Raw genomic sequence first — 57,671 nt, 5'->3', positions numbered from 1 at the left:
CAGCTACGATCGTGGGCAGACCGACGCTTTTCTTGCAGAACTGGACTCTCATGTTTCAGGTATGATATAAAAAACAAAGGTGGAGAAGTTGATTTGAAAATAACCTTCGACGCTGTACCTATATGCAGCGATAAAATAACGGGTATAGGCTGGTGTGAAGTGGGACAGACCCAGACTCTCGCACAGCTCCACCCCGAAAATAAATATGAATACAGCTTCTTCACAAGCGGCGACAAAGAGCGTGAAAAGCGTGTGAAGCAGTTTGCAGGCAAGCAGATAAAGCTCAATACATCAAGCTTTTCAGGCTATCTTTACCGCGCAGCAAGTACCTTTCTGCCAATACCTTATTCATTCTTTTTCGGCAGAAAGTCCGATATCACCCACTTTTTCAATTACATCATACCGCCTTTCGTACACGGCAAAAAGGTGGTAACAGTACACGATATGGTCTATAAAGCTTTTCCCGAGACAGTCCGCGGACGTACACGCTTTATGCTGGTATCGGGACTTAAACGCTCGATGAAACGCGCTGACCTTATCGTTACAGACTCGGAATTTTCAAAGGCTGAGATAATCAAGTATTTTCCTCAGCATGAACATAAAATAAGGGTAGTCCCCTGCGGTGTAGATCTTGAAAGATTTCACCCCTGCGAGACTCCCGAGCGCATACCCGAGGTTAAGAAGTCTCTGGAGATAGAAGGAGATTACTTCCTGTATCTTGGTACTATCGAACCCCGAAAGAACCTTGAAAGGCTCATTTCAGCCTATGCTGCATTTGCAAAAAAGGTGGGCGAAAAAGCTCCCAAGCTTGTACTTGCAGGCGGTAAGGGCTGGCTCAACGACGGTATATACAGCCGCGTTGAAAAGCTTGGTATGACTAAAAATATCATCTTCACAAAATATGTACCCTCAGAGGACATGAATCCCCTGATGTGCGGCGCACTTGCATTCGTTTTCCCGTCTATTTACGAAGGATTCGGTATGCCCCCCCTTGAAGCTATGGCTTGCGGAGTACCCGTGCTTGCTTCGGGAGAAGCTTCTCTCCCCGAGGTCACAGGAGACTGCGCAGTGATATGTGATGCATATTCGGTAAAAAGCATAGCACAGGGACTTTACAGATTATACAGCGACGAAAAGCTCAGAAAAGAGCTTAGCATAAAAGGTCTCGAAAGAGCAAAAGGCTTCACATGGGAGCGTTCGGCAGAAATGCTTCTGGAAGTATACAGGGAGCTTGTAAAATGAGTAAAAAACTGCGTATCCTTGAGGTGAACAAGGCTTATTTTCCACATATCGGCGGTATCGAGACCCTTATCAGGCAGTATTCCGAGGAGCTTGGAAAGCTGGACGGCGTAAGCGTTAAGGCTCTTGTCTGCCGCGACGGCAAAGGCAAGGCTATCAGAGAGAAAATGAACGGCGTGGAGCTGCTGAGAACAGGAAGTCTCGGTACTTACTTTTCATGTCCACTGTCATTTTCATTTATAAGACATTTCAGAAAAATGGCTGCAAAAGCCGATGTTGTGCATATACACGTACCTTTCCCGCTTGCCGATGCGGCACTTCTGCTGTCTGGCTATAAGGGAAAAGTCGTGGTATCATGGCACAGCGACATAGTAAAACAGAAAAAGCTCATGCTTTTCTACAAGCCTTTCATGCGCTATCTGCTTAAAAGAGCGGATATCATACTGACTGCTACGGAAGGTCATGTAAAGCATTCGCTCTATCTTAACGAATTCAGACATAAATGCAGGGTACTGCCCTACGGTATAACTCCCGAGGACTACCTCTCTGTACCGCGCCGCAGCATACTCACGGAAAAAGCCACTGACAAAAGCTGCGTAAAGGTATTCTTTACAGGCAGACTTGTCTATTATAAGGGCGTAGATGTGCTGCTCAAAGCTTTCACAAAGGTAAAAGGCTGCGAGCTTTTCATAGCAGGTACGGGAGAGCTCGGCGACCAGCTGAAAAACTACGTAAGCTCACACGATATGGAGTCAAAGGTGCATTTTCTGGGATTTCTCCCCGATAACGAACTGAGACAGGCTTATGCTGACTGTGATATATTCGTGCTGCCGTCAGTTGCTCCCAGTGAGGCTTTCGGAATAGTACAGCTCGAAGCTATGGTCTACGGCAAGCCCGTTATAAATACAGCTCTGAAGTCGGGAGTGCCTTATGTGAGCATAAACGGACAGACGGGAATTACCGTTCCCCCGTCATCGCCAAAGGCTCTCGCAGCAGCTATAAACAGACTTGCCGAGGATAAGGAGCTCCGCGAAAAATACGGCAGAGCTGCCGCAGAGCGCGTAAAGAACGAATTCAACGAAAAAGTCATACTCGGCAGATTATACGACATTTTAAAATAAAACCATATAAGGAGGCGGACTTATGAAAGCACTTATAATAGGTGCGGCAGGCTTTGTGGGAGGTTATCTCATAAGAGAGCTTAAAGCCGCAGGCTGGGAAGTACACGCAACTTGTCTGCCAAATGAAGAAATAAAGGAAGAATGTCCCGTCCATACACTGGATATTCTGAAAAAAGAGGATATATCTCCGCTTCTTGACGATATAAAGCCCGATATCGTATATCATCTTGCTGCACAGAGCTCCGTTTCCGTTTCGTGGAAGCGTCCGCAGCTCACCGCTGAAATAAACGTGGTAGGTTCTATAAATGTACTGGAAGCTGTCCGCGACGCAGAAAAGAAGGACATACGACTTGTCCTCATCGGCTCGGGCGAGGAATACGGCTATATACGCGAGGGAGCTTGTCCCCTTTCGGAGTCTGAACCTCTCAATCCCGGCAATATCTATGCTGCTACAAAAGCTTGTCAGGATATGCTTGGCAAGATATATACCCGTGCATACAAAATGAATATAATAATGGTCCGCGCCTTCAATCACTCAGGTCCTGCTCAGAGCAATATCTTCGTTATATCGGATTTCTGCCGACAGATATCAGAGATAGAAAAGGGCATGAAAGAACCTGTCATAAGCGTTGGAAATCTCTCGGCAAAGCGCGATTTCACAGATGTACGCGATGTTGTAAGAGCCTACAGGCTCCTCGGTGAAAAGGGCGTAAGCGGAAACGTTTACAATGTAGGCAGAGGAAAAGCTGTTGAGATACAGTATATATTAGATACCGCACTTTCCTATGCAAACCAACCCATAGAGGTGAAACGTGATCCGGCACGTATGAGAGCTTCCGACATACCGCTCATCGAACCCGATGTTTCGCATATTTTCGAGGATACGGGCTGGCGTGCGGAGATAACTATGGAGCAGACCATCAAGGATACCCTTGATTACTGGAGAAAAAAGCTCAGCTCCTACGGACTGTCGCTGGGCAGCTGATACTCTAAGTTCTTAGTTCTAAACTCAAAAGGAGTGAATAAATTGTCTGATATTAAGCTTACTAAAGAGAAAATGCATACCTTTTCGGGACACGAAAAGATAGGCACCTTCAAGGCAGGTGAAAAGCTCACTGAATTCGGCGAAAAACAAAACGCAGCAAACGAAGTCCTCGCCGCAAATGTCAACGACCTGATAAAAAGAGTATGCGCACTTGAGGATAAGCAGATACAGAATGAAGATATATTAAGAAAGATAGCAAATGAGCTTGCCGCCTTCAAGAAGGAGCTTGACCGCGTAAGGCTTACGGAAAAGCTCAATTCAGGCGCCATAGAAAGGCTTGACAGAGCCGTTAAACTGGCTGAGGGCGACGGAAAGTAAACTTCGCTTTTTTATATAATATCATTCCCAATGATTATGTGATTTTTTTCGTCAAACTCTTGACAATGTCCTGATTTTGTTATATTATATATTATAGTGTGGACAAGATATGCCCCTCATTCTTAACAAGTCCATAGGACGTATATCTTTACCTCATCAAGACTCAATCAACGGAGATTTGTGTAATTGCAGTCTCCGTTTTATTATTTTATTGTAAATATACGCAGAAAGAAGGTGTTATCATGGCAGAAGAGCTAATGGAACAGCTGGATAATCACACCGCGTTCACCATACCTATATTCGGCGGTATCCCCGTTCCTGATTCCTGTGTGGTAACTTGGATAATAATAGCGGTACTGGTACTGCTGTCTGTAATATTAACAAGAAAGCTGAAAAAAGTCCCCACAGGCTCGCAGTGTATACTCGAAACATTCATGGACTTCCTCGATAACTTCTTTACGGGAATACTCGGAGAAAAGGGAAAGAAATACGTTCCCATACTTGAGACCTTCATCATTTACATAGGTTTTTCAAATATCATCGGTGTATTCGGCTTTGTACCGCCCACAAAGGACATAAATGTAACGGCTGCACTTGCAGGTATGGCTATCATACTTGTACAGACTTCGTTCATTATCGAAAAAGGTCCTGTAAAATGGCTGAAAAGCTTCCTTAACCCTATAAATCTGCTTGACCTTGTGACACGTCCGCTGTCGCTGTGTATGCGACTTTTCGGTAACGTCCTCGGTGCATTCGTCGTTATGGAGCTTATCAAGCACTGTGTCCCCGGCGGTGTGCCTGTTATTGCAAGCGGATACTTCGATCTTTTTGACGGACTGCTTCAGGCATACGTATTTGCGTTCCTCACCTCGCTGTATATGGCAGAGGCATTAGAGGAAGAAGAAAAATGATAACAACTTCACGGAGGTAAATAAATATGGGAATAATCGCATTAGGCGCTGCTGTTGCCGTTCTTACAGGCGCAGGCGCAGGTATCGGTATAGGACTTGCTACTGCTAAGGCTACAGAGTCTATCGCTCGTCAGCCTGAGGCTAAGGGAGATATCAGAACTGCTCTCCTGCTGGGATGTGCCCTCGCAGAAGCTACCGCTATCTACGGCTTCGTTATCGCACTCCTTATTATCCTTTCACTCGGAAACAAGTAAGCAGTTATTTATTGGAGGTATATTAAAATGGGAATAATCGCATTAGGTGCAGCTGTTGCCGTTCTTACAGGCGCAGGCGCAGGTATTGGTATAGGACTTGCAACCGCAAAGGCTACTGAATCTATCGCTCGTCAGCCCGAGGCTAAGGGCGATATCAGAACCGCTCTCCTGCTGGGCTGTGCCCTCGCAGAAGCTACCGCTATCTACGGTTTCGTTATCGCACTCCTTATTATCCTTTCACTTGGCAACAAGTAAAACACTGCAAAAATCACGTAAGGAGGGCAAATAATGCTTGATTTTTCATTCTGGAGCATTTTCTGGGCTGTTTTCAATACAGTATTGCTGTTCGTCCTGCTCAGGATATTCCTTTTCAAACCTTTAAACAAAATAAAAGCAGAGCGTACACGTACTATACAGGATAACCTTGACTCTGCTGAAAAGGCTAAGACAGAAGCTGAGGAGCTCCGTCAGCAGTATGAGGACTCTATCAGCGATGCCAAGGAACAGGCTAACCAGATAATCATGAAGGCGCATGAGGACGCTGAGGCTGAACGTTCAGCCATTATAAAGAAATCACAGGACGAAGCAGACAGGATCATTGCAGATGCTGACAAGACCATCGAAAACGAGAGAAAGCGCGTTCTCCGTCAGGCACAGTCTGAGATCGCAGATCTTGCTATAGAAGCTGCTTCCAAGATAATCGGAGAAAATGTAGACGACGAAAAGAACCGCCGTCTTGTAGATAAGTTCCTTTCCGAAGAGGAGGGCAATAAATGAAAGACACAGACAGAGAGTTTCTGAAAGAGCTTGTCCGTCTTGATGTTTCTCAGACTGACTGCTCTGCTGCAAGAAAGGTATTTGAGACATGTCCCGATGTTGCAGACACACTGGCAAATCCACTTGTTACATACGATGAAAAGCGCAGTATCATAAACAAGCTTTTCCCCGAGTCTATGCACAAGCTCATGCTCAATATAGTTCACGGCGGAGCTGTTGAGCGCATCGGCGAGATACTTGATGAATATGACGAGCTGCTCCTCGACAGGCAGGGCAGCATAAAGGCTGTAGTCCGCTATGTTACTCCTCTTACAGAGGCACAGCAGGCTGACCTCCGCAAGTTCATCATGGACAAATTCGTAAAAGAGGACGTTGACATAGAGTATAAGCACGATCCCGATATCATCGGCGGCTTTATCCTCAACGCAGGCGACCTTGAATACGATAAGAGCTACCGTACAAGCCTGAGACTTATGAAGGATACCCTTCAGACAAAGGCTACAGAGTACGTTGAGAGCAATACAGGCGTAAAGACAGGCTCAAAGAGCGATATCATCTCAGTTCTCAAAACCGAGGTGCGCGATTTCGATGTAAAATCAGGAGCTACCGAAACAGGCTTCATCACCCGTCTTGGTGACGGTATCGCAAGAGTTTACGGCATGAATTCCGTAATGTACGGTGAGCTTGTTGAATTTGAAACAGGCATCAGAGGTATCGTACAGAACCTTGAAGAAAAGACGGTAGGTGTAGTTCTTCTCGGTGACGACCACGGTCTCACGGAAGGCTCTTCCGTTATCAGAACAGGCAAAAGAGCAGGTATCGGCGTAAGCGACGAGCTTCTCGGACGAGTTGTCGACGCTCTCGGTGCACCTATTGATGGTCTCGGACAGATAAAGGCTGACGATTACTTCCCTATCGAGCGCGAAGCTCCGGGCGTTATCGAGCGTAAGCCTGTAAGTGTACCTCTCCAGACAGGTATACTTGCTATCGACTCAATGTTCCCTATCGGACGCGGTCAGCGTGAGCTTATCATCGGCGACCGCCAGACAGGTAAGACCTCTATCGCTGTTGATACTATCATAAATCAGAAGAGTCAGGACGTTATCTGTATCTATGTTGCCATAGGTCAGAAGTCCTCAACTGTCGCACAGATAGTTAATACACTGAAAAAATACGGTGCTATGGATTATACCGTCGTTATGTCGGCTTCAGCCAGCGACCCTGCACCTTTCCAGTATATAGCTCCTTATTCGGGTACTGCTATTGCTGAATACTTCATGTCAAAAGGCAAGGACGTACTCATCGTTTACGATGATCTTTCAAAACACGCCGTTGCCTACAGAGCTATGTCACTTCTGCTCCACCGTCCGCCCGGACGTGAAGCATACCCCGGTGACGTTTTCTACCTGCATTCGAGACTTCTCGAGCGTTCAAGCCGACTCGATGACGAGCACGGCGGCGGTTCGCTTACAGCTCTGCCTATCATCGAGACTCTTGCAGGCGATATCTCGGCATATATCCCTACTAACGTTATCTCTATCACAGACGGTCAGATATTCCTCGAAAGCGAGCTTTTCAACTCGGGTCTGCGTCCTGCGGTGAACTACGGACTTTCCGTATCCCGTGTCGGCGGTGCAGCTCAGACAAAGGCTATGAAGAAGGCTTCGGGAAATCTCCGTATCGACCTTGCTCAGTTCAAGGAAATGGAGATATTCACACAGTTCTCATCAGAGCTTGACCAGTCCACAACAGAGCTTCTTGACCACGGTCATATGCTTACAGAGCTTCTCAAGCAGCCTCTTTACAATCCGCTCCCCCACTATGAGCAGGTAATACTCCTCTATGCGGCTCAGCACGGATTTTTCAAGGGTATCCCCCTCAAGGAGCTGAGAGAATACCGCACAGACCTTATGAACTATATCAGAAGCTACGGACAGGATATAATTTCTGAAATAGATGAAAACAAGGTGCTCACAGACGACCTTGCAGACCGTATCGAAAGAATACTCACAGCTTTTGAAGAATAAGGCGGTGACAGGATATGCCTAATATGAGAGAGATCCGTGAAAGGATCGGAAGTATACAGCAGATATTGAAGATCACCAATGCTATGTACCTCATGTCGTCATCAAAGCTGAAAAAAGCAAGAAAGTCGCTTGAATGTACAGAGCCTTACTTCTATAAGCTCCAGTCAACTATCGAAAGCGTTCTGGAGCATACTCCGCACACCCGTCAGCTGTACTTTGACAGACGACAGGATATCCCCGAGGATAAGCGTAAAAAGGGTTATATCGTCATCACAGCCGATAAGGGACTATGCGGCAGCTATAACCATAACATACTCAAATACACCGACCAGAAGCTGAATGAGGCTGCGGATCTGGATAACTGCTATCTTTTCGTTATGGGACAGGTTGGCAGAATGTACTACCAGAGACGTATAAACAGCGGAAAAAAAGCTTCCGTTGACGGTGAATTCCTCTATACCACACAAAATCCTACTCTTTACAGAGCAAGCGAAGTGGCAGAGCTGGTGCTTGACAAGTTTGAAAAGCGTGAGCTTGACGAGGTATACCTTATCTATACGGATATGATAAGCTCAAATCTTCAGGAGCCTAAAACGCTGAGACTGCTCCCCTTTGAACGAAAGCATTTCGGCAAGGCAGCAGACGGCACTATGAAGAAGCTGCCAAAGGCTTCATTCATGCCTTCTCCCGAGGAAGTTATGAACTACCTCATACCGCAGTACGCAAAGGGAATCATCTACGGTGCTATGGTCGAAGCCTTCTGCTGCGAGCAGCAGTCTCGTATGACAGCTATGGACGCTGCTACTACAAGTGCAAAGGACATGATAAAAGACCTTTCACTGCTTTATAACCGCGCAAGACAGGCTGCTATCACTCAGGAGATTACCGAGGTATGCGGCGGAGCGGCTTCAATTAGTGAGTAAAGAGTCTTCGAAAGAATGATTTTATGTCAAAGAAATTGACGGTTGCTTTTTTATTCTCTTCATTGATCTTTTTTATGATTGCAAGAGATATAGGAATTTTTTCTCTTATTGGTCTTATTTTGTCTGTTATTTCAATGATATTATTTATTTGCTTTGGAATAGTCAGCATCATTTGTACGATAAATAAAAAAATTTCTCCGTACCTTGTATTTGCGGCTGCGGATTGCCTGACAGGTATTGCGGCTCTTATATTTTTGAAAGGTGAATGGGGTTATTTAAAAATGCTTGCAGTGCCAAGTGCAGTGCTTGCGTTGATAATTGATCTGATATTATGGAATAAAAATACAAAAAGCCCGAAAATATCTGATTTGCACAAATATAACGAAAATAAGTAGGGAACGCCGCCCTCGGCGTTCCGCTCAGGCTTATATCATGTATCGCGGGACACCGAGGACTTCAAACAGAAGCCGCGCCCCTTTGTCAGCTTCGCTGGCATCTCCCTGTACTACATGGAGTCACCGTCCCCTGCAATACGTCTATTTTTGTTTATTTGCAAGACGCGGACGACCATTGGTCGTCCCTACAATAATTTACGTTTTTTTATTCGCAAAACGCGGAACGCCGAGGGCGGCGTTCCCTACAACATTCTCTAAAGAGGAGAAAGCAATGGAAAAAGGCAGAATAACACAGGTCATCGGACCTGTTATAGATGTTGAATTCGGCGCAGGAAAGCTCCCCATGATAAGGGACGCTCTCACAGTCGAGGTCGACGGAAAAAAGCGAGTTATGGAAGTTGCTCAGCATATGGGCAATCACGTAGTCCGCTGTATCATGTTGGCGTCCAGTGAAGGACTCAGCAAAAATATGGAAGTTACTCCTACAGGCTCATGCATAAAAGTTCCCGTAGGCGAAAATACTCTCGGACGTATGTTCAACGTTCTCGGCGAGCCCATCGACAAAAAGGGCGATGTGGAGACTGAGGAAAAATGGGAGATACACCGCAAGGCTCCCACATTTCAGGATCAGAGCCCTGTTGTTGAAGTACTGGAAACAGGCATCAAGGTCATCGACCTTATCGCTCCTTACGCTAAGGGCGGTAAGATAGGTCTTTTCGGCGGCGCAGGTGTTGGTAAAACAGTTCTTATTCAGGAGCTTATCAGAAACATCGCCACCGAGCACGGCGGCTACTCTATATTTACAGGCGTAGGAGAGCGTTCCCGTGAGGGCAACGACCTATGGAACGAAATGCAGGAATCAGGAGTTATCTCAAAGACTGCTCTCGTTTTCGGTCAGATGAACGAGCCCCCAGGATCACGTATGCGTGTTGCGCAGACAGGTCTTACTATGGCTGAATACTTCCGTGACCGCGAGCACAAGGACGTTCTTCTCTTTATCGACAATATCTTCCGTTACGTACAGGCAGGATCTGAGGTATCGGCTCTTCTCGGCCGTATGCCTTCTGCCGTTGGTTATCAGCCGACACTTGCTACGGAAGTCGGCGAATTACAGGAGCGTATCACTTCTACGAAAAACGGCTCTATCACATCGGTACAGGCTGTATATGTCCCTGCGGACGACCTTACAGACCCTGCACCAGCCGTTACATTCGCTCACCTTGACGCTACTACAGTACTTTCACGTAAGATAGTTGAACAGGGTATCTACCCTGCCGTTGACCCTCTGGAGTCCAACTCGCGTATCCTCGAACCCGAAATAGTCGGCGAGGAGCATTATACAGTTGCAAGACGCACACAGGAGCTTCTCCAGAAGTACAAGGAATTGCAGGATATCATCGCTATCCTCGGTATGGAGGAACTCGACGAGGACGACAAGCTTGCCGTATATCGTGCAAGAAAGATACAGAAGTTCCTTTCACAGCCTTTCAACGTAGCTGAAAACTTCACAGGTCTCAAGGGCAAGTACGTGCCTCTGAAGGACACTATCGAGGGATTCAAGGCTATTATTGACGGTGATATGGACAAGTACCCCGAAGCTGCATTCCTCATGGCAGGAACTATCGACGATGTTATAATGAAAGCCCGTCAGATGGACGAGGAATAAGGGAGGCGGCTGAATATGGCTAAAACCTTTCACCTTGAGATAATCTCTACAGACAGGCTTTTCTTCAGCGGCGAGGTAGAGCACCTCGTTATAACGGCTATAGACGGACTTCTCGGTATTATGGCAGGGCATGAGCCCCTCGTAACCTGTCTGCCGACGGGAGAGCTTAAATATCTGGTTGACGGCGAATGGAAATACGCTGCTATATCAGAGGGATTTATTCAGGTAATGCCTGATTCTTCCATAATCCTTGCAGATACCTGTGAGCTCCCCGAGGAAATAGACATAAAACGTGCTCAGGAAGCCAAGGAACGCGCTGAAGAGCTTCTCAGGCAGAAGCAGAGCATCAAGGAGTATTATGAGACTCAGGCTGCGCTCAACCGCGCTATAAACCGTCTTAAAATATCTCAGAAACACTTTAAGTAAAGAAAAGCACTCCTTCGGGAGTGCTTTTTATTGAGTAGTGTAGGGAACGCCGCCCTCGGCGTTCCGTCAGCAACGGAACAAGTAACATGAATACAATGTAGGGACGCGCATTGCGCGTACGTCAATTTTAACGACAATTGCAACGCGGACGCCCGATGGGCGTCCCTACAACCTAACGGCTAAGGGCTCGGAACGCCGAGGGCGGCGTTCCCTACTAACCACTATGCACTCATCACTTATAACGGGCGCTCGGAAAGCGCCCCTACAGTGCAGCATTCTCAATTCTCCATTGGCTAACGGCTAAAGGCTAACGGCTAACGGCTTTTGTTAATAACTCCGAATTTTAATTAACGGAATTGTGCATATTCTTGAAATGGAAAGTTTTTAAGGCAATATGCTTGACTTTTTGATAAAAATATAGTACAATAATTGTAATTGTCAATGAGACAGGAAATAAAAGTCCTATGCTGTTTCTGTGGGCACGCAGAACGCCGTAAAGGGGCTTATTTTTAGGAGGCATGACTGTGAAAAAGACAGGCAAATCAACTTTCTTCATTGTCGTTGCTTTTATCGCAATCTTTGCTGTTACGTCGGTACTTGGCATAGACAAATTATTCGGCGATAACAGAACGACCTATGTAAAGGGCGTTGACGATATCCGTCTTGGTATTGATATCAAGGGCGGTGTTGACGTTACTTTCGGTCCGGCAGATGATTATGATGCTGACAAGGGTCAGCTTGATTCTGCTTACGAGGTCATCAAGACAAGACTTGCTTCACTCGGTATCACCGATAATGAAGTATACAGCGATGAAAAAAGCGACAGAATTATCGTCCGCTTCCCGTGGAAAGTCGGCGAATCAAATTTCGACCCCGAATCTGCCGTTAAGGAACTCGGCGAAATGGCTGTACTTACATTCCGTAAGGGCACAGACACAACTACCGATGAGGACGGCACCGAAGTCCCATCAGGTGATATAGTGCTCGTAGGCGATGACATCGCTTCAGCTAAAAGTGCTTATGTACCTACGGAGGACGGAAAGGATTACGAATATGTCGTAGTTCTCAAGCTCAACGATTCAGGTACTCAGAAATTTGCCGATGCTACAGGAGAGCTTGCAGGTTCTTCCACACCAATTTCAATCTGGATGGATAACACTCTGATCTCCGCTCCTACTGTAAACGATGCTATTACAGGCGGTGAAGCTCGTATCACAGGTAATTTTGACAATGATTCCGCAACAAAGCTTGCAAACCAGATCAACTCAGGTGCTCTTCCTTTCAAAATGGAAACAAAGAGCTTCAGAACTATCTCACCTACAATGGGTGAAGGTTCACTTGACGCTATCCTTCTTGCAGCTCTTATCGCATTCATCGGAATCGCTGTATATATGATATTCCTTTACAGACTTCCCGGCTTTGTAGCTGTTATCGCTCTCTGCGGACAGGTTGCAGGTTCTATTGCAGCTATCACAGGCTGGTTCGGATTCATGAACGGCTCAACACTCACCATCCCCGGTATCGCAGGTATCATACTTGCAGTAGGTATGGGCGTTGACGCTAACATCATCACAGGCGAGCGTATCAAGGAAGAGCTCAGAACAGGAAAATCTCTCGATGCTGCTATAAAGATAGCTTACAAGAGAGCATTCTCCGCTATCCTCGACGGTAACATCACAAACGTTATCATAGCAGTTATCCTTATGGGAGCTTTCGGTGTTCCTGACAGCTTCTTCTCGAAGATCCTCAACAAGACTATCTTCTTCGCATTCGGCGCTACGGCTGAGGGCGTTGTTTACTCATTCGGATTCACACTCCTTGCAGGTGTTATCTGCAACTTCATATTCGGTGTATTCGCATCAAGACTTATGGTAACTTCACTCTCCAAGTTCAAGTGCTTCAGAAACAGAAAGCTTTACGGAGGTGACGAGAAATGAGCAAGAAGAATACTCAGAAAGAAATCGTAAATGCACCTTCAAAGGTATATAATTTCTGTTCCAAGAAAAAGCTTATCCTCGGCGTTGTTATCGCTGTTCTCGTAGTTTTCCTCGCAGGTGCGCTCATCAGAGGCATACGCCTTGCGATCGAATTCAAGGGCGGTACTCTTATCACCTACACATATCAGGGTGATATAAATACAAACGATGTCGGCGATACAGTAAAGGACATCGTTGGTTCATCAGTCGTTGTAAGAACAGGTGAGAGCCTCGACTCAGGCGGAAAGCAGCTCACTATCTCATTTACTTCCGATCAGGGTCTTACAGCTGACAGACAGACAGAAATGACAAACGCTCTCAGAGAGAAATTTACTGAAAATTCTCTTGAGATCTACGATTCAAACGACGTAAGCCCTTCTTCGGGACGCGAATTCCTGCTCAAGTGCTTCATAGCTGTACTCTTTGCAGCATTCGTTGTTATCATCTATATCGCTATCCGTTTCAAAAATATCGGCGGCTGGTCAGCAGGTGTATGCTCTATATTTGCTCTCTGCCTCGATATACTCGTAGCTTTCACAACTACGATAGTATGCGGCTTCAGCATTGATTCAAACATCGTTGCCGTTATACTCACTATCCTCGGATATTCGATAAACAACACTATCGTTATCTACGACCGAATCAGAGAAAACCGTCAGCTTATGCCTAAGGCTTCACTTAACGAGCTTATCAACGTAAGCTGTACACAGTCTCTTACACGTTCTATCAGAACTTCTGTAACAACTATCGGTACAATGCTTGTTATCACAATAGTTGTTCTTGTAACAGGCTATGATTCGCTCCTTACCTTCTCAGTACCGCTTATGATGGGTCTCATCTCCGGTACTTTCTCATCACTCTTTGTTGCTCCTGTAACATGGTCGTGGTGGAAGAACAAGGCAGATAAGAAAGCTAACAGCAAAAAGTAATTGATTTTAAGGACCGTCCCGAGGGACGGTCCTTTTTATTTGTGAATATTGGCGCATACATTATCTATGTAGAGGGCGATGCCTACATCGCCCCGATCATTTTTTGATCCTGACGGGCTGATGTCGGCATCAGCCCCTACAGTAAATCTTGACTTTATATGCATAATATTATATAATAAAAGACAGAAAAACATGAAAGGAGCGGTAATGTGGCAAAACTCAAATTTACTGAAATAAACGGTGAAGTATGTATAAAATGCAGATTTACGGGAAACGAAATGCTCAACGAGCCCGAATACAGATACTTCATCGACAACCGCATAAAAGGCTGGCTCGTTCCTTTCGCTGAGGGTACAGACAGACTCGAATTCACTGGAGCAGCAGGTATACCGCTCATAAACAAGATAAGAAACGGCATCGACAAGCAGGAATATTTCTGTATCGTAAAGAACCTGCTGGACATAATAAAAGTTGCTGAGACCTGCGGCTTTAATATGCAGAATATAGTCCTTGACCCCGATTTCATAACAGTTAATACCGATAACCTTGAAATATCGCTGTTCTATCTGCCATTGTGGTATAACGAGAGCTGCAATGACGGCGTGGTAAACTGTCTGCGCAAAATATCCACCTTTGCAAAATACAAGTCTCAGAGCGACTATAAAGCCGTTGACGGCTTTATGAATTTCGTCTGCCGTGAAAGCGGCTTCACTATCTCAGAGGCAAGGGAGTATATCCGCAGAGAAGTCCCTTCTCTGTTCCCTGCTCAGACTGCCAAGCCTGCACATACGCAGTTCAGCAGACCTGCTTCCAATCCTGCAAAGCCTGAGCATACACAGTTCAGCAGACCTGCTTCCAATCCTGCAAAGCCTGAGCATACACAGTTCAGCAGACCTGCCTCTCATATTCCAGAACCTTCACAGAACATCAATATGGCTCAGACCATAATCAACGATATAAACAAGGGTTCACAGGAGTTCAAGCACACAGCTGCTCCCGAAGTTCCCGAGCCAAAGATAATACCATCGCTTGACAGTGATAAGCGGAACGTCCTGCCCGAGCTTGTAAAATCGGAGCATATCAGGTCTGCTCCGCAAAATTACCCAAAGCTTACAAGACGGGCTACAGGCGTTACGGTAAATATCGACAAGCCTGTTTTCAGGATAGGCAAGGAACGTGACAAGGTGGATTTCTGCATCACCGAAAACAGGACTGTCAGCAGAGTCCATGCGACTATATATACCCGCAGCGGCTCATGCTACATTGAAGATAACAACTCAACCAACAGGACCTACATCAACGGAACTCCCGTACCTGCCAATATGGAAATAAAAATCAAAAACGGAGATGTTCTGAAGTTTTCCAACGAAGAATTCGATTTTACAGACGGTTAACGTCCGCCGTAAGGGGGAATTATGAAATATATCGCAGCCTGTGATACCGATATCGGTATCTCTAAAAAAATAAATCAGGATAGTGTATGCATCAAGACCGCAAAAACAAGTACGGGTATGGCTGCACTTGTAATGGTATGCGACGGAATGGGCGGACTCTCACGTGGAGAGCTTGCAAGTGCCGAAGTTGTAAGAAGCTTTGCGGATTGGTTCGATACCGAGTTTCCCTTTGAGCTTCCCGACTGGGACTGGCAGACAGCCGCTCATAATGTAATAAGCAGACTCCGCAGACTGAACGCTATGCTCGTTCACTACGGTGCGCAGAACAGTATACAGCTCGGCACTACAGCTACGGGTATAATTGCCGTAAACTCCGAATATATGACATTTCATGTGGGTGACAGCCGCATATACAAGATATCCGACAAGCTCAGCCAGATAACCGATGACCATACCTACGTCAACCGCGCAGTAAAAATGGGCAAAATGACTCCCGAAGAGGCTCTCGTTGACCCTCGCAGAAACGCGCTTGTACAGTGTATAGGTGTTACGGGAGAGGTCGCTCCCGAAATAAGGCTTGGAAATCTTGAAAACGATGTGACCTATATGGTCTGCTCCGACGGCTTCCGCCATGTACTTACGGAAAAAGAACTGTTCGAGGAGCTTTCAGCAAAGAAAACTTCCACCAAAAAGAATATGCAGTCTAAAATGCGTGAGCTTATTGAAACTGTAAAAAAGAGAGAGGAAAGCGATAATATAACCGTCGCCCTCTTCCGCGCCGAGCTTTGACAGCAAAGGAGCAATATATATGACAACAGGCGAAATACTTGTTATCGCGGCAGCTGCTGCGGTATTCGTGATAATAAACATCATCATGTGGACCATAATAGCCAAAAAGGAGAAAAAAGTCAGGGAAAGGACTACTCCCCCTGCGGATATAAACGAAAAGCTCCCTGATGAGGCTGCCGCAGCATCAGGATTCAAGCTCATTGAAAACACCGTCATCGTCCACACCAATGAAAGAATAATCTCATAAAAGAAGGAGATGCTACAATGTCTGAGCTTTCTCTCAACCGCAATACGAAATCAGTTGAATTTGCACGTAATCTTACTCTCCTCAACCGTGTGAACAAGATACGCTCTCTTCTGGTGATATTCTATTATGCACCGCTTATCGTTTATCTTCCCGTAGCTATATTCATGGGCTTTATAACAAACGTGACCGCAGCTTCTTTAGACGCCATGATAATCGTACCCATTGTTGGCTACTGTGCATGGCAGGCTTGCTACAGATACAGGGATATAATGGCTATATTGGTCATAGGAATACTTGGAGCTAATCAGCTTCTCCTATGGGTCATAAGTCCGTATGAGAACAAGCTGTTCCATGATTTCAAGGTGCTGACAAAATGCTTCTGGATACACCTTGTACTGTTTTGCATAGTCGGAACAGCAGCTCTAATAAATCTGAAGATCAACATGATGTACCATAAGCTCGAGACCTGTGACGGCTTTCCCCATTTCAATGAGCGATTCTTCGATCAGGAAATGGACAGACATCAGTTCGGTATAAAAGATCCCTATCAGCAGAAGGTCGATAACTTTCAGAAAACAGCGTCAAATGAAATGTCGGATATAGTCCTTCCCGAAAGCATACCCGTTTCGGACAGCAGCGGAACTATGGACGAAATATGACGGGTAATGTCAAATTTTCACAGAAAATGTAAGGTTTTTTCTGCAAAACTAAGGCGGCTTTGAGCCGCCTTTTTTATTGACATGACAGCAGTATAATGCTATAATTAATTTGATGTACTGTCGCAGTACGCTAATTGAATTTAAAAGGAGAACATTATAAATGAGCGGTAATATCAACAGCTATGAAAGCCCATTCTGTACACGTTACGCAAGTGAGGAAATGCAGTATATTTTCTCTGCGGATAAAAAATTCACTACATGGAGAAAGCTCTGGGTAGCTCTCGCAAGAGCTGAAATGAAGCTCGGCCTCCCTGTAACAGAAGCACAGGTAAAGCAGCTCGAAGAGCATATCAACGATGTAGACTATGAAATGGCAGCGGAGCGCGAAAAGATCACACGCCACGACGTTATGGCTCACGTTTTCACATACGGACAGGCTTGTCCCGATGCCGCAGGTATCATACATCTCGGTGCTACATCTTGCTATGTTGGCGATAATACCGACGTTATAATCATGCGCGATGCGCTTAAAATAGTTCGCAGAAAGCTCATAAACGTTATGAACAACCTTGCGAAGTTCGCAGACGAGTACAAAAATCTCCCCTGCCTCGCATACACACATCTTCAGCCTGCACAGCTCACAACCGTAGGTAAGAGAGCTACACTCTGGCTCAACGAGCTTCTCATGGACTTCAACGACCTTGAATACCGTATGTCCACATTAAAGCTTCTCGGCTCAAAGGGCACAACAGGTACACAGGCTTCATTCATGGAGCTTTTTGAGGGCGACACTGACAAGATAAAGAAGCTTGAGCAGATGATAGCTGAGGAAATGGGCTTCGATGCAGTTGTTCCCGTATCAGGTCAGACCTACTCACGTAAGGTGGACTCAAAGGTACTTGAGCTTCTCAGCGATATCGCACAGACAGCAAGCAAGTTCTCAAATGATATGCGTATCCTCCAGTCCTTCAAGGAAATGGAAGAGCCAAGAGAGAAGAAGCAGATCGGCTCTTCCGCAATGGCTTACAAGCGTAATCCTATGCGCTGCGAGAGAATTACCTCTCTCGCTCGTTACGTAATGATAGACAGCCTCAACCCTGCATTCACAGCAGGCACACAGTGGTTCGAGAGAACTCTCGACGACTCCGCAAACAAGCGTATCAGCGTAGCAGAGGCATTCCTCGGCGTTGACGCTATCCTCAATATCATGATGAACGTTACAAACGGTATCGTTGTATATCCTGAGATGATACGCCGCCGCGTTATGGCAGAGCTCCCGTTCATGGCAAGTGAGAACATCATGATGGACGCTGTTAAGAAGGGCGGAAACCGTCAGGAGCTCCACGACCGTATCATGGACTACTCTATGGAAGCAGGCGCAAACGTTAAGGTTCGCGGACTTGACAACAATCTCTGCGAGCTTATCGAAGCTGATCCTATGTTCATGGTAACAAAGGAAGAGCTTGACGCTGTTCTCAAGCCTGAGAACTACACAGGAAGAAGCTCACAGCAGGTGGACGAGTTCCTTGCAGAGTGCATCAAGCCTATACTCGACGCTAACAAGGACATTCTCGGCGAAAGCTTTGAAATGAAGAATTGAGGTAGCGTGACGCTACACCCTTGCTCCGCGGTTAGTTCATTTTGAAAGATGCATTTCTCACCGCGAGGCAGCATAAATAAAACGCAAATATCATCGGGGGATTGGCGTGACGCTACACCCTTGCTCCGTGGACAGTTCATTTTGAAAGATACATTTCTCCCCACGAGACAGCATAATCTAAACGCAAATATCATCGGGGGGATTGGCGTGACCCTGCACCCTTGCTCCGTGGTCAGTTCATTTTGAAAGATACATTTCTCCCCGCGAGGCAGCATAATCTAAACGCAAATATCATCGGGTGACAGTATATCGCCCTCGGCTCCCGTTAGTCCTTAGCTTGTAGCGTGTCTGCAAAACCGTAAACGTATAAAACGGGCGGATAATATCCGCCCCTACATTGGGTTCATTCAGTTTGCAGATATACCCATTCATTTTTTGATCGTCCGCGTTAGCGGACACATTAATTACGCATTATGCATTACAAATTACGCATTATCGGAACGCCGAGGGCGGCGTTCCCTACTAAACACTGACCACAGGAGATACCATGAAAAAACCACTAATTATCGGCGGAACTATTCTCGGTTTTCTGCTGATTTCGGCACTTGTAATATTCATATTCTTCCCCGGACTTCCAACGTATCTGAAAGTCAAGCACAAATACAAACATATAGACGAGCTCGTTCCCGAATTTGAAAAATCGGAAGTTCCTTCCGACTTCGTGAGCCGCTCACTTAAAGGCGTATCATTCCGTATTCCCTCAGACTGGGAAGGTAAAAGTGCAATTGAAGGTAAGGAAGCAAGCTCCTACGTATCAGGCGAAGAGTACAGAATATTCGTATTGGATACCGACTATAAGGTATACGCAGATCTTCAGGACGAATACAAGGATATGCTCGGCGATGAATACAGTGAAGACGACCTTTACGACCCGTGGGCAGCATTCAAGTACAAAGAAGCTGATTACAGGCATTTCTACAAGGAGATAGGCGTTGATCTGCCGCAGTACGGACTTGCATATACTATGGTGTTTAATAACAGAGACAGTTTCACAGCCAAGGATTGCCTTAAACTCCGCGGCAAGGACAAAAAAGTGTTCCTTGACCTTGCGCAGACAAAGGAAGAGGCTGCCGACATGGAAAATATGTGGAAAACAAAAGGCAGCGGCTTCACCGCGTACATCGGGCAGGAAATATACGCAGGCTACGACGGGAATTTATGGGCAGTGACCATTTTCCCTGACAATAACCCAAATGCAGTCTACAGCGTTGACCTTAAATGTCCCGACGAGACTCTGGCAAGACAGATAATAAGCTCCATAGAGTTTGAATAATAAAGGAAATAATATGAAAAAAGAATTTCTCGAAGCAGGCAAGATAGTCACTACCCACGGCATACGCGGCGAAGTGAAGATAATGCCATATACCGACAGTCCCGAGCTTCTTGCGGAGTTCGACAGACTGTTCATAGGAAAGAACCACGAGGAAGTAACAATAGAACGCTCCCGCGTGTTCAAGAATACAGTTATTGCCAAGATAGAGGGCATAGACACTCCCGAAGCTGCCGAAAAGCTCCGCAACAAGGTGCTTTATATGCATCGCGATGACCTCGAACTTGACGACGATACCTACTTCATACAAGACCTCATCGGACTTGAAGTTCGTGATGCTGACAGCGATGCCGTATACGGCAAGATAATCGACGTTATGCAGACAGGCGCAAACGATGTCTACGTAATAAAGGGCGAGGACAGAGAATACCTTGTCCCTGCCATTGCAGACGTTGTAGTATCTACGAATATAGACGGCGGAGTTATGACAATACGCCCGCTTGACGGTCTTTTCGACTGATATGAAAAAGAGCAATATCCTTGCTATAGGAATGATGACAGCCGTTTTCATCGGACTGGCGATATGGTCGCTGAAAAGCTGCGAAAACATACTTCAAAGCTACAAGCAGCTCCCTAAATGGGGTATATCTGTAGTCGGCATAGTTTTCCTGCTGATGCTCTTCATTCCGAATATTATCTGGAGCAAAAATCAGCCCGTGGGCTATGAAAAGTCCGCCAAACACGAAAACAAAACTCTGCTCACGCTTGAACGTGCAGGAGAAGGTCTTGTAAGCACATTAGTGCTCATCGACCGCCGCCTTGACAAATTCAGCCTGTCGCTGCGGCTTGGCTATATCATTCTTGCACTCATACTTATGATAATGTATGAGCTGTACTGGCTGAATTATTTCCGAAGCAGCCGCACCCTTGCGGATATGTACTCGGATTACTGCGGATTTCCGCTGGCAGGCGCTTCCCTGCCTGTATTTTCAGTATTACTTCTGGGATTTTACGCCTGCAATGTCTTTCTTATTGCAGCGGCAGTAATACTCGGCATCGGACATATAGGAATACACCTGATGCATTATAAAGAGCTTGAAAAAGCATAAAAAAAGAGATAAAAAATATAGAACAAAAGAAAAAACGGCGTTGATACGTCAAAAGGAGGCATATTTATGAAAAAATTCTTAGGCATACTATTTCTTCTTATCCTGATCGCAGCAGGTGTCTGCGCGTACTTCTTCCCCGGCATTCCATACTACTACAAATGCACTCACGAGCTTGAAATGACCGACAATATATGGGAAGATATCCCCAAAGACCTCCCCAAGCTTTCCGAGGGCTATGCTGATTTCTCAACTATGGGAATACGCATAACCGCATGGAATGATATGGAAGCACAGCGCACAAGTGACGAAAACAACGTTACATGGGCAAACAAGGACGAATCCCACTATGTCACCGTTTATTCCGAACGTATCAACGAAAATGACGATTTTCTCGATATGACAGGCATAAACCACGATGACCTTGCAGCCTACTGCAAGAGTGCCGAAAAAACCGTTCCCGAAAGCAAGTACGAATTCGTAAAGCTCATGGCTTCCATCACAATGAATGATTTTGACATACACAGCTATAAAAACTCCAAGACCTTTTACAGGATAATGAAATTAAAAAGCGAGGACTTATACTTCGGCAAGGAATTTCCTGTAAAATTCTATCCTGTTGACGGCGTTGGCTACCGCGGGTATCTCGTGTCAGCTGTTGGTCCTGACGGCAATCACGGCTATGAAAACTATACGATCATCAATATTTACCCCGAAAAGGATAAACACACACGTTATATCATAACCGTATCCGTCACCGACTGGAATGAGGTACTTGCAATAGCTGAAAGCATAAAATTAACATAAAATTCCCGAGACCGCTGTTTTCCGCGGTCTCAAATCATAAAAGGAGAAAAACAATGCATATCGAAATAGCTACATTATTCCCCGAAATGTGTGAAGCCGTATTGGGCGAGAGTATCGTTGGCAGAGCAAGAAAAGCAGGCAAGCTCAGCCTGCATTGCCGCCAGATACGGGAATACACTCAGGATAAGCACCGCAGAGTCGATGATACTCCCTACGGCGGCGGCATGGGAATGGTAATGCAGTGCGAACCAATATACAACTGCTACAAGGCTGTATGCGAGGAACTGGGCGAAAAGCCCCATACTATTTATATGTCTCCAAAGGGTAAGATCTTCGACCAGAAAAAAGCCGTAGAGCTTTCCAAAATGAGCAATATCTTCATACTCTGCGGTCACTATGAGGGCGTAGATCAGCGAGTACTGGACAAAATTGTCGATGAGGAGATATCTATCGGCGACTATGTACTCACAGGCGGTGAGATACCTGCAATGGTAGTCGCTGACGCTGTTGCGCGTATGTGTGACGGAGTTCTTTCCGACGAGGTGTGCTTTACCGACGAGAGCATATACAGCGGACTCCTCGAATATCCGCAGTATACACGCCCCGAAGTATGGGAAGGCGAAGCTGTTCCGCCCGTACTTCTGACAGGTCATCACAAGAATATCGAAACATGGAGGCACGAGCAGAGTCTGAAAATAACCGCCGAACGCCGCCCCGATCTGTTGGAAAAATATAACGCTCAAAATGACTGACCATTTTTTGCGGTGTGACCTTTTGGCTTAAATCTCTTTTGTTCCATACATCAACTGGGTGTATATACAAAAATGCTTTTTCCGTTTAGAAGAAATTACCATATTCAGATGTCAAATCATATGCAACTTCAACAATTAATGTCAACATTTTTTTGTAGTGATAATCAACAAGCAGGTTGATAATTTTTTATTCACAATTAATCTAAATGTAGAATTTAATGAAATCTTGGTTTTTTAAAGGAAAAATCCGTTGACACTCAAAAAAAATGATTGTATAATGATATCAGCAAGTGAAACATATTTGCAAACAGCAACGCAGTCCTGTTATAATGAGAGGGGCTGTAACTACAGAGAATAGGAGAGTTGTATATGTTTGTCAGAGAAGTAATGGTAAAGAATCAGGTTGGACTTCACGCAAGACCGGCAACCTTCTTTATTCAGAAGGCTAACGAATTCAAGTCATCAATCTGGATCGAAAAGGAAGAGCGCAGAGTAAATGCTAAGAGCTTACTCGGAATTCTTTCACTCGGTATCGTAGGCGGTACAAACGTAAAGGTAATCGCTGACGGTGCTGACGAGAAGGCTGCTGTTGATGCTCTCATCGAGCTCGTTGACAGTGGTTTCAGCGAAGAAAACAGATAATCATGCCAAAACTTAGGGCGTTACAGTTGTAACGCCCACTTTTGTTATAATTTTACATTATCCAAGATCTTTTGCCATAGTCTCAGCAAATATACCATAGCCCTGAGTCGGGTCGGCTACAAAAACATGAGTAACAGCTCCCACAAGCTTACCGTTCTGAATTATGGGACTTCCGCTCATGCCCTGCACTATACCGCCCACGGCTTCTATAAGCCTTTCATCGGTTATGCGTATCACCATATTTTTTGACGTTCCCACACTGCCGTAGTCTACACTGACTATCTCAGCAGTATATTTATCGGGAGCCTGACCTGATATGGTCGTGTATATTTCAGCAGGTCCGACGGTGACTTCCTGTCGGTATGCCATTTTGAATTCTTCCGAGCTGTCATAAAGCTCTGTAAGAGCGCTATCGGATAATCTGCCGTATATGCCGCTCATTTTGTTGCGGTCAAGTACGCCGAAGCTGCTCTCGGTACAGAATTTTCCTCTCAGCTCACCGGGTATACCTCTTGCGCCGCGGCGTACCTCCGTAATATCAACAGGTACTGCCTCGCCGCTGTGAACGGGAACTATACCGCCTGTGTCGGAATCGCATATGGGGTGCCCAAGTCCGACAAAGCTGCCCGTAGTTTTATCAAAGAACGTCATAGTACCTATACCCGCAATGCTGTCACGTACCCACATACCGCCTCTCCAGCTCCCGCTCCTGCGGGACTTTACAGGCTGTAGGGATACAGAAAAAATATCTCCTTCGCGCTCAACAGACAACTCTGTTTCTTTGCCTCCTGATGAGGCGATGATCTCCTGAAGCTGATCGTTTGACGTAAGAGCATTGCCGTCCGCAAGACGTATCACATCGCCCTTGCGGATACCTGCTTCCTCGGCAGGACATACAAGAGAACCATTCTCATCTTCAACATCGCCAAGCCCCGTTACCATAACTCCCTCCATGAGGAGCTTTATGCCGAAGGGTCTGCCTCCTGCGGTCAAAACAGGGGCTTCAGCTTTGTTTACTTCAACATTTTTAACGGGAATTACACCGAAAAGCGAAAACGTCACCTGCTCTGTGCCTGTGCAGTTTCCTGCTGCCGGTACTGCTTTATCAGGCGAACTTATACAGCTAAGCTCGGGAAATCCCGCTATTTTTATCTCTGAATTCGTATCAGCTGTGATAACATCGGGCAGCTGCGAGGAATAATACCCCGCAGTTCCGAATAATCCGATAAAAGCCGCAGATAATAATGCCGCAGCTGTTTTTATGATCTTTCTTTTAAATAGCATTTGTTTTTTCCTTTCATGTTCCCAAGGAACATATTTATTATATTTCTGCACAGCTTTTTTATTAGTGAGAATTCTACACTGTTGAAATCTGCTTACGGAGTCATTATGAGCAAAAAAAATTTGAAAAAAATTCCTTCAAAGAGTTCGCCTCTTATGACCGCTGCAAAGGTCATATTGATGCCTCTTACTCTGTATTTCTCCTGTGCTGTGACTGTACTGTCGGGTGCAGGTCTTATTTATAACCGCGCAAGCTACGGCAGCGGAATGGCTGCCACAGGCTTTTTTCTTATAGCTTCGGCAGTTTTTATGACTTTTGGAGCTATACTGTGTATTTTCAGGAAAAATGCCGCAAATATCCTTTCTATTATATTTTCATCGTGCGGCTTTATATTATGCATGGCAATGCTGCATAAGCTGGTTTCCCACGCTGACCGCTGCGGCTGGACCGACAAATACACTCTACAACCCATAAGCAGTATGTATAAGTCAAGGATACTCCCCTGCATCATACCTGTGGCTCTGTCAATAGCTGTGGCATTGATACAGCTTTTTTCATACGATATGATACAGTACCGCCGTCAGCGCAGGGCTGAAAAAGAAGCAAAGGAAAATGCGCCTGCGCCGCCCATAATCGACGACTGACCCTCGGCATACATAAAATTATATCACGTAAAAGACGGGAAAACCGTCTTTTTTTGTACCTGTGCAGGCTTTTTATTGCCTTTATTCTGCATTTTATGCTCAAAAAAGCCTTATATCTTGAATTGTTCATTTTTTTATGGTACAATATTATCATTATATCAAAAATCTCTGAAAGGAAAATTATCATGAACGTCAAATCCGAATTGCTTGCAACTCTCGCAAAAGCAAACGGGAACTTCATTTCGGGAGCTGCTCTTGCAGATGAACTCGGTGTGAGCCGAAACGCTGTATGGAAAGCTGTAAAATCTCTGGAAGCAGAGGGATATTCCATCAGCTCGGTAACTTCCAAGGGCTACAGACTCAACGAAGATAATAATCGTCTTTCAGTAAATCTTATCTCTCCACTGCTACGCACCAAAGAACTGGGACGAAATATGAAAATATATGAAGAGGTCGAGTCTACCAACAATACCACAAAGGAACTCGATTCGGACGCAGTACCCAACGGTACTACCGTCCTTGCGGACAGACAGACCGCAGGCAAAGGCAGGATAGGCAGATCATTCGTTTCGCCGTCAGGCGTGGGACTTTATATGAGTACCCTCATAAGGCCCGAATTCAGCCTCGAATATGCTCCTATGATAACTGCCGCAGCCGCCTGTGCAGCTGCCGAAGCTGTTGAAAAGCTCTGCGGCAGCCCCGTAAAGATAAAATGGGTAAACGACCTGTATATGAATGACAAAAAGATATGCGGTATCCTTACGGAAGCATCTTTCGGTCTGGAAATGCGCACTCTTGACTGTGCAGTTATAGGCATAGGCATAAATGTAAGAAGTGCTAAAGAAATATTCGGCGAAGAACTGTGCAAAACAGTCACTTCCATACAGGACGAAACAGGCATTATCGTAAACAGGAACAGGCTCTGCGCTGAGGTTCTCAACAATCTCGAAGTTTACCTCGGAAAGATTGTTGACCGGAGCTTCTTACAGGAATACAGAAAACGCGAATACCTTACAGGTCATGTAGTTACTGCAAATATAGGCAGAGATAAGATACTCGGCGAGGCTATCGGCATTGACGACAACGCAAATCTCATAGTCAGACTGTCATCGGGCGAGGAAAAGCATCTCAGCTCGGGCGAAGCCAATCTTTGCAGAATAGCAGATAATTGAGCTTATTACGGCTAAAGCCGTAAAATATATTATAGGGAGGTATATCAGCATGAGATATACTATTATTGGTGACACTGTTCCGGCAGTAGAATGTGAACTCAATCAGGGAGAATCTATGTTTACCCAGTCAGGCGGCATGATATGGCAGACTCAGGGTATCAAGATGTCTACTAATGCACGCGGCGGACTCGGAAGAAGTCTGGGAAGAATATTCACAGGCGAATCCATATTCATGGCAAATTACACAGCAGAAGTATCGGGAGCTAAGATAGCATTCGGCTCAACAGTTCCAGGGTCGGTAGTTCCTGTTAATATTTCCCAGGGCGGACTTATCTGTCAGAAAGGCTCGTTCCTCTGTGCTGAACAGAGCGTTGACCTCAAGGCTATTTTCACAAAAAGATTTGTAACAGGTCTCTTCGGCGGTGAAGGCTTTATCCTTCAGCAGCTCTTCGGCAACGGCATGGCTTTTCTTGAAGTTGACGGAGATATGGTAGAGCGTTATCTTAATCCCGGTGAGGTGCTCAAGGTCGATACAGGCAACGTTGTTGCCTTTGAACCTACAATAAGCTACGAAGTAGAAACTGTAAAGGGCCTCGGAAATATATTCCTCGGCGGCGAGGGACTCTTCCTCACACGCCTTACAGGTCCCGGAAAGATAATCCTCCAGACTCAGAACTTCAACGACTTCGCAGGAAGAATTCTCTCAATGGGCATGAAAAAATAAGCAGCGTGACGCTGCACCCTTGCTCCGCGTAATAATTCCTGCATAATGCAATATTGTCTCCGCGAGGCGGCATATAACACAATCACGGGTATCATCGCGTGATAGCGTGAAGCTTACAACCATTTTCTGCCGATATTGAGGTGAAGTATATGTTTATTTACGGTTTCCCCGTTATGGGATTTCAGTACATGACCAACGGCACAGAGCTTTTCCGCATGGCTGCCGAGCAAAAAGCAGCCAGCAAATGGAACGGAAACAAATGGCTCTGTACCTGCGGAAAAGAAAACGATACTAAATTCTGTCCCGACTGCGGTGCAAAAGCTCCCGTAAAACCGTGGAAATGCACCTGCGGCAGGGAATGTGATACCAATTTCTGCCCTGACTGCGGCACTAAAGCCGGTAGCCGTTAGCTTGTAGGGACGACCATTGGTCGTCCGTTTAAGAAACAATATGTTTATGCGGACGCGCACTTAAGCAGTGCTCCAAATCTTTGATTTGGTCAGCAATGCTATATGCAGAGCTGCGCGTCCCTACATAACGCTAAGGGCTAAAGGCTTATGGCTTAAAATTTTGCAAGGCAAAATTTATGTAAGGTCTTGACAAAAATTAAAATTCATTGTATAATACAAAAAACAATCGTTAAATGCTATGAAGGGAATAAAAGCTTGTATAACGCTTCCACAGAGAGCTGCCGCAGGGTGAAAGGCAGCACCCATGTACAAGAAATAACTCCTCCCCGAGCAGCCGCCCCAAAGAAGACATATCTTCAAGTAGGCTCGGACGGTCTCTCCCGTTACAGAGATATGCGTTGATCCGACGCAGATGAGTGGGTGTAATTCTTACATCAAGAAGAGTGGTACCACGGAGTATTATCGTAACTTCGTCTCTTCCATGCCGACGCATGGAGGAGACTTTTTTATTACCTGCGCACGGTGGGTAAAAACGGATCGGAATGGAGGTTTTTATATGAATAACGTTAGCAAGTACACAAGACAGTTCTTTGAAGCACCTAAAACCGATATGAAATGGACTCAGAAGTCATACGTTGACAAGGCTCCTATATGGTGCAGCGTCGATCTCCGTGACGGCAATCAGGCTCTCATAGTCCCCATGAGTCTGGGCGAAAAGCTGGAATTTTTTCAGATGCTGGTGGATATCGGCTTCAAGGAGATAGAGATCGGCTTCCCTGCCGCTTCTGATACGGAATACGACTTCTGCCGCACACTCATTGAGCAGGACATGATACCCGATGATGTTGCCATACAGGTACTCACACAGTCCCGTGAACATATCATCGAAAAGACCTTTGAAGCTCTGAAGGGCTGCAAGAACGCAATAGTCCACCTCTACAACTCAACATCTGTGGCACAGAGAGAGCAGGTTTTCCGCAAGAGCAGGGAAGAAATAATAGATATAGCTGTTTCGGGAGCAAAGCTCTGCAAGGAATACCGTGAAAGATATGAGGGCAATTTCAGGTTTGAATACTCCCCCGAAAGCTTCACAGGTACAGAACCCGAATTCGCACTGGAAGTCTGTAACGCCGTCCTCGATGTATGGCATCCGACTGCCGATGATAAGGTGATAATAAACCTCCCTGTTACAGTGCAGCTTTCAATGCCTCATATCTATGCAAACCAGATAGAGTATATGTGCGAGAACCTCAGATACCGCGAGAACGTTATAGTATCTCTTCACCCCCATAACGACCGCGGCTGTGCCGTAGCAGATACGGAAATGGGACTCCTTGCAGGTGCTGACCGTGTCGAGGGTACTCTCTTCGGCAACGGCGAGCGTACAGGCAATGTGGATATAATAACACTTGCCATGAATATGTACTCACAGGGCATTGATCCAAAACTGGAATTCGGTGATATACCGTCTATTGCCGAGATATATTCAAAGCTTACGAATATGAATATCTACGAACGCCAGCCCTATTCGGGCAAGCTTGTATTCGCAGCATTCAGCGGCTCACATCAGGACGCAATCGCAAAGGGCATGAAGTGGCGAGAGGAAAAAGGCGAAACTGTCTGGAACGTGCCCTATCTTCCTCTTGACCCTACCGATATCGGCAGAGAGTACGAATCCGATGTTATCCGCATCAACAGCCAGTCTGGAAAGGGCGGTATCGGATATATCCTCGAAACACGCTTCGGCTACGATCTTCCGAAGAAGATGCGCGAAAATGTGGGATACCTTGTCAAGGGCATTTCCGACCGCGACCACAGGGAGCTTCTCCCCGACGAGGTATACAAGATATTCAGGGAAAACTACGTGGATATCATCTCGCCTATCGAGATCACGGAAACACACTTCAAACAGCGTGACGGCATCGAGGCTTCTGTCAGCTTCAAATACAAGGGCAGAAAAGTCACAGCTACAAATACAGGTAACGGTCGTCTTGACGCTGTCAGCAACGCTATACGCTCATATACAGGTCTGGACTACAGCCTTAATACCTACTCGGAACACGCTCTTGAGGTAGGTTCTGCATCAAAGGCTGTGTCTTACGTTGAGATAGTTGCAGGAAACGGCAGGAGCTTCTGGGGAACAGGTATCGACAACGATATCATCACTTCTTCCGTTAAGGCTCTTGTCAGCGCAGTAAATAATATGCTAACAAAAAATCTGACATAATGCACAAACCAATATATCAAAATTCTGTCATGCAGTCAAAAAATCCCGAAATGTACTGCGCCTTATTGATTTTATTGCCCCAAAGTGATATAATACAAATATATTAATCAGTAAGGAGCGAGAATAATGAGAACTGTATTCATAAGCACAGGTCATGTCATTATTTCAGGCGCAGTCAGCACTGTATCTGACTGTAAATTCTTTTCGTTCTGTCAGAAAGCCGCTCTTGCCTGATAAAAGTATATCTTACGCAAAGAAGCTTTGACCTCCGACAGAATGTCGGAGGTTTTTTGTTTACACATAATATCATCTACAATAAAAAGGATCGGTTCATATGAAGATATCAGGTGCAAAAACAGTTGTTGAAATACTGATCGAGCAGGGCTGTGATACCATATTCGGCTATCCCGGCGGTCAGGTAATAGATCTTTTTGACGAGCTTTACAACGCTAAGGAGCGTATCCGTCACATACTTACTGCCGATGAACAGGGCGCAGCTCATGCTGCTGACGGCTATGCAAGATCCACAGGAAAGGTGGGCGTTGTCATCGCTACATCGGGTCCGGGAGCTACAAACCTTGTAACAGGTATAGCTACCGCTTACCTTGACTCTGTTCCCATAGTCGCTATCACAGGAAATGTTTCCTGCGATTTTATCGGGCGCGACAGCTTTCAGGAAGTTGACATAGTAGGCATAACCATGCCTATTACCAAGCATAATTTCATAGTCAAGGACATAAAGGACCTTGCCGACACTCTCCGTACTGCCTTCAAAATTGCAAAATCAGGCAGACCGGGACCTGTACTTGTGGATATACCCAAGGATATCCAGCTTGCACAGTATGAGTTCGAGGCTAATGCTCAGCCTGTTATCCCCTATCCGCTCATATTCTCATCGGAGGAAAAGCTGAAAAAGGCTGCCGAGCTTATCAACGCCTCTGAAAGACCTTATATCTACTTCGGCGGCGGTATCATAAGCGGCAAGGCTTCCGCACAGATAATGGCTCTTGCCGACAAAATAGATGCTCCTATGGGCTGTTCGCTCATGGGACTTTCCGCAGTTCCCTCAGACTATCCACGTTTTCTCGGTATGCAGGGCAGACACGGACATTACGCATCGACAGTTGCCGAGGACGAAGCTGACCTTATCATCACTCTCGGTGCAAGGTTCAGTGACCGCTCCACATGGGAAACCAGCAGATCACTGAAGAAATTCAGGATAATCCATATCGACATTGACGGTGCGGAGCTGAACAAGAATATCCCTGCCGACCTTTCCATACGCGGCGATATCCTCGATGCCGTGGAACGCCTTACAGCCATGATAGAGGAGAAAAAGCACCCTCAGTGGTCAGAGCGTATCGCTAAGCTCAGAGAAGAGGAAAAACGCCTTACCAAGTCTGCACATAAGAAGATAAAAGGCAAGCTCTCACCTTACGATATAATTGATACCATAAGCTCATACGCTCCCGATGATGCTATCGTAGTCACAGACGTTGGTCAGCATCAGATGTGGACTGCTCAGAGATATCCCTTCAAAAAGCCCCGTACCTTCCTCTCAAGCGGCGGTCTGGGCACTATGGGCTACGGTCTCGGCGCAGCTGTAGGAGCCGCAATGGCAACAGGAAAAAGAGTCATTCTTTTCACAGGTGACGGAAGCTTCGGCATGGACCTTAACGAGCTTGCTACAGCAGTTTCTCATGAGCTGCCCATAACCATAGTTATTATGAATAACGGCGTTCTCGGAATGGTAAGACAGTGGCAGACCCTTTACCTCGACAAGCACTATTCCAACACGACTCTCGACCGCAAAACAGACTTCGTAAAGCTGGCAGAAGCTTTCGGTGCAGAGGGAGGACGTGCCTGTGACACAAAACAGCTGAAAAAGCTGGCAGAAAAAGCCTTTTCGTGCAGCGTTCCTTTCATCATCGACTGCGCAGTGGACAGCGATGAATTCGTACTCCCGATGCTCCCTCCAAGCGGTTCGGTAGACGATATTATTACCGAAATCAAGTGAGGTGACAGTTATGGATCAGTATGTAATCGGAGTTATAGTAGCAAATGTATCAGGTGTACTTTCACGAGTTTCGGGAATGTTCACACGCCGCGGCTTCAATATCGACAGCCTTACCGTTGGCGAGACCGAGTCAAGCGGATTTTCAAGAATAACTATCGCCTTTCACGGCGATGAAGATATAAAGGAGCGTATACTGCATCAGCTCCAGAAGCTCTACGACGTAAGAGAAGTTGAGGTAATGGACAAGAATGAGACTGTAATACGCGAGCTTCTGCTCATAAAGGTAAGAAACAAGGCTGAGATACGACAGGATATCATGACTGCCGTTGAGATATTCCGCTCAAAGATAGTGGATTACTCCCCTACCTCCCTTACCTGCGAGCTTACAGGCGAGACCTCAAAGATAGACGCATTCATCGAGCTTCTCAAGCCCTTCGGCATAATGGAGATGTGCCGCACGGGTATCGTGGCTATAGAGCGCGGTGAGAACTGCCTCAAAACAGTGAAGTGATCATGGCGGATATGTATGTCAGAAGGCTCCGTCCCAATAAAATGCATATTATAGCAGCGGTATTCCTGATTTTAGCTCTTATTCTGTTTGCAAACGGCATATACAGATTAGGCAGGGTATCATCAAGACTCGATCAGGCAGGCTTCATTTTTGAAGATGATGACGTTCGTGAAAACCGCGGTGTGCTTTTCAGTGCAGTGCCATATAAAGGCAGACTTAAAGGGGCTGAAAAAAGCCGTGACGTTGTTGCGGCAAATGTTCAAAAGGGAATAATGAAGAATATTGAGATATTCATCGGCAGTGTTCACAGGAAATATCAGTTTATCGCCGTTGAAAAGGACTCTGAGGAATACAGTAAGCTCCTTGCAGGAGAAAAAGTCACGGGTTACTTCTCATACGAATACACTGATAAGCTGCTTGATTTTGTTTCAAGAATGGGCAATTACTACGCAAAAGAAGACGTAATCCCCGTCGAAAATGTCACAAAGCTGGGCGTAGTAGTCGTAAACCGCGAAAAAGAGCAGCGCAGCATATTTTACGGACTGCCCTTCCTCATTATCGGAATACTGCTTATGATAAAGGCAGGCAGCCCGTTCTTTAGTTTCCCCGTGGAAAAGAATTAAATATTACCTGCAAAGGAATGATAAAAATGGCAATGACAATGACGCAGAAGATACTTGCGGCTCATTCGGGCAAGAAGTCCGTCAGCGCAGGAGAGCTTATTCTCGCAGACCTTGATCTCGTTCTCGGTAACGATATCACCTCCCCCGTAGCTATAAAGGAGTTCGCAAAGCTTGGCAGGGACAGCGTGTTTGACAAAAACAAGGTCACAATGGTCATGGATCATTTTGCACCTAACAAGGACATAAAAGCGGCAGAGCAGTGCAAAATGTGCCGCGATTTCTGCAATGATATGGAAGTCACCCATTTTTACGACGTTGGAGAAATGGGCATAGAACACGCCCTGCTCCCCGAAAAAGGACTTGTAACAGCAGGCAATGTTGTCATCGGCGCAGACTCACACACCTGTACCTACGGTGCTCTCGGAGCATTCTCAACAGGCGTAGGCTCTACGGATATGGCTTGCGGTATGGCTGTGGGAAAAGCATGGTTCAAAGTGCCATCAGCTATAAAGTTCAACCTTACAGGCACTCTCCGCAGATACGTTTCGGGCAAGGACGTTATACTCCACATCATCGGTAAAATAGGCGTTGACGGCGCACTTTACCGCTCTATGGAGTTCACTGGCGAGGGACTTTCCTCACTTTCAATGGCTGACCGCCTCTGCATAGCGAATATGGCTATCGAAGCAGGTGCAAAGAACGGTATTTTCGAGGTGGACGATATCACCCTCGACTATATCCGCGAACACGGCGGCGCAGAGCCTGTTATATACAAGGCTGACCCAGATGCGGAGTACGATGAAGTAATAAACATCGACCTTTCGCAGATAGAGCCTACCGTGGCATTCCCGCATCTTCCCGAAAATGCAAGGACTTTCGACAGCATAGGCGAGATCAAAATAGATCAGGTAGTTATCGGCTCATGCACAAACGGCAGACTTGAGGACCTTTTAGCTGCCGCTGAGATAATGAAAGGACACAAGGTCGCAAAAAACGTCCGCGTTATCATTATCCCCGCAACTCAGCAGATATACCTTGACGCTATGGAAATGGGGCTTCTCCGCACCTTTATCGAATGCGGCGCAGTAGTCTCCACACCTACCTGCGGTCCGTGTTTAGGCGGATATATGGGAATACTTGCCGCTGGTGAAAGAGCTGTCACCACCACCAACCGCAATTTCGTGGGACGTATGGGACACCCCGAGTCCGAGGTATACCTTGCAAGTCCTGCAACTGCCGCAGCAAGTGCGCTGACAGGCAGGATAACAAGTCCGTGGGAGGTAATGAAAGCATGAAATACACAGGAAATGTAATAAAATACGGAGACAACGTTGATACAGACGTTATTATCCCCGCACGTTACCTCAATACCAGCGACCACGCAGAGCTTGCAAGCCACTGCATGGAGGACTTGGATAAATCATTCGTGAGCCGTGTACAGAAAGGCGATATCATAGCTGCAGGTCAGAATTTCGGCTGCGGCTCGTCCCGTGAACACGCTCCCATAGCTATAAAGGCAAGCGGAGTCTCTCTCGTTATCGCAAAGAGCTTTGCCCGTATATTCTACCGCAACGCCATAAATATCGGACTTGCTATCGTGGAATGTCCTGCGGCTGCCGAGGAGATATCCGAGGGTGACAAGGTGGAAGCAGACCTCGATAACGGTATCATACGCAATATAACTACAGGCAGGGAGTACAAAACAGCTCCTTTCCCCGAATTCATACAGAAAATCATCGAAAACGGCGGACTTATGCAGTCCATTTCCAATGGTTCGTTCTAAACATTACGGAGATAATCATGACAGACATTAACTGCCTTCTTGCAGGACTTACGCGGCTGCTCGGTCCGCTGCTCCTGCTGATATTCTGGCACAAAAAAACAGGCGCACGTATATTCCCTGCCCCCGTTGCACTTGTGGTATGCTTCCCTGTTTTTATTGTTGCGGGAGCTATCCGCTCAGGCTTTGACCACAGCGACTGGATAGCATTTCATATACAGCAGGGACTGCTCTACGGCATATTTGAAGAGGGCGCGAAATTCCTTGTGCTGCGTTATCTGCTCACCTCCTATGATGACCGCAGGGACGCAGTTACCTATGGCATCGGACACAGCGCATTTGAGGAGATCGGTGCAGGATTTGCCTGCTTTAACCTTATAGGCACTGACAAGGCAGCTCCCGAAATTTTTCCCGTGAATTTATTCTCGTTCATTGAGGGCTCTGCGTTCGTTATCGCAACTACGGTATTGATATTTTATGGTATCCGCATGAACAAGTCAAGGATAATGCTGCCATTAGCCATACTTCTGCACTTTATAAGCAATTTCATCGGCGGAGCCCTGATAACGTCTGCCTCAATGGTGCTCAGTTTGCTGACAACAGCAGGTATGTGCTATGCTGCATACCGCTGCTATAAGGGAATGGAGACTCAGTCAGGAGACCAGTGGTAAGTTACCGAAAAAGCTTATCAAGTGAGAATAGCTCACTTTGAATATATCTTTCAGCCGTCAGGAAGCATTCATGGCTGACAGCTGATAACAGAAAGGGTGATATTATGAGATTTAAAGTAGCATTGTTAAAGGGCGACGGTATAGGTCCTGAAATAGTGGACGGCGCCGTTGCGGTACTAAAAAAGATCGCTGATAAATACGAACACGACTTCGTATTCACACCGTACCTCATTGGCGGCTGCGCCATTGATGAAACAGGCATACCGCTTCCGCCCGAAACTATAGAAGGCTGTCTGGAATCTGACAGTGTACTCCTCGGTGCAGTAGGCGGTCCTAAATGGGACGACCAGCCCGGAGACAACCGTCCCGAAAAAGCTCTTCTCGGTATCCGCGAGGAGCTTGGACTTTTCACAAATCTCCGCCCTGCAAAGCTCTGCCCTGCTCTCCGCGAAGCTTCTCCGCTGAAGGACGATATTATCGGCAACGGCTTTGATATAATGATAGTCCGCGAGCTTACAGGCGGTATATACTTCGGCGACCGTGGCTACCGCAGCGGAAAATACGGACAGGAAGCCTACGACACCGAAGCCTACAGCGTCCCGGAAATAGAACGTATAGGCAGAGTCGCATTTGAAACCGCCATGAAGCGCAGAAAACGCCTTTGCAGCATCGACAAGGCAAATGTCCTTGAATCATCAAGGCTATGGCGCAAGACCATGCATGAGCTTGCTCAGAAATACCCTAATGTAAAATACACGGATATGTTCGTAGATAATGCTGCAATGCAGATAATACGCAATCCGCAGCAGTTTGACGTTATCGTTACGACTAATATGTTCGGTGATATACTTTCCGATGAAGCCTCACAGATAACAGGCTCTATCGGTCTGCTGCCTTCTGCATCGCTGGGAGCTTCAAAGCGAGGTATGTACGAGCCTATCCACGGCTCTGCACCTGATATTGCAGGTCAGAACAGGGCAAATCCTATTGCAGCTATACTCTCCGGAGCAATGATGCTCCGCTATTCCGCAGGACTTATCGAAGAGGCTGACGCTATCGAAGCAGCTGTGAACAAGGTGCTTGACGACGGCTTCCGTACAGCAGATATTCTCGGAAACAGTTCAGCTGTCCCCCTTTCCTGCAAGGAAATGACACAGAAGATACTCGAAGCACTTTAAAGCGCAATCGGTTCATATGAACTCATTTATAGTTTTTCGGAATATCTTCATTCCATTTTATATTCATTTATCCCTCTTTTTCATACTTTAAAGATCGCTTAAACACCCCCTTGACATAGTTTTAAAAAAACTTCCCGCAGCTGAGATAAATGCTGATATTCTCCTGTATATCGGACAAAACTCCGATATATAAAGTTTCATTGAATGCTCTGTTTGAAGTGAAAATATATAATAATATGCTAAAGCATATATTTAACGCAGCTTATGATAATGATTTAACTTTTGCCTCTTGACAAAGCTCGGAAAAGATATTATCATATGCATATACCACAGCAAATAAACAATTTACCGACCACTTCAAGGAGGATAAAAAATGAAAAAGGGATTATACGGATTTACAGCACTTGTAATGGCATTAACACTTGTAGGCTGCGGAGCTGACAAGGAAAAAGCTTCGGACAATGACAGCAAATCGTCAAAAACTACGACCGTTGCTGACGAAAAGAAGAACAGCAAAAAGTCCGATAAGTTAGTTGACGACATAAAGGTAGATACAAGCGCACCTGATATCAAGACATATGCAGGCGAATATGTAACAAGAGGATACGGTCTATGGGAAGATTATCCCGACGAGCTTGATCCGAAAAAACTCGAAAAGACTCTCGAAGACGATCATATGACTATTTCAGAGGACGGCACACTGCATTTCTGCGGCAAGGATTATAAGCTTGTCCCCGAGGGAACAAAAGACGGTTCTCATGTATACAGCGTTGACGGAAGCACATTTGACTTCAAAAATTTCTGCAAGCCTGCAAAGAATATGTTTTCTACCCCCAAATGTGTTGACAAGGACTATGAAGGTGTTGTATACTTTATTGATGAAGCATTGCCCATGACTGTAAATGACGAAGAGGTGCCTTATAACGAATTCAGGGTATATATAACAGCAAAAGGCGATGAATCATGCTCTGAATGCATATCATTTAAATTACAAGGCGATGACGATGCCGACTGGACATTCACATTTGATGACTGGGACGACTTAGAAGACAGCGATGAAGATGACTGGTCATTCTCCTTTGGTGACAGTGAAGAGGAAGACACCGAAGATAATAATAAAGAAATAGAATACAGATCATTAAGCTGAGGCAATACCGCACGAATCCATCAGTTGTGCTTTTGGCGGTGCTGACTATGGCTATAAGAAACGGAGGAATAAATAATGAAACAAATCCAAACAGACAAAGCACCGGCGGCTGTAGGCCCTTACTCGCAGGCTGTTGTCTCACACGGCTTGGTATACACAAGCGGTCAGATAGCTATCGACCCTGTGACTAATACCGTTAAGGGCACAACGATCACAGAACAGACCGAACAGATAATGAAGAACCTCAAGGCTGTCCTCGAGGAAGCTTCTTCAGGATTTGATCTCGCTGTAAAAACTACCTGTTTTCTTGCAGATATGAACGACTTTGCTGCATTCAACGAGGTATACGGCAAATACTTCACATCTCTCCCTGCAAGAAGCTGTGTTGCAGTAAAAACGCTACCAAAGGGCGTACTTGCAGAGGTCGAGGTAATAGCAGAGGTAGCTGACTATTCTTATTGATACAGACAGACCACAGATTCAGGGGCGGAAAAAATCCGCCCCTGATTTTTTGCCTTTTGCGTCATATCAGCGAAAGAAGTATTTTACTTGAAATTATATTCCATATGTGATATAATTGATGAAATAGGCTGATTGTGATTTAAAAATCAGAAAGGAAGTATACATATGACTGTCCGTGAATTACAGGATAATATAATAAAGCTCAAAAAAGAGACCAATACTGCGATCCTCGCACACTGCTATCAGGCGCGTGAGATATGCGAGATAGCCGATTTCGTAGGCGACAGCTACAAGCTCAGCGTTGACGCAAAGGGCGTAGCTCAGGAGAATATCCTCTTCTGCGGAGTCCACTTCATGGCTGAGACCGCAAAAATGCTGTCCCCTCAGAAGCGCGTATTTCTTTCAAATAAACACGCAGGCTGTCCTATGGCTGAGCAGATGGACAGGGATATGATAAGCATGATACGCGCACAGGAGCCTGACCGCACTGTAGTTGCTTACATCAATACAACTGCTTCGCTGAAAACAGTATGCGATGTATGTGTCACTTCTTCAAGCGCACTGAAAATAGTAAAGGCTCTCGACAGCGACAAGATATTGTTTATCCCCGACTGCAACCTCGGAGATTACATAAAGAAGCAGTGCCCAGACAAGGACATAAAGCTCCTTCAGGGCGGCTGTCCCACACACGCAAGGATAACTCCAAAGGAAGTCCTCAGAGCAAAGGAAGAACACCCCGATGCACTCTTCCTTGTACACCCTGAATGTACGCCTAAGGTAGTTGAGCTTGCTGATTATGTAGGCTCTACCACAGGTATCATGGACTACGCAAAGAAGTCCGACAAGAAGGAATTCATCATAGGTACGGAAAACTCTATAGTTGAGCATTTGCAGTATGACTGCCCAGATAAAAAATTCTATCCTGTAAGCCGTGACCTCGTCTGTCACAACATGAAGCTCACAACTCTCCCCGATATATACAACACTCTTGTTGGTATCAGCGGCGGCGACGGTAACGCATTTGAGATACTCATGGACGACGAACTCATTGCACAGGCAAGAAAATGCATAGATGAAATGATAAGGCTGGGCGGCTGATATGACAGAACTTGTCCAAAAGCTTTATACTACAGGCAACCTCAGCGACAATGAGCTGAAAGCTCTTATTGAAACAAATGACGAAGCTGCTGCAAAGCTGCTTAAAGAAAAAGCTGATGAGGTAAGGCAGAAGCACTACGGCAAAAAGGTATTTCTACGCGGACTTATCGAGGTGTCCAGCTATTGCAGAAACGACTGCCTCTACTGCGGTATCCGCCGCAGCAACAAGGACGCAGACCGCTACCGCCTTTCCCGCGAGGATATACTCAGCTGCTGTGAAAACGGCTATGAGCTGGGATTCCGCACATTTGTAATGCAGGGCGGCGAGGACGGCACATTCACCGATGATTTTATGTGCGATATTATATCCGGGATAAAATCGAAATATCCCGACTGCGCAGTTACATTATCTCTCGGAGAACGCTCTTACGAAAGCTACAAGCGCATGAAGGAGGCAGGTGCTGACCGCTATCTGCTCCGTCACGAGGCAGCTTCCGAGGAGTTGTATACAAAGCTCCACCCTAAGGGCATGAGCCTTGAAAACCGTAAGAAATGCCTCTTTGAACTGCGTGAGCTGGGCTATCAGGTAGGTGCAGGCTTCATGGTTGGTGCACCTTATCAGACTACAGAGCATATAATAGCAGACCTGCGTTTTTTACAGGAATTACAGCCGCAGATGATAGGCATAGGTCCTTTCATCCCCCATCACAATACCCCGTTTGCGGAAGAAAAAGGCGGCACACTGGAGCTTACCCTGAGACTTCTCGGCATACTCCGCCTTATGTTCCCGAAGGTGCTTCTCCCTGCCACAACAGCACTCGGCACTATTGCTCCAAACGGCAGAGAGCTGGGGCTGCAAACAGGCTGCAACGTAGTAATGCCAAATCTTTCGCCTGTAAAGGTGCGCAAAAAATACGACCTTTACGATAATAAGATATGCACGGGCGAAGAAGCCGCAGAGTGCAGGAGCTGCCTGCAAAGACGCATAAACTCCGCAGGATATGAAGTCGTATCCGAACGCGGTGACTGCATAGATTAGATCAATTTTTGCCTTGCAAAAATCGATCTGAGTTGAGAGTGAAGAGTTGAGAGTTTAGGTGTTCGCTTCGCTCACGTTATTTTATTTTTATCGCCAAAGGCGACTCCATAACTTTCAACTCTCAACTTTTATGTTATAAAAAGCACTAAAATCTGCCTATACATTAATTTAAGGAGAATACTATGCGAGTTCGTTTTCATCTTCCCGATTTTTCGGGAAATTTCAAGCTTAATGTTATGTTTGCGGAAATGCTCAGCCACCGTCCCGAATTCTTCCGCGAGGGTGTGGAGATCGCTTCATTTTACGGCGTTTTCCCTCCGTCAATATGGAACGGCGGCAGAACACAGGGCGGAGTCTGTGACAAGACCTTTATAAAAAGCGTCATCAAGGCTTTCAACGACAGAGGCATCCCCCTCCGCTTCACATTCACAAACCCTGCACTTGAAAAGAAGCATCTCAGCGATCCGTTCTGCAATATGGTCATGAATTTAGCAAACAACGGTCTCAACGAGGCTATCGTTATGTCACCTATTCTCGAGGACTATATCCGCAGGAATTTCCCTAACTACAAGCTTACAAGCTCCACCTGCAAGCGCCTGAATTCCTTAGAAGGACTTCTTGACGAGCTGAAAAAGGATTACAGCATAGTCGTAATGGACTATGACCTCAATAACAGATTCGAGCTGCTTGAACAGATACCCATGGAGGACAGACCACGCATAGAGTTTCTCTCAAATGCCTGCTGTGAGCCGAATTGTCCGCGCCGTTCAGCGCATTATCACTCGATAGGCGTTCAGCAGATAGCCTACAACGAGCACATAAAGAAGTATCCTAATCTGCCATTTGACGCTTCAAAATACGATCCCGAGCATTTCCGTGACTGCCCTTACTCACACAGAGGACTATTTGATATAAAAAATCTCCGCACACATATATCTCCCGATGATATCTGGGATAAGTACGTTCCTATGGGCTTTGAGCAGTTCAAGATAGAGGGCAGGACAGCAAGTCCTATCAATGTACTGGAAACTTACATTTACTATATGGCAAAGCCCGAATGCCGCGATGAAGCGCGTTTCACTCTGCTGAAATCCCTTGAGAATTCGGGTGTGCTGGTATTCAAATAATAATATCCTTCATCATGGTTGAGACATAATATACCGTAAGAAAACACTATTTGCCCACCCTCTCTTTTATTGGGCATACAGAAACGAACAGGAGAAATGTAATGAAAGCAGCCGCTGTTTTCAGCGATAATATGGTGCTTCAGCGGAACAGGAACATCCGCATATTCGGCACCTGTACCGCTAACGAAAAAATAATAACCGTCTCTATCCCGGAGCTTGAAAGCTTTGCACAGGCTACAGTAAAAAACGGCAGATGGGAAGCTGTACTGCCGCCGCGCAAGGAATGCAGCTCATGCACTCTTGAGATATGCTGCGGAGCTATAAAGAAGGTATTCCATAACGTTGCCATAGGAGAAGTATGGCTGGCAGGCGGTCAGTCAAATATGGAGTACGAGCTCCACAACGATAAAAACGGCATAAAAGAGCTTACACAGTGCAGCAGCCTCAACGTAAGATATTATTATACGCCAAAATGCGAAATGGTGGACGAGAACCTTGAACGTGCCGAAAGAGAGTCCTGCTGGATGCTGCCCACCGCAGAGACCGCTTCTTCATGGTCGGCTGTAGGCTATTATTTTGCAAAGGAGCTGAGTGCCCGTCTTGGAGTTACAGTAGGCATTATCGGCTGCAACTGGGGAGGCTCTTCCGCTTCTGCATGGATAAAGCGCGAATACCTTGAGCATGACATACGTCTCAGACCCTATCTTGACGACTATGACAACGCCATTGCAGGCAAGACCGACGAGGAAATGATAAAAGAGTTTGACGAGTATACCGTTAAACAGACAATATGGGACAGGGATGTAAATGAGTATATTGCTGCAAACCCGGGCGTAAAATGGGCAAAGGTAATAGAAAAATTCGGCGAGAACCGCTATCCGGGTCCTATGGGTATCAAAAATCCTATGCGTCCATGCGGTCTGTATGAAACTATGGTCAGCCGCATAGCTCCATACACTATCACAGGTGTTCTCTGGTATCAGGGAGAGTCCGACGATCACCGTCCTCACACCTATGAATACCTGCTGAAAACTCTTATTCAGAACTGGCGAAATGCATGGAAGGACAAGGAGCTGCCCTTTATGATAGTTCAGCTCCCCATGTTCATATACGAAGATACACCCGATACAAAGAGCTGGGCATATATCCGCGAAGCTCAGGAAAACGTATATCTTTCCGTAAAGAATACAGGTCTTGCAGTATGTCTCGACTGCGGAGAATTCAACAATATCCACCCTGTTGACAAAGCTCCCGTAGGTCACAGACTCTATATGCAGGCTATGACCGAGATATACGGACTTATGGGCTACAGTATGTCCCTGCCGCCGTTATACGACAATTTCGAGATAATAGATGACGCTGTTCTTATCCACCTTATGAACTGTGAAAAGGGACTGGGCGGCAAAAATGAGGATTGTCTCGGCGGCTTTGAAGTTGCAGGTGCCGACGGAGTGTACTATCCCGCAGAGGCAAAGGTAAAGCTCCCGTATATAGAGCTCAGGAGCGATAAGGTAAAGGCTCCGAAGAATGCACGTTTTATGTGGACGAACTATGCAGAGGTAGCATTATTCGGAGTAAACGGACTGCCCCTTGCACCTTTCCGCACCGACCGCTTTGAAGAACAGGAATAATACATAATCATAAAGGAGAAACGTTATGCTTTTAGCAGTAGATATCGGAAATACAAATATAGTTTTCGGCTGTGTCAATGAAAAAGACGAGGTAGTGCTTTTCGAGCGAATCAGCACGAACCACAACGCTACAGCCGCTGAATACGCCGTACTCATCAGAACTATCCTTGAAATGAACAGCTTCGATTTATCCGACATAGACGATGCTATCATGTCATCTGTTGTCCCGTCTGTAACAAATACAGTAAAGGAAGCTATCCGCAAGCTTTTCAGCGTTGATGTCATGGTAGCAGGTCCCGGAGTAAAAACAGGTCTGAATATTCTCATCGACAACCCTGCACAGCTGGGCAGCGATCAGGCTGTTGACGCTGTTGCGGCTATAAATGAATACCCTGTACCGCTTATCATCATTGATATGGGTACAGCTACAACTCTTTCCGTAGTTGACAGCAAGAAGAACTACCGCGGCGGACTTATCCTCACAGGCATGAAGGTGGCTGCCGATGCTCTTACAGCACGTACAGCACAGCTTCCTAAGGTCAATTTTGAAGTACCGCCTCATGTTATCGGCACTAATACTATAGACTGCCTGAAAAGCGGTATCCTCTACTCAAATGCAAGTGCACTTGACGGCATAATCGACCGCATAGAGGAAGAACTCGGGGAAAAGTGTACAGCTGTAGCAACAGGCGGACTTTCCGAGCTTGTTGTACCGCTCTGCAAGCGAAAGATAATCCTCGATAACAACCTGCTTATCAAGGGACTTGCAATAATCTACAGAAAGAACAAGAAATGATTTGCGACTTTAAGCCGTCTGCCGCTGGCATACGGCGTTTTTATATGAAAAAGCCACTGCAAATGCAGTGGCTTTTCTGTTAGTTCTTCTTTTTATCGTCTTTATCCTTGTCTCTGTCGTCATTGAAGCTGTTGACTGTATTTACGAACAATTCGGGATCAAGGCATATTCCGTGATGACGCACCTCAAAATGACAGTGGTTGCCCGTTGAGTCACCTGTAGTACCTACCTTGCCGATAAGCTGACCGCGGGATACATACTGTCCCTCTTCAACGAGCACCTTGCTCATATGACCGTATACCGTCTGATACTCATCGGTATGACCAAGCTGTACGAAATAGCCGTAGCCGCCTGTGTTCCAGCCAGCCGAAACCACCTCGCCGTCAGCAGCCGCATAGATATCAGTTCCGCCGTCAGCTGCTATATCGAGTCCCTTATGGTTTCTTGCACCGCCGAAATGGTCACTTATATATCCGCCGTTAACAGGCCAGCCGAACTCGCCCGAACCGGTAAGTATAGTATCGGGACTTGCAGGTCTTGCCGCATATACGCCAATACCTATCTTTTCCACAACAGGTTCTTTTGTGACCTTTGAGCTTACAGTCTTTCGTGAATACTCCTTGCCGTCAACGAAAGTAACTTCAATATGGCTCACCTTTTCGCCTCGTCTGCCCTTTACGATAACATCTCTGTCACCTTTATTGAGAGCACTTGTTTCTACCTCCACAGATTCATAGTCAAGGAAGCTTACAGAATCAAGCTCGCGGACATACTGTATAGGGAGATAACTCTCCTTCTCGATAACATTTACCAGCGTACCCTTGCGGCATTTCTCGGATATACCGGGATTCAGCTCCTCAAGCTTATTTGTATCCATGTTGTATTTCTGAGCTATAGTAACTGCCGTATCGCCTCTCTGAGCGATATATACAGCCTTTTTGTCCTTAGATGAAGTAAGAAGGTCGATAGCGTCCTGTTCTGCCATAACGCTGCTTGCAAGATAGATACCGTGAGAATATTCAACAGTATTCTTGTATCCGAGATCCTTAACAACGCCGTCAACGCGGAAATTAAGTATCCTGTCGTTGAGAGCGTCCTGAACCTTGTCTTTATTCTGAACAGCGCCGATGAATTTTCCGTCTATATAGATACCGTAAGCCTCCTTGAGAGCCTGATCCGAAGCCGTCAGCATCTCATTGGCAAGCTGAGCCGCAGAATATACGGTATCGTTCTCATTTATTATCCTGAGGGAATATTTAGCGGAAAGATCTATCTTTTCAGCATCGTCCGAGTAAGCTATTCTCTGCTGGACCTCTCGTTCAGCCTCTTCAAAATCCGCTTCTGCGGTTATCATGCCTATCTCTTTGCCGTTATACTCAACGCTGAGACCGTATTCAAGTCCCGAGCCGTATTTGACTATACCCACAAGGAAAGCTATTGAAAGTATGGGCAGTATATAATTGAAAGCCGTATAGAAAACGCCGTCCTCACCGAAAAGGTAAGACCCCCAGAAGTTAAGCAGAGCCTTTTTATACTCTCTCTCGTCCTCTTTTCGGGCTTTGCGTACATTTTTCTGAAGCTTCTTGTTCAGATCAAATCTGCTCTTCATCGGAGATATAAGCTCCATCAAGAGCCACAGGAGCGCTTTCAGTATAGACTTGCCGAGGTCTATGATCTCGGAGAATATGAACTTTATTCCCGCTATAACGCCTATAAGAACTGCCGCGCCGACTTTTACCGCAAAATGTCCTGCTCTTGTAAAAAAGTCCATTTTGCTGTACTGTGAATTTATTCTGTAAGCCTCTGCAAGTATGGCAGATCTGCGCTCCTGCTCGGCTTTTTCTTCGGGAGATACGTCATCTTCGGGCGGTTCGGGTTCAGTCTCAGCGAAAATATCAGTATTTATATCATCAAAAATATCAATGTTTTCTTCATCAAAAAGCTCTTTTTCTTCGTCCATATCTTTTCAGCATCTCCTTTCTTTCCTATTTAAAAACTTTCCCATTGAAAGTCCAACAAATTATATTATACCAAATTTATGCGATAATACAACAAAAAAATCCCCCGAAAACAAGTTTCAAGGGGATATTTCGTCATTGTACACAAAATTCTGCTTAATTTTTATCAAAATGCCACGAATAATTCAGCATTTCAACTGTATAATCCTTCAGCTTTTCAAGAAGCGGCACAACGTCCTTCTTTGCAGAAGCAAGGTCGTGCTCGCGGTAGTTTCCGCACTCTACCTCTGTACAGCCCGGTATCTCGCCCTCATAGTCTCTTATGAAAGTATATGCTTCACGAACAAGCTTTATTGCATTTTCGTGCGAAAGACCTCTTGTGAGCAGATAAAAGCCCGTGCGGCAGCCCATTGGTCCTACGTATACGATGTTCTTGCCGAATTCCGAGTTTCTTGCGTATGTGGCGAAAAGGTGCTCAATAGTGTGCATTGACGGTGTTTCAAGGTATACTCCGCCGTTTGGCTTTACCATGCGGACATCATATGTAACGATATCATCATCAATTCTTGATATGTACAGTCCTACGCTGAATTTAGTGTGGTCTACCTGAAAGCTTGCTATCTTTTCCATGTTTATTCCTCCTGTTTATTGAAAAGTGACTTTATGTCCTCGGGAAGCTCCGAGGCAACTGTTACAGGCTCACCTGTAAGCGGATCGCTGAAGCTGAGTTTTCCGCAGTGCAGAGCCTGTCTTGATATATCATCACGGAGTCCGCCGTACAGGTCGTCGCCTGCAAGTGGAGCTCCGATATGAGCAAAATGTACTCTTATCTGGTGGGTACGTCCCGTTTCGAGGTCTATCTCAGCAAGGGAATACCTGCCGTTTGTTTTCAGACGCTTATAATGGGTAACGGCTCTCTGTCCGTCCTCGCGCACACAGCGCAGTATTATGGACTCTCTTTCCCTTGCGATAGGCGCGTCGATAGTGCCGCTTTCGGGGATAGTGCCGTGTACCGCCGCGTAGTAGACTTTTTTGCAGTTTCCCTGCAAAAGCTTTGCAGCAAGAGCGTCCTTGGCAACTATGCAAAGTCCCGAGGTATCGCGGTCAAGCCTGTTCACTGAGCGGAAAGTAAGCTCGGGATAGCGGTAGGCGAAGTAATTGCCGAGAGTGTCACCCTGATGACGTATTGACGGGTGTACGGGCATACCGCTGGGCTTATCAAACACCACAAGGCTGTCATTCTCAAAGGCTATGGGCACATCAAGGCTGTCATTGGGTTCAAGGAAACTGTCGTCCTCAAGACTCAGGACTATCACATCGCCAGCCGAGACTGTATCAATGCTCCTTATGGTAACACCGTCCCGTGTTATACCGCCGTCCTGACGTTTAAGCTTTGTCAGCAGACGCTTTGAAACGCCCTTTTTTCCTACAAGAAAGTTTTCCAGCGTTGTTGGCTTTTCCACGTCCGCTGTCAGCTCTATGTGCTTCAAGGTATTCGTCCTCCTTGATAAAAATGTCTATACTCAGCGAAAAAGCTGTCATAAGCTTGGTCGCTGCGTAGGGAAGTCCCGCAATCGTAAGCATCTGAGGAAGGTATACTGCCATAAGTCTAAGCAGTACACTTTTTCTTCCGCGCATGAAGCCAATAGAATATATAACTGTGCGGAAGGCAGTCCTTTTCGGGTATCTCACCAGCAGAAATGGCACGGCTGTAAAGCTGAGTCTCAGCGTTCCCCAGACAAACAATGAGACTAAAGTCAGAAATACGGCATTTATAGCAAGAAAAGCCTCTCTTTCATAAAGTCTGCCTTTGAGAAGCATATAAGCCGATGTTCCGAAGAATACCGCAGGAACAAGTGCAAGAAGTCCTATGGTCTTGGTCCAGAGCTTTGCCGATATACTGCGCTTTAACGTGCATTTTCTCAGCAGTATCCGCGAGAAAGGCTTGTGCCTGAGTTGGTTTTTATCGTCAGTTATACTGTACAGCCTCATTGCCGCCGCATACATAAGCGGAGCAGCCGTCACCCACCTGAGTACCGTGCAGACTGCGGCTACGGCAAGCTGCAAAGGATCGTCACCGCCAAAAAGCTTTATAGGGGCATAATCACCAAAATACAGCATAAGACTGTACACAGCTGCCTCAGCCGAGCGAAAAAACAGCTCTGCCCCCAGCGGAAGTATGCATATCATCATAGTCCTTGCCCGTCTGCCTGCAAGAAGCCCCTTTGAATAGCGGATAAGCTCTCTCACCTTCATATCTGCGCCTCCGAAAAACAGTTTTGCAGATATTATTGCCTTATCAGACGATATTATTCATATACATCTATTCGGAACGTCGAGACGCCGTCCCCTACACATCGTATCTTGTTGCCTGTATCGGTTGACGGGCGGCGAAACGCCGCCCCTACTAAGTTCTTAGCTCTCAATCCTCGGCGTCGGGTATCTTGTCATAGGGGCAGTAGCCCAGTATCTCGAATGCCTGAGAATTCAGCCACATCTGTGCCGTAACTATGACATCGAAGCCGCCCCCTGCCTCAGCAGCTATCTGTGACGGCGGATACTTCGGTATACCAAAGCAGCTGAGCATATTCGAGATGATGCCGCCGTGCGTTATCATAGCACAGTGGGTCAGCCCTGTCTCCATCATATCTGTTATGACATAGTGCAGTGCCTTATAGGTACGGGCTGTAAGCTCCTCAAGGCTCTCACCCTTCGGCGGACGGCTGTCCTTGCCGCCGCGAAGCCATTTATTGTAGTCCTCGCGCTTTGCAAGCTCGTCAATGGTCTTATTCTCGAATTCGCCGAAATTAAGCTCTCTCAGATCATCGACTGTACATAGCTCGGTATACGGGAACAATATCTCCGCAGTCTCTGTACAGCGTTTCAGCGGCGAAGAATATACCCTGTGGACGGTAGGATAACAGAACTCGTCCATTTTTGCCGCAAGGTCGGCTGCGCCCTTAGGCGAAAGCGGCAGATCGGTATTTCCGATGTATATTCCCTTTTCGTTTGCCTCCGTCATTCCGTGACGGATAATACTTATCCTGTAACCTTTCATGGCGGTCTCCTTTATTTTAAAAATGTACAATAAAAAACATACAGGCAGGATAATTATGCACAAATTTACTGCCCGTTTTTTTAACTCTTAGTAAAATTCACGAAAAATGCACTAAATTTTCTACAATTCTTTCATACTTCTGCATCTTTACAAATTATACATATTGTATTATAATATAAATAACAGCTTTTAGAGCGTTATCAGATTTAGGAGGAATTTCAATGAATTCAGATTTTGCAAGAATAATCACTTTACAGCGTAAGGAAAGACATATAAGCCAGAAGCAGGCTGCGACCGATCTCGGTATCTCACAGGCTCTGCTCTCTCACTATGAAAAGGGCATACGTGAATGCGGACTTAATTTCCTTGTAAAGATCGCTGATTATTACAATGTATCATGTGACTATCTTCTTGGAAGAACTCCCGAACCTGAGGGAAAAACCATCACTATCGAAGATATCCCCGATGACGACGGAAACAACAGCATGAAGATGCCTTCACCCGAGATCATCAACTTTAACAGAAGGATCATCAACAACTCTATCAGTCTTCTCTTCAGCCTCGCTCAGAAGGCTAACAGCATAACCCTTATCAAGGAGGTATCCTCCTATCTTATGCTCTCTGTCTATAAGCTTTTCCGTATAGTTTACAACGCTAACCCACACAACGACCAGAAGCTTTTCCGTATCCCAAAGGTCATCGCAAACGACAGTGCAAATGCAATAGTATCCATGAGCGAAGCAAATATTAAAGCCGCGTCCAGCGGTATCGCCCTCGACGGCAACGACTGTGTAGACAATTTCGATACCCTTTATGTTACCACCGCAACTCTCCAGAAGGATTATGCCCAGTATTCATCATCACTTCTCAACCTTATCAAACGAAGCGAAGAAAGTATCTCGCGTACCCGTGCGAAGTACCGAAGCGATATAAAGTGATCGTAATTTTTATTATACCATTTTTTCACATCAAAGAAAAGACTTTTTTCAAAAAATAACAAAAGCTAACTTTAAGGAGCTGTCCGCACGGGAGATATGTGCTGTTATTCGAGCACATTCTTTGCCTATGATGAAACTTATTCTGTGCGGACAGCCCTTTATTGTACATATAGGCACAAATGCCAATGAACAGCTGATATCTGTTCTGTTATCCGCAATTATGGCAATTTTAAAAGGGATTTTTGAAAGTCCCCTTGACAAAGATCACAAGCTGTGCTATAATTTTGATTAATAAGTTATATACTGTGTTATAAAACCGATGAAGAAGAGTAGTAGTTCCGTAAGAACTTTTCAGAGAGCCTGCGGCAGCTGAAAGCAGGTAAGGGATACGGTATGAATGGACTTCCGAGGGCAAACTGAAAGTACAGTTTTTACTGTACCGTGTAGGCAAGACGCAGAAGGACTGCGTTAACAAAACCGACGTATCAATGTACGTGCAGAGAGGACGCTTAGCGTCAAGCAGGGTGGCACCGCAGAAGAATTACCGCTTCTGTCCCCGCATTATTCAAATGCTGGGACAGAAGCTTTTTATATTTCAGTCTCGGCGAGTACGTCACATAAAAAATGAAAAGGAGAATTGCTATGTCAATGTCAGATGAGAAGATCCCTTACAAAATTTATCTTGAGGAAAACGAGCTTCCAAAGCAGTGGTACAATGTACGCGCTGATATGAAGAAGAAGCCTGCTCCCCTCCTCAACCCCGGTACAGGCAAGCCTTGTACAGCTGAGGAGCTCAGCCACGTATTCTGTGACGAGCTTGTAAAGCAGGAGCTTGATGAAACTACACCTTATATCGATATTCCACAGGAGATACAGGACTTCTACAAGATGTTCCGTCCGTCTCCTCTCGTAAGAGCTTACTTCCTTGAGAAGAAGCTTGGCACACCTGCCAAGATCTACTACAAGTTCGAGGGCAACAACACCAGCGGAAGCCACAAGCTCAACTCTGCTATCGCTCAGGCTTACTACGCTAAGAAGCAGGGCCTCAAGGGCGTTACTACAGAGACAGGTGCTGGTCAGTGGGGTACAGCTCTTTCAATGGCTTGCTCATACTTCGACCTCGACTGCAACGTTTACATGGTTAAGGTAAGCTATGAGCAGAAGCCTTTCCGCCGCGAGGTTATGCGTACATACGGTGCAAACGTAACTCCTTCTCCTTCAACCACAACTGAGGTAGGAAGAAAGATACTTGAGGAATTCCCCGGTACAGGCGGAAGCCTTGGCTGTGCTATCTCAGAGGCTGTTGAGGCAGCTACATCAAAGGAAGGCTACCGTTACGTTCTCGGAAGCGTTCTTGCACAGGTACTCCTCCACCAGTCTATCATCGGTCTTGAAGCAAAGGCTGCTATGGACAAGTACAACATCAAGCCCGATATCATCATCGGCTGTGCAGGCGGCGGTTCTAACCTCGGCGGACTTATCTCACCATTCATGGGCGAAAAGCTCCGCGGCGAAGCTGATTACCGCTTCATCGCTGTTGAGCCTGCTTCATGCCCAAGCCTTACAAGAGGTACATACGCTTACGACTTCTGCGACACAGGTAAGGTTTGCCCGCTCCAGAAGATGTATACACTGGGCAGCGGCTTCATGCCTTCACCTAACCACGCAGGCGGACTCCGTTACCACGGTATGAGCTCTATCCTTTCAGAGCTTTACGATCAGGGTCTCATGGAAGCTACTTCTGTTGAGCAGACAGCTGTATTCGAGGCTGCTGAGATGTTCGCAAGAGTTGAGGGTATCCTCCCTGCTCCCGAAAGCAGCCACGCTATCCGCGCAGCTATCAACGAAGCACTCAAGTGCAAGGAGACAGGCGAAGAAAAGACTATCCTCTTTGGTCTTACAGGTACAGGCTACTTTGATATGTACGCTTACGGCGCATACAATGACGGTACTATGAGCGACTATATCCCCACAGACGAGGAGATCGCAAAGTCACTTTCAAATCTTCCCAAGATCGGTTAATGACAGTAAAAGGGACTGCTTCGGCAGTCCTTTTTTAGCGAGTAGTTATTAGTGAGTAGAGAGTAGTAGGGAACGCCGCCCTCGGCGTTCCGCAAGAGAATTTGTAGGGGACGGTGACTCCCTGTAGTACAGGGAGATGTCAGCAAAGCTGACAGAGGGTCGCGGCTCCTGTTGGGAGTCCTCGATGTCCCGCACTTTACATTATATGTAAAAGAAGCTCCGCAAATGTGGAGCTTCTTTTGATATATTCAATTTATGTTGCGGACTGCTTCACATAGAATTTTTCACCGTCTTTAACTATGGTTCCAATAAAATTATCCGAACCCTCTTCAATAAATATCAACTCGTTTCCTACGATACTGAAATAGTTGACGCGCTTTTCGGACATTCCGTCATTTTCCTGAGTCAGAATAACTTTGTTTCCTGATATCTCCCATGTTCCGCCGCCGAGATAGCTGCTCAGATATCCCGGAGAATATAAAAACATTCCGTCCTCTTTAAAATCTATATAACAATCTCCGCCGAAGCCCTCTTTTTCGTATACGAATTTCTTTCCAGCTAAAGCCGATCTGTCAGCGTTTTTGCTGCTGTCCGGCTTTTCCGGTGACGCAGTCAGATCACCATTATCAGCCTTTGTAACATATATCTTTCCTAACTCGATCTGCGCATCTCCGTTTTTACCATTAACTGTTATCTCGTTTTCATAATCATCGGAATACTTCAGATCATCAGGAGTCCAGAAAATGTATCCATTGTTACCAATATCATATGTTTTACCGACATTTGTAACAACTCCATCACCTGTTTCTATATCCCAAGTCGTAAAATGTCCTTTATCAGTTGATAACGTAATCGGATAGTCCTTTGAGTCAAATTCAAGCAGTATGCCTATTCCCGACCAGTCGCTCATTGCAGGGCGATAGGGAGTCTTGATCGATACGATATCGCTGAACTGAGGCAATTCTCCGCTGTTTTTGTCATCAAGTCCGAGGAGCTTCTTCTGTATAGCCTGTGCGTCGCCGACAGTAAGTCCGTCGCCGTCCATATCGCCGTTGAGTTTGCCCTGTGCTGTAAGATGATGCTCAGCAGTACCGTTTAATCCGTATTTGTTTGGATTTGCAAGAGCCTGCATTACAAGCACAACATCAGACATATCAACTTCGCCGTCGCAGTTTGTATCGCCTTTTATTTCAGAGTCTGTTGTTCCCCCGTAAGCAGTATTCGTGTTCAGATTAAAACCGTCCAGATACGGATTTAACTGGAGATAATTCAGTGCAGTGGTCAACTTTTTTATCTGAGTTTCCTCGTCACTGTACATAGAACCAAAGTTATAATGGAAATATCTCCTGTAAACATATTCGCCCTTTTCGTTTTTCTCAGTACGTATCTCAGCGTGTGAAAATAATAAAAATATCTCGTCACGGGGCAGCTTAGCAGCATTATCAAGGTGATTTGCCTGTACAGTGTTGTAGTCATCATATTTCAGCAATTCCGCAACGCTTGAAGCTTCGTTGAGGACTTCTGTTCCGTCTTTAGTGACAAAACGTGCGTCGGGTTTAAGGCAGACCGTAAAGGTGTTGTCTTTGAGAACAGCGGCTGCTTCTTCTTTAGTCCATACGCCGTAGCCCTTATCCTCTGTAAGTCCCTTTTTGGCAAACAGAGCCTTAAGCTCGTTCTTTGTCATAGAGCCTATCTCATTGAAGTAATACTGTTTACTTTCCAGAAATGCTTTAACATCGTCTGTCCGTATGTCTATCTCTTCAAGTCCTTTTCTCTGGTCATTGCGGTAAAGAGTTATTTTTTCGGGAGCTTTCTCCTTGCTTTCACCCATGACACGAAGAGTGTAACCGTCCTCAAGCTCAAACCTCCACTCTGTATAACCATGACCTGACTCCTGACCACTGTATATCACGAAATCCTCCCAGTCAAGGGCATTGCCTTTCTTGGAAAGGGAGATAACATCGTCAAGTGTCATTTTCTTTTCGGCTGTATCGAGCTCGGAAGCATGGTAAAAATCCGAAGCCCATGCCATAAACTCGTCAATATCGTCCTTACGGATATCAATGCGGTTCTCATAGCCGTCTTTGTACAGCTCCACAACGGCAGGCTCTTCGGGGGGATTGCCCTCAACGAGCAGGAAAAATCCGCCGCCGAGGTCATAATTGCAGACATGAGTATACATACCTATACCGTGCCAATCACCTGCATATGGCTCAAAATCCGACCATGTTATCTTATCGCCCTTTTTGGCAAGAGGTATAACCTCTGACAGAGTGAGCTGCTTTGTGCCTTTAGATATGGTCAGACCGTTAAGCTCGCCGCTGTCAGCTTTTTTAGCGCAGTAAGCAAAAACTACTTCACTGTTCACGAGTTTCTTTAACAGCGCATTACCGATGACAGTAGGCTTCATCATATAGTGCTTATTATCGCTTTCGGAAACATACTCTATCTTGAAAGCACCGGTGCTCCTGTCATCAAGGACTGTATAGGGAAGTCTCAGACTGCCGCACAATATCGCTTCATCGGTCAGTGTTACAGCGGAGTCCTCAGAGCCGTAAAAAGTGACAGGTATGTACTTATCGTCTGTGACCTTACAGCCGTCGCATATCTCATGCCATACGATGCCCCTGCTTTCCTTTCCGCAGGTGAGGCTGCCCTGTATAAAGAACGTAACAGAGCCTTTATCAGCCTTAACGGTTATGGTCTTTTCGAGAACGGCTTCATCAAGAAGAACTATGATATCCTTATCCCCTGCATATATGGTTAAGTCTTTGCCGAGACTTTTTACAGTACAGCTGCTGCTTACCGTATCGGAAGCATAGTTTTTGTCGATCATAAGCTTTGCAGTATCAGCCTCCGCAGTCGCGCTTATATCGCTGAGTTTAGAATAATAGCCCTCATAAACCTCGTCAGACTGTTCGCCTGAGATAAGACTGCCGCCTGCTTCTTGCAGTCCGTTCAAGCCTTTGACTGAATTTTCGGCGACCGCATTAAAAGGCACAGCACCTGCAAAGCACATCGCCGCAGTCAAAAACGCCAGTATTTTTCGATTCATAATAATCAACTCCTCTGCGTCATAAAAATTATCCGTTGATAATAAGTCGTAATATTTCGGCTTTTGTCTCACTAAAACTGTCAAAAAGTTTATCCACGCTGTTTTCACCTATATAATAGCATATAAGAGGCTGAAAATCAATACTGAAAAAATATTATTTTATTTTACCCCCCAAGAAAATTTTTCAACTTTTTCGGTTCGATGCACAAATTCTCTTTTATAAAGGATATGTGCTCTCTGAACGCAGATCGGGGGCCCCATTCCGCAGAAAGGCTCCCCCCGATAAATAAATATACTTCTATATAAACGTTATAATTAACTGTACGCTCCGAAAGCACATCTGCTCCAAAATTTGGTTTTATCCAATGTAAGTAAATGTACCTGTGATATGACCGTAAGAAATAATATTACCGCTTTCGCCGTCAGCATCGGTATCAAGCAGCTCCATGTTTTCAAAAAATTTATTATTGGTATTATCGAACCAGCCTTTTATCTCATCAAAAGGCTTTTTCAGCGCAAGCACATATATCTCGTAGTCATGTGGAGCTCCCTTCGGCGGATACGGTCCTACATACTCCGACTCACCTGCCCAGCCCTCAGGCAGCTCAGTCAATGTAACGTTATTTGACTTCCAGTGCAGCCAGTTGCCTGCCGATGTATCTATCATGTATATAACGTAGCATTCCGCGTTTTCAACACTCTCCCACGAAAGCTGTGGAGAATGGTTATCACCGCTGCTCGTATTTGAAATAACAGAGTCCCAAACACCGTCATGGAGATTTTCCGAAGTCACATCGAAAGCCGTCAGGCCATCAAGAAAAGCAGCTTCTTCTGCTTTCGTTGTCACTTCGGCAGCAGTTTCGGCTTCTGTGGTCAAGGCGACCTCTGTTGTATCCTGTAGGATTGTAGTCGTTTTTGTGTCGGCGGATACATCTTTTTCCACATCTTTTTTACTCTCTCCGCAGCCTGTTACAGCAAAAACTGCAAGACTAAAGCATAATATCAAAGCATTTTTTCTGAGTTTCATGGTTATTCCTTTCTGACATTATATAGTATATTATATGATACTTAATTATAACAAATGCCGCTTTTGATGTCAATAAAACGTGGCTTTCACCTTACTTTTTGCATTTTTCACAGCTATATATACTAAAAAAAGCTGCTCATTTCTGAAACTTCGTTGAAATTTACTCTTGAAAAATGACTGAAAAATAGGTATCATAATATTACTTAAAGGAAAACCATAAATACTTACCGTAAAAAAGAGGGAATCCACAATGAAAAGACACATTCTTACCGCAGTGCTTATTTCAGGACTGGTATGCAGCTCTCTGGCGTCATGTACTCTCGAAACCTATGAAAGCACAACTCCGCGCTCTGCAAACTGGTCTGTCTCAACCCCTGCAAATACTCCTGAAAATAACGTTCAGACACCTGCACCACAACAGGCTGATAATAACTCTCAGCAGACACAGGAGCAGCAATCAGCTGCTCCTGCTCAGACACAAGCTGCTGCCCCCGTACAACAGCAAGCTCCCGCAGTTCAGCCGCCGAAGGCTGACCCACCTGAGGTAACAGCTTCACCTGCTCAGAAGCAGGCGGCTGTAAATGACTATTCCGAGTATATCCCTATAGCAAAGAACATAATGAATTCTCTGGATACACTTGACAGTATTGCAGGCGGAAGCAATGTAAGCATAGACTCAAGTGATACAGTACAGGACAATGGCTGTACTTACAGCAAGGTTCTTGATTATCGTTTTTCATCTTTAAACGATGTGACAAATTTTGTAAATACTATGATCTGCGGTGATCTTATCTACAGATACAGCGGACTCTATTCAGGCGAAGCTCCAACATTCAAGGAGTTCAACGGTTCACTGTACTATCTCAGTGAAACAAGAGGCTGCGGCTTCGGATATCAGGGCGATCCGACTATAACAAGCGCATCGGGAGGATCGTTCACATTCAATGTTCAGATAGCATCAGGCGGCGGAGTAAAAACATTTACCGTTAACGCTGTAAATGACGGCGGCACATGGAAAGCCTGCTCCTTCAATTATACGTAAAAAATAATAAGACGTGCAGTTAATTGCACGTCTTAATTTTATGTAATATCAGAAAGCGTCTCTGTGACTTCACGATACATATACAGCGAACCAAGTATTATAAGCGGCACATCATGCTCATTTGCATAGCTGTAAGCTGCTTCGACTCCCTCTGTGAGCTCTGCGAAAGGCTCTGTGTTCAGTCCCTTTGCGTTAAGAGTGTCCGCAAGCTTCTGACTGTCAAGAGAACGGGGATTTGCAGGCTTTACCGCAAAGGCAGTCTCTGCAAGCTCACCGAGCATATCCGCGTACAGTCCGTACTCCTTATCAGCCATGACGCCGATAAGCAATGCCACCTTTTTATCACTGAAATAACGGCGTATACTGTCCGCAGCACAGCGTATACCATCAGGGTTATGCGCACCGTCATAGATGATGAGCGGCTCTTTGCTCAGGACTTCAAAGCGTCCGTGCCACTTCACCTCAGCAAGTCCTTTGCGGACTGCTTCACAAGGGATTTTAATTCCCTCGCGTCTGAGTATCTCCACACAGCTTATAACATTGACTGCGTTTTCAAGCTGATATGTGCCAAGAAGCGGTATATGCAGCTTTTCACCGTTATATATGAAGTCCGCACCGCTGATGTCAAAACAGCTGTCAGACCATTCAAATTTTGAATAATCCGGCAGGAACAGAGCCGAGCCCTGCTTTTTTGCAGTA

58 protein-coding genes and 2 other annotated features (2 of these 60 only partly in view) are annotated in these 57,671 nt (G+C 45.8%); of the genes, 49 read left to right on the top strand and 9 right to left on the bottom strand.

All coding sequences use genetic code 11. The features are described from left to right. The 27 genes from L870_RS0108635 to L870_RS0108505 form a co-directional block, all read left to right on the top strand. A protein-coding gene (locus L870_RS0108635; RefSeq protein ID WP_028517809.1) for a hypothetical protein crosses the window boundary here: on the top strand, window positions 1-70 show its final stretch. The gene continues 440 nt to the left of window position 1, outside the view; 70 of the gene's 510 nt are visible here — the last part of the coding sequence; its start codon lies beyond the left edge, outside the window; it ends in the stop codon at window positions 68-70. Between the two features lie 23 nt (window positions 71-93). Then, entirely contained in the window at window positions 94-1,242 is a 1,149-nt protein-coding gene (locus tag L870_RS0108630; RefSeq protein WP_028517808.1) for a glycosyltransferase family 4 protein, read from the top strand. After that, complete coding sequence (locus L870_RS0108625) at window positions 1,239-2,360, top strand: glycosyltransferase (RefSeq protein ID WP_028517807.1); 1,122 nt, start codon at window positions 1,239-1,241, stop codon at window positions 2,358-2,360. The genes L870_RS0108630 and L870_RS0108625 overlap by 4 nt, the downstream gene beginning before the upstream one ends. Before the next feature lie 22 nt (window positions 2,361-2,382). Beyond that, the gene (locus L870_RS0108620; RefSeq protein ID WP_028517806.1) at window positions 2,383-3,345 is read left to right on the top strand and encodes a GDP-mannose 4,6-dehydratase; all 963 of its coding nucleotides are present in this window, start codon (window positions 2,383-2,385) and stop codon (window positions 3,343-3,345) included. A 33-nt stretch (window positions 3,346-3,378) separates the two neighbouring features. Next, complete coding sequence (locus L870_RS0108615) at window positions 3,379-3,723, top strand: hypothetical protein (protein ID WP_423752171.1); 345 nt, start codon at window positions 3,379-3,381, stop codon at window positions 3,721-3,723. 242 nt (window positions 3,724-3,965) lie between these two features. Then, on the top strand, window positions 3,966-4,634 hold the full coding sequence (locus L870_RS0108610; RefSeq protein ID WP_028517804.1) for a F0F1 ATP synthase subunit A: 669 nt from the start codon (window positions 3,966-3,968) through the stop codon (window positions 4,632-4,634). Window positions 4,635-4,660: 26 nt separating this feature from the next. Continuing rightward, a complete protein-coding gene (gene atpE / locus L870_RS0108605) occupies window positions 4,661-4,888 on the top strand; it encodes an ATP synthase F0 subunit C (protein WP_028517802.1) in 228 nt (75 codons plus the stop codon). Between the two features lie 27 nt (window positions 4,889-4,915). After that, on the top strand, window positions 4,916-5,143 hold the full coding sequence (gene atpE / locus L870_RS0108600) for an ATP synthase F0 subunit C (RefSeq protein ID WP_028517802.1): 228 nt from the start codon (window positions 4,916-4,918) through the stop codon (window positions 5,141-5,143). Between the two features lie 33 nt (window positions 5,144-5,176). Next, window positions 5,177-5,665: a F0F1 ATP synthase subunit B gene (atpF, locus tag L870_RS0108595; RefSeq protein WP_028517801.1), complete on the top strand. Its 489-nt coding sequence runs from the start codon at window positions 5,177-5,179 to the stop codon at window positions 5,663-5,665. Next, on the top strand, window positions 5,662-7,692 hold the full coding sequence (atpA, locus tag L870_RS0108590; RefSeq protein ID WP_028517800.1) for a F0F1 ATP synthase subunit alpha: 2,031 nt from the start codon (window positions 5,662-5,664) through the stop codon (window positions 7,690-7,692). The genes atpF and atpA overlap by 4 nt, the downstream gene beginning before the upstream one ends. Window positions 7,693-7,706: 14 nt before the next feature. Beyond that, window positions 7,707-8,615: an ATP synthase F1 subunit gamma gene (gene atpG / locus L870_RS0108585; protein WP_028517799.1), complete on the top strand. Its 909-nt coding sequence runs from the start codon at window positions 7,707-7,709 to the stop codon at window positions 8,613-8,615. Between the two features lie 23 nt (window positions 8,616-8,638). Beyond that, window positions 8,639-9,010 carry a hypothetical protein gene (locus L870_RS0108580; RefSeq protein ID WP_028517798.1) on the top strand — a complete coding sequence of 124 codons (372 nt, stop codon included), beginning with the start codon at window positions 8,639-8,641 and terminating at the stop codon, window positions 9,008-9,010. A gap of 271 nt (window positions 9,011-9,281) precedes the next feature. Beyond that, a complete protein-coding gene (gene atpD, locus L870_RS0108575) occupies window positions 9,282-10,676 on the top strand; it encodes a F0F1 ATP synthase subunit beta (RefSeq protein ID WP_028517797.1) in 1,395 nt (464 codons plus the stop codon). A gap of 15 nt (window positions 10,677-10,691) precedes the next feature. Next, window positions 10,692-11,102, top strand: a complete 411-nt coding sequence (atpC, locus tag L870_RS0108570; RefSeq protein ID WP_028517796.1) for an ATP synthase F1 subunit epsilon — start codon at window positions 10,692-10,694, stop codon at window positions 11,100-11,102. 518 nt (window positions 11,103-11,620) lie between these two features. Beyond that, window positions 11,621-13,039, top strand: coding sequence for a protein translocase subunit SecD (gene secD / locus L870_RS0108565; RefSeq protein ID WP_423752170.1), 1,419 nt, complete (start codon window positions 11,621-11,623; stop codon window positions 13,037-13,039). Next, window positions 13,036-14,007: a protein translocase subunit SecF gene (secF, locus tag L870_RS0108560; protein WP_028517794.1), complete on the top strand. Its 972-nt coding sequence runs from the start codon at window positions 13,036-13,038 to the stop codon at window positions 14,005-14,007. The genes secD and secF overlap by 4 nt, the downstream gene beginning before the upstream one ends. A 209-nt stretch (window positions 14,008-14,216) precedes the next feature. Then, on the top strand, window positions 14,217-15,401 hold the full coding sequence (locus L870_RS0108555; protein ID WP_028517793.1) for an FHA domain-containing protein: 1,185 nt from the start codon (window positions 14,217-14,219) through the stop codon (window positions 15,399-15,401). A gap of 21 nt (window positions 15,402-15,422) precedes the next feature. Beyond that, window positions 15,423-16,190, top strand: coding sequence for a PP2C family protein-serine/threonine phosphatase (locus L870_RS0108550; protein ID WP_028517792.1), 768 nt, complete (start codon window positions 15,423-15,425; stop codon window positions 16,188-16,190). 19 nt (window positions 16,191-16,209) lie between these two features. Further along, on the top strand, window positions 16,210-16,437 hold the full coding sequence (locus L870_RS0108545; protein WP_028517791.1) for a hypothetical protein: 228 nt from the start codon (window positions 16,210-16,212) through the stop codon (window positions 16,435-16,437). Window positions 16,438-16,454: 17 nt separating this feature from the next. After that, the gene (locus L870_RS0108540; RefSeq protein WP_028517790.1) at window positions 16,455-17,096 is read left to right on the top strand and encodes a hypothetical protein; all 642 of its coding nucleotides are present in this window, start codon (window positions 16,455-16,457) and stop codon (window positions 17,094-17,096) included. Window positions 17,097-17,256: 160 nt separating this feature from the next. Continuing rightward, window positions 17,257-18,696, top strand: coding sequence for an adenylosuccinate lyase (gene purB / locus L870_RS0108535; protein ID WP_028517789.1), 1,440 nt, complete (start codon window positions 17,257-17,259; stop codon window positions 18,694-18,696). Between the two features lie 547 nt (window positions 18,697-19,243). After that, window positions 19,244-20,029 carry a hypothetical protein gene (locus L870_RS0108530; RefSeq protein ID WP_028517788.1) on the top strand — a complete coding sequence of 262 codons (786 nt, stop codon included), beginning with the start codon at window positions 19,244-19,246 and terminating at the stop codon, window positions 20,027-20,029. Between the two features lie 13 nt (window positions 20,030-20,042). Then, window positions 20,043-20,546 carry a ribosome maturation factor RimM gene (gene rimM / locus L870_RS0108525; protein WP_028517787.1) on the top strand — a complete coding sequence of 168 codons (504 nt, stop codon included), beginning with the start codon at window positions 20,043-20,045 and terminating at the stop codon, window positions 20,544-20,546. A gap of 1 nt (window position 20,547) precedes the next feature. After that, the gene (locus tag L870_RS0108520) at window positions 20,548-21,135 is read left to right on the top strand and encodes a hypothetical protein (RefSeq protein ID WP_242836499.1); all 588 of its coding nucleotides are present in this window, start codon (window positions 20,548-20,550) and stop codon (window positions 21,133-21,135) included. A gap of 66 nt (window positions 21,136-21,201) precedes the next feature. Beyond that, window positions 21,202-21,939 (top strand): hypothetical protein, encoded by a 738-nt coding sequence (locus L870_RS0108515; RefSeq protein ID WP_028517785.1) that lies wholly within the window; start codon window positions 21,202-21,204, stop codon window positions 21,937-21,939. Between the two features lie 53 nt (window positions 21,940-21,992). Beyond that, window positions 21,993-22,691: a tRNA (guanosine(37)-N1)-methyltransferase TrmD gene (trmD, locus tag L870_RS0108510; RefSeq protein WP_028517784.1), complete on the top strand. Its 699-nt coding sequence runs from the start codon at window positions 21,993-21,995 to the stop codon at window positions 22,689-22,691. 369 nt (window positions 22,692-23,060) lie between these two features. Next, window positions 23,061-23,333, top strand: a complete 273-nt coding sequence (locus L870_RS0108505) for an HPr family phosphocarrier protein (RefSeq protein ID WP_019679940.1) — start codon at window positions 23,061-23,063, stop codon at window positions 23,331-23,333. Between the two features lie 57 nt (window positions 23,334-23,390). Here the strand turns inward: L870_RS0108505 and spoIVB are convergent, their stop codons facing one another. Further along, entirely contained in the window at window positions 23,391-24,617 is a 1,227-nt protein-coding gene (spoIVB, locus tag L870_RS0108500; protein ID WP_028517783.1) for a SpoIVB peptidase, read from the bottom strand. 105 nt (window positions 24,618-24,722) lie between these two features. On the opposite strand from spoIVB, the gene L870_RS0108495 reads away from it, so the two are divergent. The 19 genes from L870_RS0108495 to L870_RS0108400 all read left to right on the top strand — a co-directional run bounded on the left by L870_RS0108495 (window position 24,723) and on the right by L870_RS0108400 (window position 43,872). Beyond that, a complete protein-coding gene (locus tag L870_RS0108495; protein ID WP_028517782.1) occupies window positions 24,723-25,259 on the top strand; it encodes a hypothetical protein in 537 nt (178 codons plus the stop codon). A 185-nt stretch (window positions 25,260-25,444) separates the two neighbouring features. Further along, entirely contained in the window at window positions 25,445-26,431 is a 987-nt protein-coding gene (locus L870_RS0108490) for a biotin--[acetyl-CoA-carboxylase] ligase (protein WP_028517781.1), read from the top strand. Window positions 26,432-26,480: 49 nt separating this feature from the next. After that, window positions 26,481-27,155 carry a TIGR00266 family protein gene (locus tag L870_RS0108485; RefSeq protein ID WP_028517780.1) on the top strand — a complete coding sequence of 225 codons (675 nt, stop codon included), beginning with the start codon at window positions 26,481-26,483 and terminating at the stop codon, window positions 27,153-27,155. Window positions 27,156-27,304: 149 nt separating this feature from the next. Next, entirely contained in the window at window positions 27,305-27,565 is a 261-nt protein-coding gene (locus tag L870_RS0108480; RefSeq protein WP_028517779.1) for a hypothetical protein, read from the top strand. Between the two features lie 229 nt (window positions 27,566-27,794). Then, window positions 27,795-28,046: a binding site (T-box leader), on the top strand. Between the two features lie 75 nt (window positions 28,047-28,121). Then, window positions 28,122-29,792 (top strand): 2-isopropylmalate synthase, encoded by a 1,671-nt coding sequence (locus tag L870_RS0108475; RefSeq protein WP_028517778.1) that lies wholly within the window; start codon window positions 28,122-28,124, stop codon window positions 29,790-29,792. Between the two features lie 334 nt (window positions 29,793-30,126). After that, window positions 30,127-31,809: a biosynthetic-type acetolactate synthase large subunit gene (gene ilvB / locus L870_RS0108465; protein ID WP_028517777.1), complete on the top strand. Its 1,683-nt coding sequence runs from the start codon at window positions 30,127-30,129 to the stop codon at window positions 31,807-31,809. A gap of 10 nt (window positions 31,810-31,819) precedes the next feature. Beyond that, window positions 31,820-32,320 carry an acetolactate synthase small subunit gene (gene ilvN, locus L870_RS0108460; protein WP_028517776.1) on the top strand — a complete coding sequence of 167 codons (501 nt, stop codon included), beginning with the start codon at window positions 31,820-31,822 and terminating at the stop codon, window positions 32,318-32,320. Window positions 32,321-32,322: 2 nt separating this feature from the next. Then, window positions 32,323-32,943 carry a hypothetical protein gene (locus tag L870_RS0108455; RefSeq protein ID WP_028517775.1) on the top strand — a complete coding sequence of 207 codons (621 nt, stop codon included), beginning with the start codon at window positions 32,323-32,325 and terminating at the stop codon, window positions 32,941-32,943. A gap of 26 nt (window positions 32,944-32,969) precedes the next feature. Beyond that, window positions 32,970-34,238, top strand: coding sequence for a 3-isopropylmalate dehydratase large subunit (gene leuC / locus L870_RS0108450; protein ID WP_028517774.1), 1,269 nt, complete (start codon window positions 32,970-32,972; stop codon window positions 34,236-34,238). Continuing rightward, window positions 34,235-34,726, top strand: coding sequence for a 3-isopropylmalate dehydratase small subunit (leuD, locus tag L870_RS0108445; protein ID WP_028517773.1), 492 nt, complete (start codon window positions 34,235-34,237; stop codon window positions 34,724-34,726). The genes leuC and leuD overlap by 4 nt, the downstream gene beginning before the upstream one ends. A 17-nt stretch (window positions 34,727-34,743) precedes the next feature. Then, on the top strand, window positions 34,744-35,394 hold the full coding sequence (locus L870_RS0108440; RefSeq protein ID WP_028517772.1) for a YhfC family glutamic-type intramembrane protease: 651 nt from the start codon (window positions 34,744-34,746) through the stop codon (window positions 35,392-35,394). Window positions 35,395-35,498: 104 nt separating this feature from the next. Then, window positions 35,499-36,572 (top strand): 3-isopropylmalate dehydrogenase, encoded by a 1,074-nt coding sequence (gene leuB, locus L870_RS0108435; RefSeq protein WP_028517771.1) that lies wholly within the window; start codon window positions 35,499-35,501, stop codon window positions 36,570-36,572. 373 nt (window positions 36,573-36,945) lie between these two features. Next, window positions 36,946-37,719, top strand: a complete 774-nt coding sequence (locus tag L870_RS0108430) for a hypothetical protein (RefSeq protein WP_028517770.1) — start codon at window positions 36,946-36,948, stop codon at window positions 37,717-37,719. Window positions 37,720-37,794: 75 nt separating this feature from the next. Continuing rightward, entirely contained in the window at window positions 37,795-38,181 is a 387-nt protein-coding gene (locus L870_RS0108425) for a RidA family protein (protein WP_028517769.1), read from the top strand. A 165-nt stretch (window positions 38,182-38,346) separates the two neighbouring features. Continuing rightward, complete coding sequence (gene nadA, locus L870_RS0108420) at window positions 38,347-39,279, top strand: quinolinate synthase NadA (protein ID WP_028517768.1); 933 nt, start codon at window positions 38,347-38,349, stop codon at window positions 39,277-39,279. 1 nt (window position 39,280) lies between these two features. Continuing rightward, window positions 39,281-40,318, top strand: a complete 1,038-nt coding sequence (gene hydE / locus L870_RS0108415) for a [FeFe] hydrogenase H-cluster radical SAM maturase HydE (protein WP_028517767.1) — start codon at window positions 39,281-39,283, stop codon at window positions 40,316-40,318. Window positions 40,319-40,500: 182 nt separating this feature from the next. After that, the gene (locus L870_RS0108410; protein WP_028517766.1) at window positions 40,501-41,445 is read left to right on the top strand and encodes a hypothetical protein; all 945 of its coding nucleotides are present in this window, start codon (window positions 40,501-40,503) and stop codon (window positions 41,443-41,445) included. 101 nt (window positions 41,446-41,546) lie between these two features. Then, window positions 41,547-43,076, top strand: a complete 1,530-nt coding sequence (locus L870_RS0108405) for a sialate O-acetylesterase (protein WP_028517765.1) — start codon at window positions 41,547-41,549, stop codon at window positions 43,074-43,076. 25 nt (window positions 43,077-43,101) lie between these two features. After that, window positions 43,102-43,872 (top strand): type III pantothenate kinase, encoded by a 771-nt coding sequence (locus tag L870_RS0108400; RefSeq protein WP_028517764.1) that lies wholly within the window; start codon window positions 43,102-43,104, stop codon window positions 43,870-43,872. Between the two features lie 79 nt (window positions 43,873-43,951). On the opposite strand, the gene L870_RS17145 is transcribed toward L870_RS0108400, so the two are convergent. The 5 genes from L870_RS17145 to L870_RS0108375 all read right to left on the bottom strand — a co-directional run bounded on the left by L870_RS17145 (window position 43,952) and on the right by L870_RS0108375 (window position 48,888). Next, window positions 43,952-45,832 carry a M23 family metallopeptidase gene (locus L870_RS17145; RefSeq protein ID WP_242836498.1) on the bottom strand — a complete coding sequence of 627 codons (1,881 nt, stop codon included), beginning with the start codon at window positions 45,830-45,832 and terminating at the stop codon, window positions 43,952-43,954. A gap of 154 nt (window positions 45,833-45,986) precedes the next feature. Then, complete coding sequence (locus L870_RS0108390) at window positions 45,987-46,460, bottom strand: S-ribosylhomocysteine lyase (RefSeq protein WP_028517763.1); 474 nt, start codon at window positions 46,458-46,460, stop codon at window positions 45,987-45,989. Window positions 46,461-46,462: 2 nt separating this feature from the next. After that, window positions 46,463-47,320: an RluA family pseudouridine synthase gene (locus L870_RS0108385; RefSeq protein WP_051411476.1), complete on the bottom strand. Its 858-nt coding sequence runs from the start codon at window positions 47,318-47,320 to the stop codon at window positions 46,463-46,465. After that, the gene (locus L870_RS0108380; RefSeq protein ID WP_028517761.1) at window positions 47,217-48,086 is read right to left on the bottom strand and encodes a hypothetical protein; all 870 of its coding nucleotides are present in this window, start codon (window positions 48,084-48,086) and stop codon (window positions 47,217-47,219) included. Before L870_RS0108380 ends, L870_RS0108385 begins: the two co-directional genes overlap by 104 nt. A 166-nt stretch (window positions 48,087-48,252) precedes the next feature. After that, window positions 48,253-48,888, bottom strand: a complete 636-nt coding sequence (locus L870_RS0108375) for a histidine phosphatase family protein (RefSeq protein ID WP_028517760.1) — start codon at window positions 48,886-48,888, stop codon at window positions 48,253-48,255. Window positions 48,889-49,109: 221 nt separating this feature from the next. On the opposite strand from L870_RS0108375, the gene L870_RS0108370 reads away from it, so the two are divergent. Together L870_RS0108370 and L870_RS0108360 are read left to right on the top strand one after the other, a co-directional pair. Beyond that, a complete protein-coding gene (locus L870_RS0108370) occupies window positions 49,110-49,826 on the top strand; it encodes a helix-turn-helix domain-containing protein (protein WP_024861164.1) in 717 nt (238 codons plus the stop codon). A gap of 310 nt (window positions 49,827-50,136) precedes the next feature. Then, window positions 50,137-50,387: a binding site (T-box leader), on the top strand. Between the two features lie 87 nt (window positions 50,388-50,474). Then, window positions 50,475-51,848 carry a TrpB-like pyridoxal phosphate-dependent enzyme gene (locus L870_RS0108360; RefSeq protein ID WP_028517759.1) on the top strand — a complete coding sequence of 458 codons (1,374 nt, stop codon included), beginning with the start codon at window positions 50,475-50,477 and terminating at the stop codon, window positions 51,846-51,848. Window positions 51,849-52,101: 253 nt separating this feature from the next. On the opposite strand, the gene L870_RS0108355 is transcribed toward L870_RS0108360, so the two are convergent. Both L870_RS0108355 and L870_RS17140 read right to left on the bottom strand, forming a co-directional pair. Then, complete coding sequence (locus tag L870_RS0108355; protein WP_028517758.1) at window positions 52,102-54,903, bottom strand: dockerin type I repeat-containing protein; 2,802 nt, start codon at window positions 54,901-54,903, stop codon at window positions 52,102-52,104. Between the two features lie 358 nt (window positions 54,904-55,261). Further along, window positions 55,262-55,930: a YbhB/YbcL family Raf kinase inhibitor-like protein gene (locus tag L870_RS17140; RefSeq protein WP_028517757.1), complete on the bottom strand. Its 669-nt coding sequence runs from the start codon at window positions 55,928-55,930 to the stop codon at window positions 55,262-55,264. A 250-nt stretch (window positions 55,931-56,180) separates the two neighbouring features. Between L870_RS17140 and L870_RS0108345 the strand changes: the two genes are divergently transcribed. Beyond that, the gene (locus L870_RS0108345) at window positions 56,181-56,972 is read left to right on the top strand and encodes a hypothetical protein (protein WP_028517756.1); all 792 of its coding nucleotides are present in this window, start codon (window positions 56,181-56,183) and stop codon (window positions 56,970-56,972) included. 38 nt (window positions 56,973-57,010) lie between these two features. Here L870_RS0108345 and L870_RS0108340 read toward each other — a convergent pair whose 3' ends face one another. Continuing rightward, window positions 57,011-57,671, bottom strand: partial view of a bifunctional folylpolyglutamate synthase/dihydrofolate synthase gene (locus tag L870_RS0108340; RefSeq protein WP_028517755.1) — the 3' portion only. 617 nt of this gene lie beyond the right edge of the window; only the last 661 of its 1,278 coding nucleotides appear in the window; its start codon lies off the right edge, out of view; it ends in the stop codon at window positions 57,011-57,013.

This window comes from Ruminococcus flavefaciens ATCC 19208 (assembly GCF_000518765.1).
In the GTDB taxonomy this organism is placed as follows: domain Bacteria; phylum Bacillota; class Clostridia; order Oscillospirales; family Ruminococcaceae; genus Ruminococcus; species Ruminococcus flavefaciens.
The sequence above is the reverse complement of the archived record's forward strand: the minus strand, read 5'-3'. Positions and strand labels throughout refer to the sequence as shown.

Excerpts from the sequence above, each read along its gene's own strand:
- L870_RS0108625 (WP_028517807.1), top strand. The coding sequence starts at position 1,239 with ATGAGTAAAAAACTGCGTATCCTTGAGGTGAACAAGGCTTATTTTCCA.
- L870_RS0108620 (WP_028517806.1), top strand. The coding sequence starts at position 2,383 with ATGAAAGCACTTATAATAGGTGCGGCAGGCTTTGTGGGAGGTTATCTC.
- L870_RS0108610 (WP_028517804.1), top strand. The coding sequence starts at position 3,966 with ATGGCAGAAGAGCTAATGGAACAGCTGGATAATCACACCGCGTTCACC.
- atpE (WP_028517802.1), top strand. The coding sequence starts at position 4,661 with ATGGGAATAATCGCATTAGGCGCTGCTGTTGCCGTTCTTACAGGCGCA.
- atpE (WP_028517802.1), top strand. The coding sequence starts at position 4,916 with ATGGGAATAATCGCATTAGGTGCAGCTGTTGCCGTTCTTACAGGCGCA.
- atpF (WP_028517801.1), top strand. The coding sequence starts at position 5,177 with ATGCTTGATTTTTCATTCTGGAGCATTTTCTGGGCTGTTTTCAATACA.
- atpA (WP_028517800.1), top strand. The coding sequence starts at position 5,662 with ATGAAAGACACAGACAGAGAGTTTCTGAAAGAGCTTGTCCGTCTTGAT.
- atpG (WP_028517799.1), top strand. The coding sequence starts at position 7,707 with ATGCCTAATATGAGAGAGATCCGTGAAAGGATCGGAAGTATACAGCAG.
- L870_RS0108580 (WP_028517798.1), top strand. The coding sequence starts at position 8,639 with ATGTCAAAGAAATTGACGGTTGCTTTTTTATTCTCTTCATTGATCTTT.
- atpD (WP_028517797.1), top strand. The coding sequence starts at position 9,282 with ATGGAAAAAGGCAGAATAACACAGGTCATCGGACCTGTTATAGATGTT.
- atpC (WP_028517796.1), top strand. The coding sequence starts at position 10,692 with ATGGCTAAAACCTTTCACCTTGAGATAATCTCTACAGACAGGCTTTTC.
- secD (WP_423752170.1), top strand. The coding sequence starts at position 11,621 with ATGACTGTGAAAAAGACAGGCAAATCAACTTTCTTCATTGTCGTTGCT.
- secF (WP_028517794.1), top strand. The coding sequence starts at position 13,036 with ATGAGCAAGAAGAATACTCAGAAAGAAATCGTAAATGCACCTTCAAAG.
- L870_RS0108550 (WP_028517792.1), top strand. The coding sequence starts at position 15,423 with ATGAAATATATCGCAGCCTGTGATACCGATATCGGTATCTCTAAAAAA.
- L870_RS0108545 (WP_028517791.1), top strand. The coding sequence starts at position 16,210 with ATGACAACAGGCGAAATACTTGTTATCGCGGCAGCTGCTGCGGTATTC.
- L870_RS0108540 (WP_028517790.1), top strand. The coding sequence starts at position 16,455 with ATGTCTGAGCTTTCTCTCAACCGCAATACGAAATCAGTTGAATTTGCA.
- purB (WP_028517789.1), top strand. The coding sequence starts at position 17,257 with ATGAGCGGTAATATCAACAGCTATGAAAGCCCATTCTGTACACGTTAC.
- L870_RS0108530 (WP_028517788.1), top strand. The coding sequence starts at position 19,244 with ATGAAAAAACCACTAATTATCGGCGGAACTATTCTCGGTTTTCTGCTG.
- rimM (WP_028517787.1), top strand. The coding sequence starts at position 20,043 with ATGAAAAAAGAATTTCTCGAAGCAGGCAAGATAGTCACTACCCACGGC.
- L870_RS0108520 (WP_242836499.1), top strand. The coding sequence starts at position 20,548 with ATGAAAAAGAGCAATATCCTTGCTATAGGAATGATGACAGCCGTTTTC.
- L870_RS0108515 (WP_028517785.1), top strand. The coding sequence starts at position 21,202 with ATGAAAAAATTCTTAGGCATACTATTTCTTCTTATCCTGATCGCAGCA.
- trmD (WP_028517784.1), top strand. The coding sequence starts at position 21,993 with ATGCATATCGAAATAGCTACATTATTCCCCGAAATGTGTGAAGCCGTA.
- L870_RS0108505 (WP_019679940.1), top strand. The coding sequence starts at position 23,061 with ATGTTTGTCAGAGAAGTAATGGTAAAGAATCAGGTTGGACTTCACGCA.
- spoIVB (WP_028517783.1), bottom strand. The coding sequence starts at position 24,617 with ATGCTATTTAAAAGAAAGATCATAAAAACAGCTGCGGCATTATTATCT.
- L870_RS0108495 (WP_028517782.1), top strand. The coding sequence starts at position 24,723 with ATGAGCAAAAAAAATTTGAAAAAAATTCCTTCAAAGAGTTCGCCTCTT.
- L870_RS0108490 (WP_028517781.1), top strand. The coding sequence starts at position 25,445 with ATGAACGTCAAATCCGAATTGCTTGCAACTCTCGCAAAAGCAAACGGG.
- L870_RS0108485 (WP_028517780.1), top strand. The coding sequence starts at position 26,481 with ATGAGATATACTATTATTGGTGACACTGTTCCGGCAGTAGAATGTGAA.
- L870_RS0108480 (WP_028517779.1), top strand. The coding sequence starts at position 27,305 with ATGTTTATTTACGGTTTCCCCGTTATGGGATTTCAGTACATGACCAAC.
- L870_RS0108475 (WP_028517778.1), top strand. The coding sequence starts at position 28,122 with ATGAATAACGTTAGCAAGTACACAAGACAGTTCTTTGAAGCACCTAAA.
- ilvB (WP_028517777.1), top strand. The coding sequence starts at position 30,127 with ATGAAGATATCAGGTGCAAAAACAGTTGTTGAAATACTGATCGAGCAG.
- ilvN (WP_028517776.1), top strand. The coding sequence starts at position 31,820 with ATGGATCAGTATGTAATCGGAGTTATAGTAGCAAATGTATCAGGTGTA.
- L870_RS0108455 (WP_028517775.1), top strand. The coding sequence starts at position 32,323 with ATGGCGGATATGTATGTCAGAAGGCTCCGTCCCAATAAAATGCATATT.
- leuC (WP_028517774.1), top strand. The coding sequence starts at position 32,970 with ATGGCAATGACAATGACGCAGAAGATACTTGCGGCTCATTCGGGCAAG.
- leuD (WP_028517773.1), top strand. The coding sequence starts at position 34,235 with ATGAAATACACAGGAAATGTAATAAAATACGGAGACAACGTTGATACA.
- L870_RS0108440 (WP_028517772.1), top strand. The coding sequence starts at position 34,744 with ATGACAGACATTAACTGCCTTCTTGCAGGACTTACGCGGCTGCTCGGT.
- leuB (WP_028517771.1), top strand. The coding sequence starts at position 35,499 with ATGAGATTTAAAGTAGCATTGTTAAAGGGCGACGGTATAGGTCCTGAA.
- L870_RS0108430 (WP_028517770.1), top strand. The coding sequence starts at position 36,946 with ATGAAAAAGGGATTATACGGATTTACAGCACTTGTAATGGCATTAACA.
- L870_RS0108425 (WP_028517769.1), top strand. The coding sequence starts at position 37,795 with ATGAAACAAATCCAAACAGACAAAGCACCGGCGGCTGTAGGCCCTTAC.
- nadA (WP_028517768.1), top strand. The coding sequence starts at position 38,347 with ATGACTGTCCGTGAATTACAGGATAATATAATAAAGCTCAAAAAAGAG.
- hydE (WP_028517767.1), top strand. The coding sequence starts at position 39,281 with ATGACAGAACTTGTCCAAAAGCTTTATACTACAGGCAACCTCAGCGAC.
- L870_RS0108410 (WP_028517766.1), top strand. The coding sequence starts at position 40,501 with ATGCGAGTTCGTTTTCATCTTCCCGATTTTTCGGGAAATTTCAAGCTT.
- L870_RS0108405 (WP_028517765.1), top strand. The coding sequence starts at position 41,547 with ATGAAAGCAGCCGCTGTTTTCAGCGATAATATGGTGCTTCAGCGGAAC.
- L870_RS0108400 (WP_028517764.1), top strand. The coding sequence starts at position 43,102 with ATGCTTTTAGCAGTAGATATCGGAAATACAAATATAGTTTTCGGCTGT.
- L870_RS17145 (WP_242836498.1), bottom strand. The coding sequence starts at position 45,832 with ATGGACGAAGAAAAAGAGCTTTTTGATGAAGAAAACATTGATATTTTT.
- L870_RS0108390 (WP_028517763.1), bottom strand. The coding sequence starts at position 46,460 with ATGGAAAAGATAGCAAGCTTTCAGGTAGACCACACTAAATTCAGCGTA.
- L870_RS0108380 (WP_028517761.1), bottom strand. The coding sequence starts at position 48,086 with ATGAAGGTGAGAGAGCTTATCCGCTATTCAAAGGGGCTTCTTGCAGGC.
- L870_RS0108375 (WP_028517760.1), bottom strand. The coding sequence starts at position 48,888 with ATGAAAGGTTACAGGATAAGTATTATCCGTCACGGAATGACGGAGGCA.
- L870_RS0108370 (WP_024861164.1), top strand. The coding sequence starts at position 49,110 with ATGAATTCAGATTTTGCAAGAATAATCACTTTACAGCGTAAGGAAAGA.
- L870_RS0108360 (WP_028517759.1), top strand. The coding sequence starts at position 50,475 with ATGTCAGATGAGAAGATCCCTTACAAAATTTATCTTGAGGAAAACGAG.
- L870_RS0108355 (WP_028517758.1), bottom strand. The coding sequence starts at position 54,903 with ATGAATCGAAAAATACTGGCGTTTTTGACTGCGGCGATGTGCTTTGCA.
- L870_RS17140 (WP_028517757.1), bottom strand. The coding sequence starts at position 55,930 with ATGAAACTCAGAAAAAATGCTTTGATATTATGCTTTAGTCTTGCAGTT.
- L870_RS0108345 (WP_028517756.1), top strand. The coding sequence starts at position 56,181 with ATGAAAAGACACATTCTTACCGCAGTGCTTATTTCAGGACTGGTATGC.